The organism is Corynebacterium sp., assembly GCF_030532195.1.
Lineage (GTDB): Bacteria > Actinomycetota > Actinomycetes > Mycobacteriales > Mycobacteriaceae > Corynebacterium.
The window spans coordinates 57,672-115,147 of sequence record NZ_JAUNLP010000007.1 but is presented as its reverse complement, the minus strand read 5'-3'; the positions used below and the strand labels follow the sequence as shown (position 1 = coordinate 115,147).

Sequence of the window (57,476 nt, the reverse complement as noted above, 5' to 3'; positions counted from 1 at the left end):
GATTTCCGTGATGTAGTCGGCGCCGCGAAGTCCGAGTACGCCTTCTTCGGCCACATCCACGCGCTGATTATGCCTATTCAGATGGAACTGATGGCCGCGGATGACTTTCCGCTGCCAATGATGGGCTTGGTTCACACCGAGAACACGTACCGCGAGCTCTCCCCCATCACTCTCGGCGGAAAGGTCGACATCACGGTTAAGGCCGCGGCTTTCCGCGCACACCGCTCGGGTACTGAAGTTGTGCTCGCTTCGACCGTGACCTCGTCCGAGTCCGGCGCCACCCTGGTCGAGGAAGAATCGGTTTACCTTGCAAAGGGTGTCCGACTGAAGGAAGCTGAGGGCTTCGAAGAAGTCCAGGCTAAGCGTGAGGCCATCAAGTCCGGCGCTGAGACCATCAAGCGCGAGCCGTTCAAGGTTCCGTTCCCAACTGCTCAGTGGAAGCTGGCTGGTAACACCGGCCGCAAGTGGGCGAAGGTTTCGGGTGACTGGAACCCAATCCACATCACCTCGGTTTCCGCTAAAGCTCTGGGAATGCCGTCTGCCATCGCGCACGGCATGTACACCGCTTCCCGCGCTCTGGCAGAGTCGGATTTGCTACCGGGTCAGCCCTACGAGTTCAAGATCTCTTTCGGCGCCCCAGTTGTACTGCCGACCACCATCAATGTCGCACTGACTCGCGGCGCTGATACTCCAGGTGCCATTGACATCGTCGCCTGGGATCGCAAGAAGAAGCGCCCGCACTTCAACGGCACCGTACGTCCATTGAAGTAAGACACGATGAAGTAGCAAATACGCTTTTATTACGCCTTTTCAGGTAGCTAAAAGCTGTCAATTAAAAGACCGCGTCAGAGGTGACGCGGTCTTTTTCGTTCCAGCGCAAATTGCCTCTGCCATACACAGTTATTGCGAGTTATAATAAGAGTGCCGACAAGGTATCGGCATTCTGCACGGAAAGGGTCAGATTTCAAATGGATATGGATGTTGAGACTCTCCAGCTGAACAAGCTCACTGAAATTGAAAATCTCCTTGGTGAACTGGACGGAAAAGCTGACAAGGTGATTGCCGCATTGACCGAATTGATTGAACTCGAGCGCAAGAAGGATGCATAAGGCGCACAGTATTTGTGCACTTCGCATTACCTGTAGAAACAAGGACCGGTTGAAAAGTTTTCAACCGGCCCTTGTGCATGTCTATTAAATGTTAGTCACGAGCATTCCGAATCCGCCCGTAATTGGCCACACGCATTAGAGGTGTGCAAATTTCGCAATCGGGATTGTCTCCATGGTGACGTCGTCAAGCGCGTCAGCGTCGGGTGTCAATGCGTTCGTGAGCATCACTATGAACGCGCCGACGATTTCCGCGGCCCGCAACGGAAAAATTCGGCCGTTGATAAATCCGTCGGAGCTGGCCGTGAGAGCAAAGTTACCGGTCGCGGGGAACGCTTGTCTTTGAGATGACGTCGAAAGCCCGCAACTCATCGCACCAGTCAGTCCTAATGAGCTTGGACTTTACACCATTGATTGACACGTCATCAATCTTGCGTTGTAATACTCTACGAACTCAACTGATATGGAAATAAAGGACTAATTACATGAGCAGCACTCAGCTGGATGATCAGCAGGACAAGATTCGCCTCGGCCTCATCGTCGGCACGACCCGCCCAGGCCGCCTCAGCGCACCTATCAGCCAGTGGCTACTCACGCACCTGGAAAACGATGGCCGCTTCGACGTCACCGTCCTCGATCTTGCTGAAATCAATCTGCCGCTTTTCGACGAACCCCATCACCCTCGCCTGCAGCGCTACGAGCATGACCACACCAAGGCCTGGTCACAGCAGGTTGCCGCCCAGGATGCGTTTATTTTTATGACTGCCGAGTACAACCACTCCATCCCGGCATCGCTGAAAAATGCCATCGACTATCTATCCGTCGAGTGGGGCAACAAGCCCGCGAGCATCGTCAGTTATGGCGGCATTTCCGCAGGTATTCGCGCCGCCGAGCACCTGCAATCAGTGCTTGGCGCGTTGGGTATGAAGATCACGCCCAATGCCGTGACCATTCCGTTCCACTTCCAGCGCATCGATGAGGCCGGCTTCCACGCCACCGACATCGAAAACCAATCCGCCACCAACGCCCTCAACGACCTCGCTGAATGGGACCGCACGCTGCGCCCTCTGCGAGGTTAAGTTCCCGACATTAGGCTTAATCGACATGACGCTTTCTATCTCGTCCGTAATTGCGCTTAACGACGATCCCCGCGCCGCTGCGCGGTTTTACGCCGTTGCTTTCAACTCCACAATCAAGTCCAACTCCACCGAACTCAACATCGGTGGCATGGACTTCGAGCTCATTGAGGATGCGGAACGTCAGCTGACTCCGGCAGTGTCCTTCATGGTGCGGTTTGCCCCGGGCCAGGAAAATCAGCTGCGCAGCCTGTGGGAGCACCTGATGGGCGGTGACGATGCCATCGGTAACGGTGGTGCACTCATGCCACTGACTGGCTACGACTTCTCACCGCTGTTTGGCTGGATGGCCGACGGCAATGGTGTCAATTGGCAGATGATGATTGACCCGTCGCTTGGCGGCAGCGCCGATGGCGGCGCAGGCGACAAGGCCGCTGGTGATAAGGCCACTGGCCCCAGCGTTATCCCCTACTTCATGTGGACCGGCGATGAGCCGCAGGCACAGGCCGCAACCGAGGTGTACAACACCCTGTTCGGAGCAGGTAACTTCATGACTCTGGATTCTCCTGGCATGCACAAGTTCACCTTCGGTGATGGTGTCGCCATGCATCTAGCTGCCGATTCTGATCAGGAGCTGGACAGTGCCCGCGAAGCGCTGGGCCTCACCGACGCTGAGGTAGCTGAGGGCGCTGGGGCCGTCGTCAAGCCTCAGCCCGACCGATTCGGCGTGTACTGGACGTTGTAGCGTCTACTCGGCGTTAAACGCCCACAGCACGCCGAACGGATCCTTGACCTGGCCGTAATGCGAACCCCACGGTGCTTTAGCAAATGGCATCGCCTGCGTGGCACCGGCGGCGAGGAACTTGTTAATCAAGTCTTCAGCTTCAGCGACACTGCTGCACTGAATCATGAACGAGTAGACCTCGTTGTCCAGCCCAGGCAATTGTTCGCCGATGCCATCGCCGCCTGTGATGCGCAGCCAACCGGCATCGAGAAGGCCGTGCGCCAGCGCGTCCTTCGGCGGCGTAAACGGAAAGGGATTGGGCTGGCCGTCCGCGACTTCAGGGTAATCCTGAAGATGCAGTTCCCCGCCGAAGATGGACTGGTAATACGTCAGCGCTTCGCGTCCATTACCGGGAAAAGATATGTATGGGAAGAATTCTGTTGCCATGCCATCAATCTTAAACGCTAGCGAGACTGACGGCTCACCGCGATAATCACGCCCACAATCACCGCTAGAAATATTGCTCCGATGGACAGCCACAGCATGTTGATGTCCTCAAAGAAGGAGCCGATATCGCTGGCCTGGTTGGTTTCAGCGTCCTTGGCATCGTCGGTCTTGTCTGCCTGGTTCGCGGGTTTTTCCTGGGCACTTGTGGAGGACTTTTCGCTCGGTGTCCTGTGCGTGACTTGGCCAAAGGCTGGCCCAGGAATCTTCTCCCCTGCCAACTCGGTGGTGAGCTGGTAGGTAATCGGCACGTTTTGGTCCTCGGAGACATCCCGAGATTCACCAGCTCCCCAGCTGTCATTGAAGAACACAACGATGTACTGCTCACCATCGAGCCAGGCTTTTCGGGCATTGTAATCGTCTGGGAGATCGTCATCCTCAGTGGCGAGGTTTCGGTAATTAATGCGGGCTGCGTTGCCGAAAGTTGTCTCCTCTCCAATCAAATGCTCGTTTACCGACCGGTTTTCATCCTCACCTGCGACTTGGCGTGCCGAGTTCAGCGTCGTGATATCCAGCCCAGAGACATTGCCCAACTCCAAGTCCTCTGGCACGTCGAGGAGTTTGACCGCGCCACGGAGCTGCTGCCCATAATCGGATTTGATCTTGTAAACATGCGTCTCACCAGGAACGATGTCTGCCGTGACACTGTCGATGCCGTCGGCGGAGAGCTCCGTGGCATCATCGAACCACGTACCTGGGGTTACCTTCTTGGCATCCTCCGGCTTCGGCGTGGCTGGTGGAGTGTCCAGGCTTTTGTCATCAGATGAGAAAGCCTCCGGCACACCTTCCAGGTCTTCCTGCGCAAAGCGCTTGATCGTTACGTCTGTCGGGATTTCTTTGCCCTTAAAGGGGCCGCCTTCGCGCGTTACTGAGAACACCAGCTCACCTGGTTTGCAGTTGCCCTTGGCCTGCTTGGTTGTAATCGATGCGAAGAAGGGACCGTTGGCGTCGAGAATGCCGTTGCCGAAATCATTGGTGAGGAAGCAATTGGCATCGTCCAAGTGAATTTCCAGACTGAAATTGCCCACATCGGCGTCCATCAGGGTCGATCCGGATGTGGCACCCGGCACTGTTGCGGCACTGACGGTGACCCGTTCACCTGCGGCATACGGAACTGAGAAATACTCGGCGCCGTCTCCTTCGAGGTTGTTGATGCTGCGCTGATCTTCCGGTACCTTTTCGCGCAACTTGGTCGAGAACGTTTCCACGTCGGCAGGCACCTGCGTGGCGCTTGTCGGTGAGTCGCCGCCTTGGATTTCTGCCGCACTGGTTTGTGCCGTGCGCGCAGTGCGAGTAGCCAGTGTCTTCATGGAATCTGCCAGCGAATCGGAATCCTGGGCATCCAGGTACTGGCCACCTCCGGCTTCTGCGATGCACTGCAGTTCGGCGCGCGCTGCTGGGTCCACCAGGAAACCAACAGTGTTGATAACCAGGTCAATGCCCTGTTGCTTGAGTTCCTTGGCCACCTCGCACACCGGCGGTGGTGCACATGTGTCCTCACCGTCGGAGACCAGCACGATTGAGCGCGGACCTTCCTTCGGCAGCTCTTCGGCAGCCTGACGCAGCGCCGGGCCCATTGGGGTATGACCGGAGGCCTGCACCTTGTCTACTTCACCGGGAATCTTCCCCGCATTCCCGGCACCGACAGGGAGCAACGTGGTGATGTCTTGGCAACCAGCCTCTCGCTCCTCCGGAGAATTTCCAACCTCGGTGCCGTAGGCCATGAGTCCCACCGAGGACTCCTCTGCCACAGTGCCAGCGAACTTACTCGTAGCGGCCTTCGCTGCATCCATACGGGTTTGGCCACCCGCATCGTCGGCAAGCATCGACCCTGACGCGTCCAAGATCACCATGGTTGGCGGGATTGTGCTCGCAGCCTCCTGCGCCTGCGCACGCCCTGCGGTGAGTCCCACAAATGAGCATGCGAGAGTCAGCAGCATGGAGATGGTGAGCACGACCGCGGACAATTCTCTTCTGAAATTCATGTGGTCGGTTCCTTTTCATCCAGCTTAAAAGGAACTTAACATGACAAAAGTATGGCCGCAGTGGAAGCGCAGAAACCACTTAGCACTGCAATCAGCGCTTCACCCAATACCCTTAGCGCAGATGCGCTAATCCTGCCGCTCAGTGTGCTTCGAGCCACGCGGCAATATCGGCGTAGACCTCATCCTTATTCAGCTCATTGAGAATCTCATGCCGCGCATCCGGGTAGACCTTGAAACGCACATCCGTCTTGCCCGCGTTCAGGTACTTGCCCACAACCTCGGCCACACAGGCAGTACCACCCGCCGGATCAACCGCACCGGAGACCACGAAAAGTGGCAGCTCATCCGGCGCTTTCTCATACGCTTCAGGTGTGTTGACGTAGTGCGTGCCGACGAGAAGGTCGCGGAAAAAGGCATTGGTGGGAACAAAACCACACTTGTCGTCGGCGATATAGGCATCGACGACCTTATGGTCCCGAGAGAGCCAATCAAAGTTTGTGCGGTGTTCAAAGCCCTTGTTGAAATCGGCGAAGCTCAACGTGTTGAGCAGCTTGCCCGGCGCGGTGGGACGGAACTTGGCCAGCAACTGTGCAATCTTCAGCCCCGCATCCCCCTTAGCACCCGGCCCCGGCACGGTACCCATAATGATGGCACCTGCCAGCCCCTCGCCATACTTGGCAATGTAATTGCGGGTTAGAAGTGACCCCATGGAATGGCCCAGCATGAAGTGCCTGCTGCCGGCGAATTCCCTATCGACGAGCTGACGAACCGCATGCAGGTCCTCGAGAATAAGGTTCCAGCCGCCGTAGTCTGCGAAGAAACCCTGAATGCCCGCGTCGGTCTTCGTCAATCCGTGGCCACGGTGGTCATGCGCAACAACGGCGTAGCCCTGAGAGACCAGGTACTCCGCAAAGTGCGCGTAGCGGTTGGCGTATTCGGCCATCCCGTGAACAATCTGAACCACGCCCTTTGGCGTGACAGGTGCGCCCTTGTCATTTTCCGGGGCCCAGCGCAGCACGTTTAACGTTGCTCCTGGTCGAGAAAGCGAAGTCCTAACAGCCGAATTCACGTCGCGCACCTTTCGCGTAAGAGGTTTCGATACCTAATGCTCATCGTACCGACTAATCTGGCTGCTCACGGGCACTTTCACCAACAAGCTGAGAAAACCCTGCCGCATCCGCGACAGGGTTTTTAATGAGTGCGAGAAGTTTCCAGGTGCGAGAAGTTACAGAATCTCGCCCGGCTTGTAGGCTGCGGCCTCTGGGTACTTATCCACGACGGCCTGGACTCGCGCAACAACGCGGTCCACCTGGGATTCCGCGGCACCGATGAAGGCGTGGCGGTTGGCAAGGGCGTCGGCAAGCCCTGCGGCGTCCAGCGGGAAGCGGTCGTCGGCGGCGAGACGCTCGGTGAGATTCTGCTCCGCGCCCTTTTCGCGCATGTCCAGCGCGGTGGCAACGGCGTGCTCCTTGATGATCTCGTGTGCTTCCTCGCGGCCCATACCAGCGCGAACAGCGGCCATGAGGATCTTGGTGGAAGCCAGGAATGGCAGGTAGCGCTCCAGCTCGCGGTCAATCATGGCCGGGAATGCGCCGAACTCGGACAGGACGGTGAGGAAGGTTTCAAACATGCCGTCCATGGCAAAGAAGGCATCCGGCAGTGCGACGCGGCGCACGACAGAGCAAGAGACGTCGCCCTCGTTCCACTGAGTACCGGCGTACTCGGAGATCATGGTCATGTAACCGCGCAGAATGACCTGGAAGCCGTGGACACGCTCACAGGAGCGAGCGTTCATCTTGTGCGGCATGGCGGAAGAACCAACCTGGCCTTCCTTGAAGCCCTCGGTGACGGTCTCATTGCCGGCCATCAGGCGAATAGTGGTTGCCAGCGAAGCCGGACCGGCACCGAGCTCCACCAACGCAGACAGTGCGTCGAAGTCAAGGGTGCGCGGGTAGACCTGGCCGACAGAGTCAAAGACGCGGTCGAAGCCGAGGCCTTCTGCGATTTCCTTTTCCAACGATGCCAGTGCGGCCTCGTCGCCGTCGAGGAGGTCAAGCATGTCCTGCGCGGTGCCCATCGGGCCCTTGATGCCGCGCAGCGGGTAGCGGGAAATGAGGTCTTCCACGCGCTCAATGCCCAAGAGCATTTCGTCGGCAGCAGAAGCGAAACGCTTGCCCAGAGTGGTTGCCTGCGCGGCAACATTGTGGGAACGACCAGCCATGACCAGCGACTGGTACTCCGCAGCCTTCTCAGCGGTGCGAGCGGCAACCGCGACAGCCTTATCGCGCACGACCTTCAGCGACTGCAGGATCTGCAGCTGCTCCACGTTTTCGGTCAGGTCACGCGAGGTCATGCCCTTGTGAATGTGCTCAGTGCCAGCCAGGGCGCAGAACTCTTCAATGCGGGCCTTCACATCGTGGCGGGTAATGCGCTCACGAGCGGCGATGGAGTCGAGGTCAACCTGGTCGACGACCTTTTCGTAGGCCTCAATCGTGCCTTCCGGAACCTCAATTCCGCGGGCAACCTGAGCCTTCAAGACGGCAATCCACAGCTTGCGCTCGAGGATGATCTTGTACTCGGGGCTCCACAACTCAGCCAGAGTTGCAGAGGCGTATCGGTTTGCAAGGACGTTTGCGATCTTCTTTTTCTCAGCCACGCCTTCAAGTATTCCATGACCTTCGCGGACACGGTTACCTAGGCCATGGTTGACCACGCATTTCTTCCACGCCCTCATTGAACTTGCGCATCAATCGCACGAACTCCGCCAGCTCTTCATCAGGCCAGGACTGCGTAATCTCATCGACTGTGCCCACGCGCGCTTCGATCTCCCGGTACAGCAGCTGAAGTCCCTGCTCCGTCGCATGATGCACTTTCGCGCTTGACGACGGCGCGGACTCCCTCGCAATCAACCCCTGCCGCATGGCGGCGGCCAATTGGCGGTGCACCGTGGAGATATCAAGGCCCAGCGCATCGGAAAGCTCAGCGACAGTCATGTCCGGCTGTGATTCAAGTCGTGCGAGAAGTGCAGCAGCCGAGCGATCCAGGATGATGTCTTGGCGATGCGGGCGATATCCGCTCGAGCTGACCCTGGAGAGAAGCATGTTTTCAAATACGAGCGCTGCTAAATCATCTTTGCGCACGGTGCGAGTCAATCCTTTTTAGCTTGTCTAGCGAGTTCTGTAGGCGAGTTCTGTTTTGATGCTGCAGTTGAAACCGTTGTCAACCGTTGACTGTTAATTCTATCTCGTCACCGTCTGGGTGGGGCTTGGCGGCTATCTTTTGCACAATACAAACGATTTGCTACGATTCGACCCCTATCAGCCTTTTTGCATGATACAAATTTCTAGGAAGTCGATTTTTCAGGACTTTCTTCCGCGAAGACCCGACCTACGATCCAATCGAGAGCGAGTTCATAACTTCAGCATGACAACAGAAACAACGACAAAGAAGAAATCCTCCACGAAGGCGGAAAACTCTGGCGCAGCCCCCAAGCAGGACAAGCTGTTTTCTGGCGCCTTTATCCTCAGCTGGCTGATTAACTTCAGCATGTACCTGGTGTTCTACCTGCTCATCACGGTCATGGCGCTCTATGCAGTCGAGCGCTTTTCCGCTTCGGATGCCGCCGGTGGCTTTGCCGCCAGCTCCTTTGTCGTCGGCGCCACTGTCGCTCGCCTGTTTTCTGGTTACTTGGTCGACACCTTCGGTGGTCGCAAGATTATGCTCGGCTCACTGGCGGTCATTGCCGCTGCCTGCGCCGCATACATGTGGTCCGCTTCCCTGCCAATGCTCATTGCAGTCCGCGTCATTCACGGCCTGACCTACGCCTTCGCCTCCACCGCCGTGATGGCGACGGCACAAAAGGCCATTCCATCCTCCCGCCGCGCCGAAGGCACCGGCTACATTTCCCTGGGCACTACGCTGGCCACAGCGATTGGTCCTGCACTCGGCCTGGCACTGATTGGCTCTGTTGGATACGGCATTCTCTTTGGCACCTCGCTGGGCCTGTCAATTGTCGGCCTGGTGCTGGCACTGGTTCTGCCGCAGTCCACCAAGCCTGTGCAGGAAGAACTTGAAGAAAAGGCGACCGAGGACTCGTCGTCAAGCGAGACCAAGCGCGCGTTTTCCATCAGTGACATCGTGACCCCGAACGTCGTGCCGATTGGCCTGTTTATGCTGCTGGTGGGCCTGGCATATGCGGGCGTGATTACGTTTTTGAACCGCTACTCGCAGCTCAATGGTCTAACCAAGGGCGCTAGCTTCTTCTTCATCGCCTAAGCCGTCGCCATGATGGCGGCACGTTTCTTCCTGGGTCGTCTGCAGGATCGCCGTGGGGATAATCCGGTGATCGCCATCGGCCTGGTGTGCTTCACCATCTCGCTGCTTGTCCTTGCCGTCGCCACCGCGGACTGGCACGTGATTGCCGCCGGCGCGCTGTGCGGTCTCGGCTACGGCACGCTAATGCCGGCCTGCCAGACCATTTCCGTACACCTTGCACCAGCACACAAGCTCGGCACCGGGATCTCGACGCTGCTGCTGCTTGTCGACGCAGGTATCGGCCTTGGCCCCATTGTGCTGGGCTCGATTGCCTCCACGATGGGCTTCGACAAGATGTACGCGGGCCTTGCCGTTGTTGTGGTTCTGTCGGCTGTTTTCTACTGGTTCGTCCACGGCAACAAGCCGGTTGCCCGCCGTCACCATGTGGAAATGAAGAGCTAAATTCGATTCAGATTAGTGGGACACCTTCACCTCGGCAATAATCTCTGAAATTGCCCCTGGATATGTAGCGTGGCAAACACCGATAAGTACTATGTGTCCCGCGTCACCTATAATTTCGTTCATGTCTGAATCTTCTGAACCACAGAGCATGATTTCAATCGCCGGGGTGAATAAATACTTCGGCGATTACCACGCCCTGCGGGATATCAATCTGGAAATCCCAGCCGGCCAGGTCGTTGTCATTCTGGGCCCATCCGGCTCGGGTAAGTCCACTCTGTGCCGCACTATTAACCGCCTCGAAACCATCGATAGCGGTGAAATTCGTATTAACGGCAAGCTGCTGCCGGAAGAGGGCAAGGAACTCACTCGCCTGCGCGCTGAGGTGGGCATGGTCTTCCAGCAGTTTAATCTGTTTAGCCACATGACCATTCGGGACAATGTCACGCTGGCTCCCGTCAAGGTTCGCAAGCTACCCAAGGCCGAGGCTCGCGAGCGCGCGGAGAAGTTGCTCGACCGCGTCGGCATCGCTGCACAGGCCGATAAGTACCCGGCACAGCTCTCCGGCGGTCAGCAGCAGCGCGTCGCGATTGCACGCGCCCTGGCTATGGATCCGAAGGTCATGCTTTTCGACGAGCCGACCTCGGCGCTCGACCCGGAAATGATTAATGAGGTCCTCGATGTCATGACCGACCTGGCCAAGGGCGGCATGACCATGGTCTGTGTCACCCACGAGATGAGCTTCGCCCGCCGCGTGGCTGACCGCATCCTGTTTATGGCCGACGGTGCCATCATCGAAGACACTGCCCCAGAGACCTTCTTCACCAACCCGCAGAGTGATCGCGCCAAGGACTTCCTGGCGAAGATCGTCGGGCACTAGGCGGGGCGTGACACCATGAAGTTTTCACTGTTTAAAGGGGCCCGCCTTAAAGGGGCTCACTGTGGCTATAGCGGTCGCACCGACCGCAGCAGCCGCAGCGGTCGCATCGGCAAACGCGTGACGGCTGCTGTCATCGCCGTTGCCACGACGGTGAGCCTCGCCGCCTGCGGTAGCAGCGGACCACGAAACCTGCTGGCAGATATTCAGGCAGGTCACGTCACTCTCGGCACCAAATTCGATCAGCCGGGTCTCGGTGAGCGCACTCCGGACCGCGAGTTCGTGGGTGTCGACAACGACGTCTCCCGCTACGTCATCAAGTACATCGCCGATAAGAACGGTTGGGATGTACCTGAGATGGAGTGGCGTGAAACCCCGTCCGCCCAGCGTGAGACGCTGATCAACAATGGCGAGGTCAACATGATCGCCGCGACCTACTCCATCAACTCCGGTCGCCTCGCAGCCGTCGACTTCGCCGGCCCGTACCTGGTCACGCACCAGGCGCTGTTGGTCCGCGGTTCCATGGGCATCGAGGGGCTTGACGACGTCGCCCCGGGCACTCGGCTTTGCTCTGTTTCCGGTTCCACTCCAGCGCAAAAGGTTAAGGAAGCACTACCTGAGGTGCAGTTGCAGGAGTTCGATACCTACGCCGCCTGCGCGGAAGGTGTCAAGCAGGGTGTGGTCGATGCGTTGACCACTGACGCAACCATTCTCGCGGGCTTTGCACAGCGCTACAAGGAACGCTTTGGCGATGACTTCCGCGTGGTTGAACTGCGCAATCCAGATGGTTCGTACTGGACTAATGAGTACTACGGCATCGGTCTTCCCAAGGGCGACGATGCCAGCCGTGAGGCAATCAATGAGGCCCTGGAGGAGCTCTATGACTCCGGGGAGTTTGAAAAGATCGTCGAAAAGCACCTGGGCGACAAGTTTGAACTCGGCGACAAGCCGAATATCGGTGACCTGTCGTTCGTCGAGAAGAAATAGGAAGGAGGTCAACGCATTATGAATCCCGAACTCTGGGCAGAAATGGGCCCGCAACTATTGCCGGCTTTCTGGGTGACCATTAAGTTGACAGTCGCTTCTGCAATCGGTTCCCTACTCTTCGGCATTTTGCTCACTGCCATGCGCGTGAGCCCCGTAGGAATCCTGCGTACCCTGTCGGCCTGGTACATCAACATCGTCCGCAACACCCCGCTGACGCTCATTGTGCTTTTGGCCTCGATGGGTCTCTACTACAACCTGGGACTGCTGCTAGCTGCGGAGAATGACTCCTTCATTGTGAAGCAGAACTTCCGTCTGGCGGTGCTGGCGTTTGTCGCCTACACCTCGTGCTTTGTCGCCGAGTCACTGCGTGCCGGCATCAACACTGTGCCGTTTGGCCAGGCTGAGGCCGCGCGTTCGCTGGGACTTAGCTTCGGGCAGAGCTTCCGCCACATCATCTTCCCGCAGGCTTTCCGCGGCGCGATCGTGCCGCTGGGCAACACCCTGATTGCGCTGACGAAAAACACCACCATTGCCTCAGTGATTGGCGTTGCTGAAGCCTCGCTGCTGATGAAGACCATGACCGAGAACTACGCCAGCGACATCCTGGTGATCTTCGGCATTATCGCCGTCGGATTCATCATTCTTACCCTGCCGACCGGCCTGTTCTTCGGCTGGGCTGGTAAGCGTTGGGCGGTGAAGCGCTAATGGCTACTCGTGCAACAGTTCTCTACGATGCGCCCGGCCCAAAGGCACGTCGTTTCAACCAAACCCTGACATGGATTGTGGCTGCCATCGCAGTTGCAATTCTTGCGTGGGTGGGGTGGAAGCTGGCCGATAAGGGCCAGTTCGAGGCCAATAAGTGGTCCTTCTTCCTCGAGTCCACCACGTGGACAACCTACATTCTGCCGGGCCTGCTCAGCACCATTGTCGCTGCCGCAGTGTCAATTATTCTGGCACTGCTGATTGGCGCTCTCCTGGGTGTGGGCAGGCTGAACCCCATCGCACCGGTGCGCTGGATTTGCTCGGTGATTGTCGAGTTCTTCCGCGCTATCCCGGTGCTGGTGCTGATGCTGTTCGCCTACTCGGTGTTCGCCATCTGGCAGCTATTCCCGTCGAACTACCTCGGTTTTGCCGCCGTCGTGTTCGGTCTAACCATGTACAACGGCTCCGTAATCGCTGAGACGCTGCGCGCCGGCATTGAATCGCTGCCAAAGGGCCAGCGCGAAGCCGCAATTGCGCTGGGTCTCTCCCACCGCCAGACGATGGTCACAATTCTGCTGCCACAGGCTGTCGCCGCTATGCTGCCGGCGATTATCTCGCAGATGGTCATCGCTTTGAAGGACTCCGCACTGGGCTACATGATTGGCTACGTCGAGGTCGTCCGTTCCGGTCGCCAGCTTGGCGAGTACTACGGCGCCATGATCCCATCGCTCATCGTCGTCGCCATCATCCTCATCGCCATCAACTTCGGCCTGGCCAATCTTGCCGAGCGCATTGAGCGCCAGCTCCGCGCCGGTCGCGCCCGCCGCAACATCATTGCAAAGGTCCCACAACAGCCTGACGTCGGTGTCACCACCAAGGACCAGGCCAACGTGGACTGGCACGATGAGGACTACAAGGATCTGCGCGGTACCTACGAGTAAAACTCAGTTTCGGCACCGCGCCGACAACCGCTTTACGACGGGTACAGCGACGCCGCCCAGGGAAACTGCTTATGGTTTTCCCTGGGCAGCGTTTTCTATTTGTTTACTTGTGGTGACGGTTTCCGACCGTCCACGTGACTCCGCCTGCGGCGAGTGCCGAAACAATAATCAGCAGCACTAGCTCAGTAATGCCAATATTGCCTCCGATTAGCGCCACAACTGTTAGCGCGAGAAAACCAACGATTACGAAAACAAATAGAAATACTAGGCAAAGTACTAGCCTAGATTTCATTTATCGTCCTTGGATTCATCACCCAAATCAACATCGCCTTCCACCACGACATCGGACTGAATCACCAGACGGCCTTCTTCATCGTGGGTGTACTCCAGGCGTGGCAGCTCATTGCCTTCCTCGTCATAGCCCGGCGCGGGTGCGGCCTCATGCTTCTCCAGCTTCTCTGGGGTGTCGGTCTTGCTCCACTGGCGGGTGACCGGTTTGCGCACGGCCATATGGTCATCGCTCATACCCTTGACCAGGGAGTACATCATGATGAAGTGGAGGAAGAAGAAAGGCACACCAATAACAATCACCGCAGATTGCAGCGCTTCCAGTGCAGTTTCACCCGAGATCAGCAGCAGCGAGGCGGCTACGGCACCAATCATGATGCCCCACAGCACGCGGTAGAGAGTCGGTGTCTTGTTCTCTTCACCAGTGGACATCATGTCCATCACCATCGACGCGGAGTCAATGGAGGTGACAAAGAAGATCATGATTACCAACAGCGCGAAGACACTGACCAGCGTTGTCAGTGGGTACTGCTCCAGCAGGATAAATAGTGCCGGTGATGGATCGCCACCCTCGACAACAGGCTTAGTCAGAATACCTGGCTGCTCATTTTCCAGCTCAAAGCCCGCACGGCCGAAGATGGAGAACCACAGAATCGACACGATCGTCGGCAGCGCAATGACGCCGGCAATGAACTGGCGAACGGTGCGGCCACGAGAGATGCGAGCGACAAACATGCCCACAAACGGCGACCAACAAATGGTCCACGCCCAGTAGAAGACGGTCCAGGCACCCTGCTTCCACTCTGGGTTGACATCATAGGAATCCGTCCAGAACATGATGCGCGGCAACAAGTCCAGGTAGATACCAGCAGTATCAACGGTCTGGCGCAGCAACGTCAGGGTCGGCCCCATCAGCAGGACGAACACCATCAGACCCATTGCAGCCCAGATGTTGGCATTGGACAGGATTTTAATGCCCTTGTCCAAACCACGAGCCACAGAGATTGAAGCAATCACGATGATGATTGCAATGAGCACCAGCTGCACCATGGAGTTTTCCGGGGTACCCAGAACACGAGCAGCACCGGCATTAATCTGCATCGCACCCATACCCACCGATACCGCGATACCGGCAACGGTGCCGATGATGGCGACGGCGTCGATAAGCTTGCCCGGCCATGAGTAGATGCGTGTACCTAGCAGCGGCGCGAAGATTGACGAAACGCGTGGTGGGAGGTGGCGCTTATAAATGAAGTAGCCTAGTGCCAAACCCGGCAACGCCATGATTACCCACATGTGAATGCCCAGGTGGTAGATGGTAAAGCCCATCGCGGTGTTCTGTGCCTCGCGGGTCATGGGGTCGCCACCAAATGGTGGGTTGTAGGCGTGATTCAGTGGCTCTGCGACACCCCAGAACATGAGCATGGAGCCGGTACCGCCGGCGAAGAGCATGCCGAACCATTCGGCGATGGTGTATTCGGGTTCTTCGTCATCATCACCCAGCTGGATGCGCCCGTAGCGGGACACGAATAGACCAATGAGGAAGATGAAGCTTGCCGACACACCACCGATGAACAGCCATCCCAGGTTGGAAGTCACCCAGTCGGAGGCCGTGGCGTAGGCATCGCGGGCTTTGTCGCCAAGCACGATAGTCACTGCGACGAAGACGACAATGAAGCCTATCGACGTCAGGAAGATCAGTGGATCCGTCGGTAGCTTCTTTAAAGCTCTGCGCGGACCACTTTCTTGCGTGTTTGCTTCTGGCGTTTGTGTAGATCCCATAGCAGGGACAGCGCCTTTCGTTTCTAGATCGTCTACCTCAGTTACGAGGCAGCCCAGGAGTTCACCTCCCAAGACATGTATCTACGTTACAAAAGGGCGCTAACTGTCGTATGGGTTTACACCGTTTCGTTACCGATGGTTCGCTCAAACTGAAAATATAACTTTTCTTCGAGTTCATACTCGCTTCATAAGGAGTAAATTTCTACTCCCTAACGTTTGGTTCCATGCAGCTTTCCCGTCGTCGCGCTCTCCGTTTGGGCGCCTCCACAGCACTTGCCACCTCAGCCGCACTAGCTCATCCATCTGCGGCTCCAGCATTGGTTACACCGGGCTCGCCATCGTTGTCATCTCCGGGATTGCTCCGTAAGCGCCCTCAACTCACCCATGGTGTAGCAAGTGGCGACATCCGTGGCGATGGCGCATTGATTTGGGCACGCTCTGACCGGCCCGCCCGCATGGTAGTTGAAACTGCAGCTACTGAGAATTTCCACAATGCAAAAGTCTTTCGCAGCAACGCTCCGCTGACACCGGCCACTGACGGTACCGGACGCCTCCGCGTCGTCGGACTCGAGCCTGGCCAGGAAATCTTCTATCGTGTCACTCTCGAGGATGCCGACACTGGAATTTGTTCTGATCCTGTTATTGGCACTTTCCGCACCGCTCCTTCTCGAGCCTCCAACATCCGCTTACACTGGTCCGGTGATGTCGCAGGTCAAGGTTGGGGCATCAACAATGTAATCGGCGGCTTCACCGGCTTTTCCACCATGCTGGAGCGCAATCCCGACTTATTCATCCACTCCGGCGATACCTGCTACGCCGATGGCCCGATGGAGGAATCCGTCACGCTTTCCGACGGCACTGTGTGGCACAACCTGGTCACTCCGGCCAAGTCGAAAGTGGCCGAGACTCTGGAAGAATACCGTGGTCAGTATTCCTACAACCTCATGGATAGCAACTATCTAGCCTTCAACGCGCGAGTGCCACAGCTTGTGCAGTGGGACGACCACGAGACGGTCAACAACTGGTACCCCAACGAAGTTCTCGACGACGATCGCTACTCCGTCCGAGATGTCAATACACTCGCCAAGCGCGCTTACCAGGCTTTCCACGAGTGGCAGCCGATTGATGAGCAAATGGCCGTAGACGGTCGTGTTTACCGCAAGGTGTCCTACGGGCCTCTACTGGACATCTTCATCTTGGATATGCGCAGCTACAAGGGCGAAAACACATCTAACAACCCGCGTTCGGCCACTGCGGAACCAATTCTTGGTGAGAAGCAGACGAATTGGTTGATTGACTCACTCAAGGAGTCCCGTGCCACGTGGAAAATTGTCGCCAACGACCTTCCACTGGGCATCATCGTCCCAGATGGCGACAACGGCGACCAGGAGAGTGTGTCTAATGGGGCTAACGGCGCGCCTGCCGGCCGCGAGCGTGAAATCGCACGTGTCCTCAGCGCCATTAAGAATGTCGCCAACGTCGTTTGGCTCACTGCCGACGTTCACTACACCGCCGCTCATCACTACAGCCCCGAGCGCGCTCAGTTCACTGATTTCGCACCATTTTGGGAGTTTGTCTCCGGGCCGCTCCACGCAGGTGCTTTCGGACCTAATGAGATGGATTCAACCTTCGGCCCAAAGGTCGAGTACGTGCACGCGCCGGGCAAGGACAACGCCAACGCGGATCCAACTCAGGATTTTCAGCACTTCGGCGAGGTCGACATCGACGGCGATTCACGTGAAATGACCGTCCGTCTGCTTACCACCCGCGGCACCGAGCTATGGTCGACGACTCTGGAGCCGCAAGCATAAGTACGGAGTCCGTCACACACTACTCAAAGTCAGCCCGCTTTACGACGGTTCCCAGCCCCGCCGCCTGCCAGGCGACAATGCCACCCTCCAGGTTGATTAGCTCGGGCTTGGCGTTGTTTTTCGCTTCCGCCTTGACCTCGCCCTCAGCCTCACCATCAGTGTTCTCACTGTTCAGTAACTCAATCGCCTGCTGCGACCTCGCTCCGGAATGGCAGTGAACGATGACTTGCTCTGCACCGTCGACCTTGGCCAGCGCCTCATTGACTGCAGCCCAACCGCGGCTGCGAATCTCACCGAGTGGCACCAGCACTGATCCGGCGATGGCGGCCTGCTCGTGTTCCTCCGGCTCACGCACATCCAGCACCGTCGCGCCGTGGGAGATCAACTCCGCGACCGCATGCGGGCCAACGCTGCGTACACTCGGCTCCGAGACAGCATCGTCCTCCGACCAAGACGCTGCGCACACCTGCGCCATCTCGGTCAGGTCGGTGACGGGTTCGCGCTCCGGGTCGGCGGCAAATGACAGCGACCGAGTGGTGGCCTCCAGGGCGTCGATAAGCACAAGCTTGCCCACAGCGACGTTGCCGACGCCGGTGAGCACCTTGATTGCCTCGACGACCATCATCGAACCGACCTGGCCGACCATCGCGCCGAGGACTCCGCCGGCCGCGCACGAGGGCACGGAGCCGGGGTCGGGAATGTCGGGGTAGAGATCGCGGAGCATGGGGCCACGACCTGGCCAGAAGACGGACAATTGCCCGACAAATTGCAGAATTGTGGCCCAGACCAGCGGCGTTCCGGTCAGCTCGGCGGCATCGGAGGACAGGTAGCGAGTGGCGAAGTTGTCCGCGCCGTCAAGCACCACATCATGGTCGGCGAAGAGCTCAAGCGCATTGTCGACGCTGAGCCTGCCGACGATTGCCGTGACCGAGGCCTCCGAGTCGAGCCGACGCACCGCATCGGCGGCGGACTCGGCCTTGGGGCGCCCAATATCGGACTCACGGTGGATGACCTGGCGCTGCAGGTTGGACTCATCAACCACGTCATCGTCAATGATGGTGATGTGGCCGACCCCCGCGGCAGCCAGGTACAGCAGCGCGGGCGAGCCCAGTCCACCTGCCCCGACGACCAGCACGCGGGAGCGTCGCAGCGCCTGCTGCGCTGGCGCACCAAAGCCAGGCAAAGTTAGGTGACGCGCGTACCTGCGCAGGTCACGATCACTCAATGCGCTGCCGTGATCTGCCATTACAGCGAATCCTGCTCGCGGGAGCCGCTGACGCGCTCAGTGATGATACCTTCGAATGAGGAGCTGGCCTGTGCCAGACGACGCCGCGGAATCCGCCCCGACTCGCGAGCAGCAAGCCCCGCCTCAACACCCAGCCGCATAGCGGTGGCCATGCCCACTGGGTTGTGGGCGCGCGTCACAGCAGAGGCCAGCAGCACCGCATCGCAACCGAGCTCCATAGCCTGTGCCGCCTCGGAGGCGGTACCAATACCGGCATCGAGAATGATGGGCACATTCGCACGGTCAACGATGAGCTCAATGTTGTGCGGATTGAGAATGCCGAGACCTGTGCCAATTGGCGAGCCCGCGGGCATGACTGCCGCACAGCCGACATCTTCCAAGCGCTTGGCCAGCGCTGGGTCATCATTGGTGTAGGCGAAGACCACGAAATCATCGCCCACCAGCTGTTCCGCGGCATCGACAAGCTCGACAGGATCAGGCAGCAGCGTGTCCTCGTCGGCGATAACCTCCAGCTTGATCAGGTTGGTCTCCAGGGCCTCGCGGGCGAGCTGTGCGGTCAGCACCGCATCCCGAGCCGTATAGCAGCCGGCCGTATTCGGCAGCGCAGCAATATTATTACGCTGCAGAATCTCAAAAACGCTCTGCTTCGTCCCCGGAGTAAAGCGGCGCATGGCCACCGTAGTCAGCTCAGCGCCAGAGGCCACCAGCGCGCGCTCCAGCGTATCCATGCTGGTCGCGCCGCCAGTTCCCATAATCAGGCGCGAGGTCAGCTCCAGCCCGCCAATGCGCAGCGGCTCACGCGCCATCCCGACAGCGCCCTTAGCCGAATCCTCATTCACGGTTTGCTTCTCAGTCATGTCCTTAACCTCCCTGAACTGCAGTCACAATCTCGATATCGCCCACGGCCGGCGTGACGCTCCACTTCGCACGTGGGATCACCGCACTGTCGACGGCCACCGCAATGCCCAACCGAGTTCCGTCCGCAGCGGTGCCGTCGTCGTTAAGCGCATGTCCCGTGTGCTTTTCGACGAGCCTTGCGACCGTCTCTTCCGGTTCTGGTGAGTAGCTTGTTCCGTTAAGTGTCGTTTCGGTCATGTCAGTTGGCCCTTTCAGTTAGACGCTGAAGCGGAATGGGTTGACGGCCCGAATGAGTGCCGAGTCGGTGGCGCTTGTGTCACCGGCGACAATTTCTGCAGTGATTTTTGAGCCGATGGCGGTGAGCAAAATGCCATGGCGGAAGTAGCCGGTGGAGACGGTCAGCCCTGGCACAATGCGGCCAATCATAGGCACATCATCAGGGGAGCCGGGACGTGCGCGGGCGGTCATTTCATAGATCTCACAGTCCAGGATGCCCGGAACCAGACGGTAGGCATCGCGCAGCAGCTGGTGAACGCCCTCCGCGGAGACACCGGTCATGTCATCTTCGCGGGAAGTGGCGCCGAGGACGACGGTACCGTCGGCACGCGGGACGATGTAGACCGGTCGGCCCTGCACCACACCGCGAATAGTGCGGGTGACCAGCGGCTGCAGGCGCTCCGGCACGCGCAGACGCAGGATATCGCCGTAGACCGGACGCAGTGGCAGATTGAGATTCTCGGGCAGACCTGCGATTGCGCCGGTCTTGAGACCTGCAGCCAGCACCACTTCATCAGCGAGGTAATCGGTGCCGTCCTCACCGCGCAGTCCCACCGCACGGCTACTGCCCTCGGCATAGATAATCTCCGCAGCATTGGTACGGACGACGCGGTCGCCCAAAATGGTGAGCAAGGCATCGGCCAGCATGCGCGGATTAATCTGGTGATCACCTGGAATATCGACAGCACCCACGCAGCCCGGTCCCAGCGCTGGTTCCGCCCGGCGCGCCTGGGTGGCGGTAATGCGGGTGATGTTCATGCCCAGGTCATGCTGCAGTTCCACCAGCTCGCTCAAAGTCTGGCGGTCGGCTGAGTCGCCTGCGCAGACAAAGGTGGAATTTTCGATATAACCGACATCCTGCCCGGATTCTTCCGCAATCGCCAGGGCAAAGTCGCGGTAGAGCTTGCCCGATTCCACCATCAGTGGGTACAGCGTCGGCTGATCCCACACCACTTCTGCGACGGGCGCCAGCATGCCAGCGGCCGCAAATGATGCGCCCGAGACGGGCTCGGCATCGAGGACTGTGACCTCGAATCCCCTGTGGAGTAGTCTCCACGCCGTCGCTAAGCCAATGACGCCCGCGCCTGCGATGACGGCGCTTTTCGACGTGTTTTCCCTGCCTGCCTGGCCTTTTTCGGCAGCACGTGTCGTGGCAGCGTTCACTGCCATTCCTCCCTCCGGCGGCATAACCCGCATCAGGTATAAGCGGTCGGCGCTCCTCGCCCTCTCAGCCACAACGGCATCGGCATGACTTTTGCCGACGCATCCCGGGTGGCTCCCGCGGAATTGGTACTCCCCCATCATAAGACTTTCCCCATCGGTGGCTCGACACCGCATCGCAAACCTCACCTAGCATGGGGCCATGAACGCCTCCGCATCCAGCGCCACGCGCGCATCCCGCCAAGCACTCCTAGCCGATGCCCGTCTGTACCTGTGCACAGACGCCCGCTCCACCCGCGGCGATCTCCGCGAATTCCTGCACGCCTGCTACGAAGGCGGCACCGACATTATTCAGCTGCGCGACAAGAAGATTGACACTCGCGACGAAATCGCCGCCGTGGAAACCCTTGCCGAGGTCGCTGCTGAACACGGCAAACTCTTCGCCGTCAACGACCGCGCCGACATCGCCGCACTGACCGGCGCCGACATTCTGCACGTCGGTCAGGAAGATCTCACCACCGAGCAGGCGCGCCGCATTGTCGGCCCCGAGGTCCTGCTGGGTCGTTCTAATCGCACCATCGAGATGTTTACAGATTCGCTTGCCGACGATGGCATTGACTACGCCGTAATTGGTCCGGTGTTTGCCACCCCGACAAAACCCGACCGTAAGCCGGTGGGACTTGATGCGGTGTCCGAGGCAGCTTCACTGGTGCGACAGCTGCGTGCCCAGGGCTCCGCGGAATCTCATCAGGATTCAGTTGCCGATATTGTCCATCCCCACGACCGCGGCGCGGCCGACCCTGTAAAACCGTGGTGGGCTATCGGCGGCATCAATGCCGATACCGTCGAAGACGTTGTTTCTGCTGGTGCGGAGCGTATCGTGGTGGTACGGGCGCTCACTGATGCTGCAGACCCGGAAGAAGCGGCACGTGCGTTGCGGGCTGCTGTTACGCAAAGGAGCTAGCAAACCATGAAGATTTTCTCTCAGAAAGATGAGCTCTTGACTCAGGCGAAGGCCAGCAGCAATGGTCGCGCCGCCGAAATTGCAGTCCATGATGGTCCGTTGCGCCAGACTCTCATTGCACTGACCGAAGGAACTGAGCTGTCCGCGCACAACTCTCCGCCAGCGGCATCGATGTTCGTCCTCGCTGGTGAGGTGCGCATCACCGGCGCGGATGAGACGACTATCTCCGAGGGCAACCTCAAGGTTCTCACCCACGTCAAGCATGGCGTGAAGGCCCTGGCGGATTCGGTATTCCTACTCACCACCGTCACCGGTGTTGAGGGTATCGACAGCCACGGCGATAGGTAGCAGGTCACGGGTATAGGAAAGGGCTACTCGCCGGCGAAGGTCTCCAGCTCGCGGATACCGCCCGAGACAATTAGCAGGTCACCGGCTGTAATGCGATCGTCGGCAAACGCAGGACGGAAGCGCTGGCCTCGTTTGCGCACCGCGACAACGGTGACAGGCGCAATCTGGTTAATCTCCGCCACGGTCTTATCCAGACAGTGAATCGGCGGGGCGACCTTGCCAACTGCGTAATCGCGGTCAAACTCCAGGAAGTCCTGAACCTTACCGCCAATCAAGTGCGCTATGCGACGGCCAGTGTCGGCCTCTGGGCGCACAACATGATGCACACCAATCTGGCCGAGAATCTTCGCATGGGCCGCGTTGTCCGCCTTGGCCCAAATCATCGGCACACCCATGTCCACCAGCGCAGATGCGGTAAGCAATGATGCCTCGATATCACTGCCGATGGCGATGACCACGCGCTCGGCTTCATTGACACCCAGCTGTTTGAGCACTTCCGGCATGGTGGTGTCCGCTGTCACCACATAATCAAAGGTGGACGACAGTTCCTGCACGACTTTTTCGCGATGATCGACACAGAGAACTTCAACACCGCCGGCGACCAGTTCCTCGCCGAGTGCTTGGCCGAAGCGTCCCATGCCGAGAATGACAACGGGGGATGAGCTCCTTCGCTTGGATAAGTGCTCAGTGAACGCGGCAAAGGGATTCGAGTTAGCCAATGAAGGGCCTTTCGTCGGGGTAGTCAAAGATGCGCTGCTGCGGGCGAGCGGCCAAGGCTGTTGCCAACACAATAGGCCCCACACGACCAGCGAACATGAGAACGATGATGATTGCCTGCGCCGCCACGGGCAGACTGCCAGTAATACCAGTGGACAATCCCACTGTGGCGAAGGCACTGATTACTTCAAAGAAGATTTGATCAGTGGAAAATTGCGGCGCCAAATAACTAATTGCCAGCACCGCGACAATCACCTGGCCAATTGCGAAAGCCAGGATGACCAGCGCTTGCCGCAGCACCTTGGGGCTTAAGCGACGACGCGCCACGGCCACGGAGGAATCACCGCGGATCTCCGCCAAGACAGCGGCGAGAATGACCGCCGTGGTAGTAATTTTCACGCCACCGGCAGTACCGCCCGAGCCGCCACCAATGAACATCAAAATGTCCGTGCCCAGCAGCGTGGATGGGTGAAAATCGGCATAGTCGAGTGCGTTGAAACCAGCGGTACGCGGGCTGACACCTGCGAAGAATGCGTTGAGCAGCTTCTCTTTCGTCGTCAAGCCATCCATCGCGTTGGACCACTCGGAGAGCGCAACCATGAGCGTGCCGATGACCACGAGCGCGATGGTTCCTTGAATGGTAAAGCGTGAGGTCAACGACCAGCGGCGAGGTAGTTGCCCGCGAGTGCGCACGCTGAACCAGGCCTTCAAGTGACGCCAGGCCTCCAGCAAAACGGGGAAACCCAAGCCACCGACCATCAGCGCAAATGCCAGCGGCAGCAACACCCAAGCATCGGTTTGGAAGTCGATGACATTATCCGAGTACAGCGCGAAACCGGCGTTATTAAAACCCGAGATGGCGTGGAAGACGCCTTCCCATATAGCCCTACCCCAGGTGTATCCGTACCCCAGGTGAAACCGCAGCGTCAGTGCGACGGCGACGAGGAATTCAACAAGCAAGGTGAAGGAGACAGTAGCCCTGACCACCCAGGAGATCTCCCCCATGTCGGTGCCACGGCCTTCCACACGGGCACCTGCACGGCGGTTCAAACCAAGCCTGCCTGCAACAAAGAGGCCGAACAGGGATGCCAAGGTCATGAACCCCAGACCGCCGAACTGAATCAGCAGCATGATGACGACCTTGCCGAACATCGACCAATGCGTCGCGGTATCCAGAGTGATGAGGCCTGTCAGGCTGGTCGCAGAGGTAGCGGTAAACAACGCATCAGACACGGCAGTGGGAAGACATAGGCTGCCGATACGCGGCGGCTCACAGCTGCCTTCGGGGCTCGGATTCGCCGCTGAAAACGGCAGCATCAACAAAATCGTGCCGACAGTAATGAGACCGGCATAGCTCCACACCACCAAAGTCGTGGGACGAATTCCACGCCGTGACTTGGTGCGCGACTGCGACAACGTACTCACTCGAATAGACGTTAGTCTGCCGACTCAAAGGTGTCGATATCACGGCGCGTGTGCTGCCTCACGTCCGTAGCCAAGGCCGCGGCCTGACCCCCAATTACTCCCCCGGCTTTGCTCACGGCGGAAAACATGAGTTATTGTCATTTTCATGATGACACCCCTGATTATTCCACCCACGAAGTGGTGGTGGCTCGCATAATCCGGCGAGCGATATCACACGTCATCTTTTAAGTCTTGACGGCTAACCCGTCACGTACGAGCTCGCACGAGAAATAGGTAGCGGGCTCTTTTCTTTTGTCGCTTTAAACAGCACCAAGGGCCCGCGAGGAAAATAGCAACGAAAGGCCCTAACAATGACTGAGACAAACTCTGTCGTAACCGACGCAACCGATAACTCGCGCCGGGCTAGTACTCCCAGCCCGGAAGCCATTGCCAAGGCGTCGGCACCAACGGCAACCAGGGTTCCGTCGTCAAGCATTGACGGTGCCGGCGAGGTGCGCGAAACCCTGCTGCCGGCGTTCTTCGGTCGATTCGGTGGACAGGAAGTTCCGGATTTCCTGCTGCCGGCGCTCGATGAGCTGGAAGCAGCGTACGTAGACGCAATGAGCGATCCGCAGTTCTTGAGCGAACTCGATGATTTGCGCCGTGATTTCTTGGGGCGTCAGACTCCGCTGTTTGAATGTCGCCGTCTTTCGACGCCGAGTACCAAGATTATTTTGAAGCGCGAAGACCTCAACCACGGTGGCGCACACAAGGGAAATAACGTACTTGGCCAGGCACTTCTGGCTAAGCGCATGGGAAAAACCCGACTCATTGCTGAGACGGGTGCGGGCCAGCACGGCACAGCTACCGCAATGGCAGCTGCACTGCTGGGCCTGGAGTGCGTGATTTACATGGGCGCCCACGATGTGGCTCGACAGCACCCCAACGTCGAGCGAATGGAGCTTATGGGAGCCAAGGTTGTGCCGGTGACCAACGGTGAAGCTGGCCTCAAGGATGCTATCGATGAGGCGCTGGTCGAGTGGAGCAAGACGCTCGACACGACGTTCTACCTGCTGGGTACCGCTGCCGGTCCACACCCCTTCCCCACCATCGTGCGCGAGTTCCAGCAGATTATCTCTGCTGAGTCGCGCGCTCAGATGCTGGAGCGTTACGGTCGTCTGCCCGACGCTGTGATTGCCGCCGTCGGCGGTGGATCGAATGCGATTGGCGCATTTGCCAACTACATCGATGATGCCGACGTCGCACTCATTGGCGTGGAACCTGCGGGCGAGGGGCTGGACACCGACCACCACGGTGCACCGATTAACGCTGGCAAGGTCGGTATTCTGCACGGCATGCGTTCATTCGTCATGCTTTCCGACGACGGCGAGGTGTTGCCTTCTCATTCCATCTCGGCGGGCTTGGATTACCCGTCTGTTGGACCGGAGCATGGCATGCTTGATGAAAATGGCCGCGCCACCTACGTCGGTATTACCGACGAGGAGGCACTGGAGGCTTTCCAGCTGCTCAGCCGCATGGAGGGAATTATTCCGGCGATGGAATCCTCTCATGCGTTGGCGCAGGCCATTAAGATTGCGCGACTCCGCGAAGACGATAACTCTGCAGGTAGCGAGCTCGGCCTTCCGACTACCGATGGCGATGAGCCACTGCTGCTATTGGTAAATCTGTCGGGTCGCGGCGATAAGGATATGGAACAAGTTCAGGAATACCTGAAGAAATAGTTCGAACTATCCCGTCAACTTGGTCGGCCGGTTTTAGCGGCTGACCAAGGATCCTGATTTAGGCAGCGCGGCGGTCATCGGCGACAGTGCCCGACTGCGGGGCTGCCTCTACGATGGCCTCCGCCAGCAGCGGTGCCAACGCATCCTGCACGGATTCGTTCTTACCCTCGTCCACTGGGGACACAATGTCGATAATCTCATTAAGAGCGTCCATCAGAGGTCACCTCTTTCTGGTCTTGATAGTTGGATTTATCCAATCGATTTTTTGATTCTCCGCAGTATGTTCGGTGTTTCAATACCTCGATTAGAGCCTGTGACTACTGAAGTGTAGCGGGCAGCCAGACCCCTGACAAGTACTAAAGTTTCTATTTAGTTAACCAGTTGTTAACTTTCGCGCGGTTTTTTGGCCACTTTTCGCGTGCCGAAAGGCCGCTTTTTAGTGTCGCATCAACATCGCTTTGCCGAACCTTACAGACATTCCGACCGAGCGTTCGGACGACACTAAACCGCAGTTTGGCCAGACTCAAACTGCACACCGTTCAATAGCATCCTTCAATGACGACACTTCACCTCCACGCCTCTCCACCCCCGCACGCTTTTTATATGACACGACATCGAACTTGATAGCACCAAACCGTTAGCGTCCGATACTCAACACATACCCACATAAACAGACATTCACCTGCACAGATAAGTTGGCGGAAAATCACCGATAGTCGCTTACTGCAACCAACTGACAATGGTCTCCCCAAGCACCATCCGCTGACAATCTCAGCCACACTAAGCCATCCAAATCACAGCCTCCAACCCCCGACTAAACACGCCCTGACATGACTGCGACAAAGCTAGAAAACTGTGAAATCAACGCCGGTTTTTACCGCTTTACACTAGCGCCATTTTCACGCTCACCGAGCCCAATTGAGCCCCTGTCGCTGGCCGCAAAAAATAGGCAAAAATGAAGACCGTCAGTTTGGCGAAATCAATTCTCACAATGTGTCATAAATCACAGTTTTGGGATATTTTTGGACAGCTTCTAGCGCCCGGTTTTACCCGTAACAACGCTATCGGCTACCCGATATGCGCGCCGCGTCCAGTAAATTCACCGATACGTCGGATGGCATCGACCATGTCATCCGTTTCCCCGGCGAAGCACAGCCGCACCCACTCGTGACCGTTTTCAGTATCAAAGTCAATGCCCGGCGCGACCGCCACACCGGTTGCGGCCAACAATTCCCGAGCCCAGGTCATGGAGTCGACTCGGCTGGGGTCGTCGTAAAGCCCTGCGATGTTGGCGTAGATATAGAAGCCGCCGTCTGGCGGGGCGATGTTGTCCAGCCCCACGCGCGGGAGCCCCTCAAGCAGGACGTCGCGGTTGCGAGCGTAGCGTTTGACGTGCGAGTTCAGCTCGGCAATTGCCTCCGGGCTAAAAGCCGCCACCGCCGCTGCCTGCGAAATTGCTGGTGGACAGACAGTGAGGTTGGCCTCCAATCGATCGAGCGGGGCGCGCAACCACTCCGGCACGATAAGCCAACCCACGCGCCACCCCGTCATGGAGAAGTACTTGGAAACGCTGCCCACAACGACCGCAGCATCGGAGAACTCACGTGCCGACGCACACTGCCGCCCATACGTAATGCCGTGGTAAATCTCATCGGAAATGAGCAGGCAGTCATGGTGCTCGCACCATTTCGCGATGGCCTGAAGCTCCGCAGCATCAATGATTGTGCCAGTGGGGTTATCCGGGCTGGTGACAATTACGGCCTTGGGAACGCGCGGCAGCTGCTCAAGGTGCGCCACGGTGAGCTGGAAGCGCGACTCCGGCCCACAGTCAATCTCGACGATATTGGCGCCAAGCGCCTCCAGCGTGTTGCGGTAAGCGGGGTATCCCGGACGTGCGAGCACGATATCATCGCCGACATCAAGCGCAGCCAAAAACAGCGCGACAAATCCGCCCGACGATCCCGTCGTGATTACCACATCAGCAGCAGTCGTGTGCGTGCCGTACGTCTGGCTATGCCACGCCGCAATGGTTTCACGCAGCTCAGGCGTGCCGACGGCCGCAGTGTAGCCCAGCACCTGACTATCCAAATCCTGCCGAGCTCTAGCAATCGCCGGCATCGGTGCCGGCGTGGAGGGCTGCCCCACACACAAAAACAGCGCATCCCCATGAGTGCGCTGTCTCTCCTGCGCCGCGGCTAGAACATCCATCACATGGAATGGTGCAACCTCGCTGCGGCGCGAAGCGAGAGATGCCAAAGGCTGCTGGTGAGGCTGTGAATCGGGGTTCATACCTCCAATATTGGCAGCCCTTAGGGGCAGCTACCGAATCTAGGTAGCTCTCTTACCCCTGGACTGTGCTTATTAAATGACGATGCTCACTAAATCTTGATGCGGCCTTCAACGGCCGGCAGAGCAATGTCGGTGCGGTAGTGCGAGCCCTCGAGCTTGATGGTCTTGATAATCTCATATGCCTTGTTGCGGGCCTCTTCCAGAGTGTCTCCCACACCAATGACGTTGAGGACACGACCGCCAGCGGAAACCAGCTCACCTGCGGCGTTGCGGGTGGTGCCGGCATGCAGAATGCCGTCGGCCTCACGGCCGGGCTCTGCGCCCTCAATGACATCGCCAGTACGAGTGGATACCGGGTAACCCTCCGCTGCCAGCACAACAGTCAGAGCGTAACCATCGCGCCAGGACAGCGGACCGAAGTTAGCCAACGTGCCGGTAGCAGCGGCGTTGAGCAGCTGCGCCAGCGGGGATTCCAGCAGTGCCAGAACGGCCTGGGTTTCCGGATCACCAAAGCGGCAGTTGAACTCAATCACTGCCGGACCGTCCTCACCCCAGGCCAAACCCGCGTACAACAGGCCCTGGAACGGGCAACCGCGAGCGGCCATCTCACGGGCGACCGGCTCACAAACCTCGGAGACAATGCGCTCAGTTGCATCCTCCGGCAGCCACGGCAGCGGGCAGTAGGCGCCCATGCCGCCGGTGTTCGGGCCTTCGTCATTATTGCCAACGCGCTTGTGGTCCTGTGCCGGCAACAGCGGAACGACAGTTTCGCCATCAACCAGGCAGAACAGGGAGACCTCTGGGCCAGACAGGAAGGACTCCAGCAGAACTGGGTTGCCAGCTGCCAGCACGGCCTTGGCGTGCTCGATAGCGGCAGCGCGGTCCTGTGTCACCACAACGCCCTTGCCAGCTGCCAGTCCGTCATCCTTGACCACCCAGTTAGGGCCAAAGCGGTCAATTGCTGCCGCAATGTCCTCATCAGAAGCGCCTGGCTGAATAGCCTCTGCCGAAGCAGTCTTCACACCGGCAGCTTCCATGACGTCCTTGGCGAAAGCCTTAGAGCCCTCAATGCGAGCTGCATCAGCGTTCGGACCAAAGACAGCGAAGCCGGCATCACGCAGGGCGTCCGCCACGCCGGCGACCAGCGGAACTTCCGGACCAATGACAACCAGGTCCGCAGAAATTTCCTTTGCCAGCGCGGTGGCGGCAGCGGGATCGTCCACAACCAGCGGGTGCATGGTTGCCAGTTCACTCATACCCGCGTTACCTGGGGCTACGTGCAGTTCCGTAGCCTGCGGGTCCTTACTCATTGCGTACAACAGGGCGTGCTCACGAGCACCGGAGCCAATTACGAGGATGCGCATAGCAATCATCTTACTGATGGGGCCGGATAATACTTATCGAGCCTGTTCCCAATCCGCTATTCGGGTTACCCTTTAGCCATGAGCACAGTATTTACAAAAATCATTAATGGTGAACTGCCCGGTCATTTTGTCTACCGCGATGAGACGGTAGTGGCGTTTATGACCATCGAGCCGATTGCACCTGGTCACACGCTGGTTGTTCCTATCGAAGAGGTCGATAAGTGGACTGATACCTCCCCTGAGCTGTGGGCTCACCTCAATGAGGTTGCACAGAAGGTTGGTCAGTCAGTGGTAGAGGCTTTTGACGCTCCGCGTGCGGGTTACCTCATCGCCGGCTTCGAGGTTCCGCACACTCACATCCACGTCTTCCCGGCTCATGACATGTCGGGCTACAACCTGCAGTCGGTTGATCGCAATCCCTCGGCCGAGTCCTTGGATGAGGCAGCTAATAAGCTGCGCGCTGCACTCGGCACCGATGAAAATGGAAAGGTAGTCGGCTAATCGTCACCTCAGGCAAAGACTCACAGGATAAGAAGCCACCGATTATCCCAACCCCAGAATCGGCAGATGTAGAGCACTCAGACGCTCCGGATGAATCAGCGTCTCTGCCCTATGCCATTTATCGTCCGCTGCGCGGTGTTTTCGAAGACCATTGGGGCGCCAAGGTTTCTAAGCACCGGCCGTGGCCGATAATCCTCCTGCACGGAACTGGCCAGGTCAAGGGTATTTGGGAGTCCCTTGGCAACCAGTTGCGGGAGGATGGCTGGGCAGTCTTTGCCCCCGACTTCGGGCGCCGTGCCACAGAGCCCATCAATCAGTCCATTGACATGCTCGTGCCCTATATCAAGGCAGTGCTGCACGCCACGGGTTCCAAACACGCGGTTATCGTGGGGCATTCTCAAGGTGGCTTGATTGCAACGTTGCTGTCCCTGCGCATCCCCGAACGTATCAAGCATGTTGTCTGCCTGGCTGCGCCGAATCACGGCACCAGCCTGGGCGGTATCGCCGCTGGTCTCACCAAAATCCCGGGAACCAAGTCGCTGCTGAGTAACTTTGTGCAGAGCTACTGGGGCATCTCTGGCTTGGAACAGTTGACCGGCTCGAAAATGGTTCTGGATTCCAACTCGCACGATATCCTCGGCCCCGGTGTCTCCTACACCTGCATCGCTACCAAATTCGACCAGTTGATTTCGCCTCCGCAGTCTTGCTTCCTGCACGACGGCGACCGCGGTATGGTCACTAATCTCTATCTGCAGGATACGTTTCCTCAGGCCGTTGTTTTGCATGAGCAGATGGCACACGATTGGCGTGCGCGCGCCCTTACTCGCGAGGCACTGTTCAAGCTGGTAGGTGAGGATTTTGATCCGACCGAGCACACCGAATAGGCCGCTTTTGGCACGTATCTTCCCTCCAATTGCAACGCGCCCCACGCGTCCCAACCCACCGAATCCGTCCGATCCCGTGCCGGTCATCGCGCTACATGGCACGCTCGACAGTCCCGGTGCGTGGGCACCGCTTATCGACGGACTCCGCGCCCGCGGCCGCCTGGCGTACGCGCCAGCCTATGGTGAGCGCGGCACCGGGGCCGTTGGCGATTCGGTTGCCGAAGTCGAGGCCCATATTGACCGCATTTGTGCCGACACTGGCTCAGATGCTGTCGATCTTGTGGCTCATTCCCAAGGCGGGCTCATCGCCTTTTTGCTGTACACGGACCTTGTTGGCATGCGTCTAACTGATCGCGCGGATTCGCAACCTGCGGCGCGGCAAGTAACTCTGCGCCGCGTCATCTGTGTGTCGGGCTCGGTCGGTGGCATACATTTGTCCGGGATTGCACGTGCGTTGACCTGGTGGAATGGCGCGCTTGCCCGCTATCTCATGGGCCAGGCCTTGGTCGACCAAATTGCGGTGACAAACGGAGAATACCCATTGCCCGGATATACGCCCATATTGCGCGACCGGCCCACCAAGGCGGCTAGCCCCGACTGGATAAATGTCATCAGCCACAATGACCGTCTGGTCATTCCGTGGTCTGACACTGCGCAGCACTTCCTGCCGGATAGCCGAACTATATTGATCGAAACCGAGCTGGGCGGCAGGTCTGTCGCGCATTGGAAGCAGCAGACAGACCCCGGCGTAGTTGCTCTTTTGACTCGGCTATTGACTTAGAACTTTGTCAGCGAGTCGCGGGCCGTGACGACATCCGCAAGCAGCTGCTGTGCTGCTGGTGATGGATTCTCCGAGGTCAATGCCTCGATGACGACGTCGGGAAGCCCTGCCGCACGGTAGTCCTCGACGGTGACCTCACCGTATTCGAGTACGCCGTTCAGCCACGCCACGGCGCGGGACTCCGGCGAGATGCACCGGCGTGCGGTGCGCTCCTGCTGGACAAACAGGTCACGGTCTTCCACGTTTCGCATGCCCAGGCGGGCAAGAGTGCGCGCGGCCGAAATCAGGTTTGCGCCGGCGACTTCATCCTGCTGATTCGGGTTCGCCGGTGGCTTCTTGCGGCCGCGTCGGCGCACATAGAGCTCCTGCTGACCAATACCGACTAGCGAGCCATCGCGATTGCGAATCACCGAGGTGTACGGAATAACGGTGGAGTAACCGCCCTCGGTGTCTGCCTTGAGCTTGGCAACCATCTCATCAGATACCTCAACTTCAAGGTATGCGCCGTTTTTACCCGGACGGACGAACTCGAACGAGCCGGTTCGAGTCCAGGCTTCGTACTTCCTGGCATCCATTCGCTGCATGACCAGCGTGCCGAACAGCACGTCGGTCATCGAAAACAGGGCGCCACCGAATGCGGCACCGTGCATATTGGCGGTCAACGCATTAAGACGCAACTCCAGGCGTCCCGTCGACCAGTCATCCGAAATGTCCGTAATGCGAATACCGGTGCCAAACAGTGGCGGCCAAATATTCAGCAGGAACTTTGCTTTTGCCGGAGTCATTTTCTTCTCGGCGAGCTTGTACAGAGATCGTCGGAGCGATGGGCCAATAGTCATAGCTCTATACATTAGGTGCTGTCTGCTTGGACGCGTGCATTATTGCCAGAAAAACTATCGCTCAATCGGCTCACTCTGAGGAACTAGCCCGATGAACTATGGTGCGAAGCGCTTGGCCAACTCTGTAACTCGCTGATACAGCTCATCCCGCAGCTGCACGTAGCGCTCGACCCCGTAAATCCCCTTCTCCGCTGGATCTTCATACATCCAGCGCTCGGTTTTTACATCAGGTGCGATGTAGTCAGAGACATCAATGTTGCCCAGCACAATAACCACGTCGGCGTCATCAGCCAACGACGGTGTCAGCTGGTGCGGATCACCATCGCAGCGCGCCCCCACCTCAGTGAGAGCCTGTCGCGCGTCCTCATCCAACCCGCGATCATCTTCATCAATTGTTATGCCTGCGGACAAAACCGTGAGTCCCGGAGCAGCTTGACGCAGCAACCCCTCTAGCAGGCGCGAAAGTCCCATGTTTGAACTACTGACAAATAGCACCTCGGACATGGCTCTATCGTAAGTAGGTTTTGCTGGAAAAGCAGCCCCAGCTTAAGGATTTTTTGAACAAAATTCACAAAAGCGCCCATAGCGCAAGCCCTTCCCCGTGGCCAGCCCTATCGACGCTTGTGACTGAAAAACAAGTCTAAGCTTACACACATCTGAAACTCGTGTGAATAATGGGGCTAAAGTTACACATGTTCACTTCTGTGACCAGTGGTGACGGTCTGGTGAATTACCCCAAGATCACACCCCCGAGGTTCTTCACCACTGATACCCCGAGGTTCTGGCCACACAGTGAGCAAGCACGTAAACGAAAATAAGGACTGCAGTAACCCACGGTGACTTGACCGCTCTGCCTAAGCACACGACCCTCCCCTCTCATAAGAATCGAACTACTAAATAAATCACCGCACGATCAACCCCTGACCCAAATCCCCACCATTAGAGCTCTTGCGAAAGCTTCACAATCAATCCCCCTCGCAATTACGCTTGCTCAGCAACGGCCACCCCAAAAAACACGACTACAAACCATCAACTGCGATATTGAAGAATTCAACTCCATTTAACTACTCTGCTGATGCGTTTAAAACACCCTATTACCCCTTAGCAACATCCCGTATCGCCTTAGCCAAGCAATACGCCATCCACAACTTTACAGATTCATCTTGAATTTCCTCAGTTCCACCAGAGCTAAATACGACCAAGATAATCTGCGTGGCAAGAACTATTGAAAATTCACTATTTTGAAATAATTGACGCGGGCAATTTCCGAATTTTACCATTAGATTAATTGTAAAATCAGCTAATTTACTGAGGAGTACATTTGCACTCCCTCCATCGCATTCCAGAACTTTTCCAAAGCTTGTGTCATCGCATTCAATTGGACCGTCATCGTCACGCCAGCCTTCACCATCCACGCCATGCACAATTTCAACAGAGGCCATAACATCACGTAGCCGTTGTCGATTCAGATATGCATACCGCCCCAGCACGGCTTGAAATGCAGCTGAGCCCACTATCTCCAATTGCTCGTCATACCACTTTTGTGAAACGTTATTTGCCATGAACGGATTTGAAGCACTACCCATCACCCCTATTGCAGGCCCCTTGAAGTCACGTATCATTCGCGCTACCTGAACATCCAGGACCTCTTTAGGAGACGCGAAGTTCGCCCGAATCAGATCTCCAAAACATTCACCTGGAAACCTAGCTAACGCCATCGAGCAAAAATCAGGCTTTATCGCCGGTTTCGCCATTGAAGCCATGACATGTTCATAGATACTATTCATCACTCAAGTATCGCATACTGCCTATATCTTCCGCTACCGAAAGATAATTACGCCCTACGTATACCCTTATCCAATGTGTAGCCACTATTTCCCGGCTTACAAAATAGCGATACATGCTAGAATTATATCATTTCGCCTTGAACACAAGAAAGGACATAGTAAAACTACTGCACTCATAGTTATAGGCCATAGCAATATAGTCGACCCTCTCAATGGAAATCTCAGGAACACACCCCGCCCCCGCCACAGAATCAATCTCCTAATAATTATTATGCGAATGTCTCGCCTCATTCATCTACAATAAAATTAAAGAAACCTTTCTTTCCATCGACGAAGGGGTTTTAAATTAGGTTAAGGTAGCAGGCTCCTTGCTTGAATCTAAACTTTCATATTTTGTTGAGTTACCAAGTAATACTTGATTTCTAACCGACCTTGCTCGCCCTATGTACGCGGTACCTCAGCAGAATGATTCGCAAACGGTTCAAAAATTCTCAAATTCGCAAATGAGAGCACGCCAAAAAGAAGCGTCAGAACATTTGGACACTTGAGCATGCCCACCTCAGCTCAACCCGTCAAACTTCAGGTTGACACCCTGACCGTCGCGGTTGCCGCGCAATCAAATCGTGGAAGGAGTCAGCTTCTGCTAAGGGCTTGACAGCAGACCCCGTCGAGATGAATTGCTTTCACATCTCCACCCCGTTGGCAGCTCTGCCATTTGACGACTGGACCACCTTGGACGCAAACCTCAGTGCAATTGTTCAAATCGCCACTTAATTTGTTGTGGAAAGAGCTGACTTGCAGGCACTGACTGGTTATGAAAATCCGACAACACTATAAGGCAAGATGATGCTTGGCTCTATGGCATCAATGACTAAATATGCGCACAACATAATCTCGAAACACACAAACGCAGACCTGCAGGCGACGCACAGACGTTGCACAAAGCCGGGTCGCCTCGGAGCGTTGATACCGCTCGGGCTAAATGCCATGCTTGCGATGCCCCCTCCCTTAGCTAGCCGCACAGTGAAGGGAATCGCAGACGGGCCAAACGCAAGCAAATACACCAGCGGTTGCGCTAATCGCCTACTGTATACCCTGGAAAAACTTCGCTAACCTAAGTTGCCGGTTTTCACCGGATACCTTGCGGGCGCAAGCCCCCTACGGACATCACCGGCAGCCTCGTAGCAACGCGGCTATCTCGACAGGACTTCCGGAAGCGCTCCAGAATCTATGCTTTCGATGATGATGCCCACCCCACTCCCCCAGCAGCCGCGGTGCGAGGGAGCAGGATTCGTCGGCGCAATCCATGCCCCAGCCACCCCGGCCCGAGCACGCAGACTGCCCCTCACCCCAGAGACTTCTAGAGCATCGACGGCGTGGCCACAGAAGGCGAGACTGGGCGCTCCGACGAAATCTACCGCACCGGCGAAAATGATACGGTACGGCAGCAACCAGTCGTGCAGCAATTCCCAAGCGTCAGCATCAAATGCCGAGAGCATCTTTTCGCCCGGCCTCTTCTCGCTGCGCTACTCAAACAAGATTAATCGCAATTACCTGCATGTTTACGTTTTGCAACGCCCCCGTTTCGATTTATGACCCCCTAGTGTCGTAGGGTAGTTTGTATGACCATTTCGACCGGACCAGACGAGGCGACGGGCCTATACGACGTGAAGCGTCTTGCTGCCCTGCTGGGTAAATCACCAGCGACAGTTCGCACGATGCGCTCTCGGGGGCAACTACCTGAGCCTACCTCGCCTGACATCAATGGCGGCGCGGTGTGGGCCAGGGAGATTATCGAGGCTTTCGCTGCTCCGCCGACAGGCTCGGTTGGTGATACACCGTGTGATCCAGCGCTACCGACAGTAGTTGACCTTTTTGCTGGTTGCGGCGGTTTATCACTCGGTTTTCAGCTCGCCCAATTCAACGTTTTGTACGGTTTCGACAATTGGGCCTGCGCGGTGGATACCTACAACGCGAACCTCGGTCACCCCGCAGAACTCCTGGACCTCAGCAATGTCCCGGCCAGCGTAGAACGGCTCGCTCCATTCTTTGAAAAATCACCCCGCCCAGCAATTATTGGTGGTCCTCCGTGTCAAGATTTTTCCAGCGCTGGCAAGCGCAGAGAAGGTGCCAGGGCGGATTTGACGGAGAAATACGCAGCCATTGTTGCTCACTACCAGCCACCACTTTTCGTGATGGAAAACGTCGCGCGAGCAGCGGGTGCAGCCGCCTACAACCGCGCGTTAGGCACTATGCGCGATGCGGGGTATTACGTTGAGAAAATCGTACTTAACGCGGACCGTTGCGGCGTACCCCAGACGCGCAAGCGCCTAATCGCTTTCGGCACGCATTCAGAGGCTTTGACCACCCGTATTCTGGAGCTTCTGCAAGAAAACCAGTCAGACCAACCTATGACGATGCGAGACTATTTCGGCAATCGTCTGGGCGTGGAACACTACTACCGTCACCCACGCTCATACGCTCGACGCGGCATCTTCTCCATCGACGAGCCCTCCCCCACCATCCGTGGTGTCAACAGGCCCATTCCTGCTGGTTACCCAGGACATCCTGGCGACACCGCGCCAGTTTCGGAGGCTCGCCCTCTGACTACCACGGAACGCGCCGAAGTACAGACCTTCCCTCAGGGGTTCACTTGGGTTGGTTCCCGCACCAATATCGAACAGATGATTGGTAACGCTGTTCCTGTACGTTTGGGAAAATTCATCGGTGAGGCCATCGCCCAGGCATGGGTGGAGCACCACACCTAGATAGTTTCTCCTCCCAGAAATTCGATGTCTGCACCCTCTAACAAATCTTGAATCCAGAGCGATTGGTCAAGACGCCTCTCTGGCATCAGCTCAGGCACCGCTTCTGGGGCTAGGATTTTATGGCGTTCTTCGCGGGAAACGCGGGGATTAATGAACTCAGGAGACATAATGAACTCTCTGGTAGGTACGTTCGCGAAGGATCCAGCCTTATCAGTCTGAGGACCGTAGGCGAGCTTCTCGTGAGTACGTGGAAAATTCAGCGACCTCTGCATGCCATACTGCCAGAGCGCGTGAATGAGCCAGATAAGTGAGCGCTGCGGACGGGTAATCTGGCTGGTCTTTTTGCCCCTTTTCACAGTGTTCAAAAGTAGAACCAAGAAGCCCAAATCGGTTGCTACAAATGTGTCAAACGCATGATTATCAATCTTTGGCGTTTGCCCAACTGTCCTCCAAATTGCGATAAGGACAAGCGGTGTCTGTGATGAGACCCCAGCCGCGATGAGCGCTTCTGCAGCCTCAATAAATAGATCAATCTTGTCAGCCATAAACTCTCTGTTTGACCAGTCAAAATCTATTGGATGAATTAGAACTTTTGTGATGATGTCGAGCAGCTCAAACCGCCTCTCAGCACCGTAACTGTGCGCGATTGAGAATGCTAACTGCTCTATCGACGAGGGTCGAAAAACAATCTCACAAGACTGCTCTTCCCGCGGGCGACTTGCTGTACTTGAGGTTGGCACTACCACGAGCTTCACCTCAAACGCGCGACGATGCTCTCCCCGCTCGTTAATTACCACAACATCCGATTTGTTTGCAGAAGTGTGAGTGTATCGATCGAACTGGTCAAAGACGGTTTCAAAAAGGAATTTTGCGCGGGTGGATTCAGTCTCAATAATCTCACTCCACGGAGTCATTATATGTTCCGTCGTGATGTCACCTCTTGCATCCACTTTGGCACTAATGAGCGGAAGCTTCAGGCCCCTTTGCTGATCCATGTACTGTGCTAGCGCCAGAGGGAATGCGTTGGTGAAAACGTTCTTTCCAAGCGATTCAGTGTTCGTAAAATCGTGGTTACCGGAAAGTCCGTAGAGGTAAGGTTCTGCCATGGCCCAAAGGTTATCCGGTGCGATACTGAGGCATTAGAAACGGGGGCCCTCGCTCCCTGCCTGTATGGAGCACGGTCGGGGAGCGACGGAGGATTACGACTCGCCCCACCCGGATCGGGTCATTTTTTACATTGAAGCAATGAAATACGTTGCAAAGGTGTTGCAAGCACCCTCTTACACCAAAGAACCCCTGGCAGGATTTGTCTCCTACCAGGGGCTTTGGAGCCGGAAACGGGACTCGAACCCGTAACCTACTGATTACAAATCAGTTGCGCTACCAATTGCGCCATCCCGGCAACTTTAAAGCGACCTCTTGGCATAGCCCCTCTTGGCATATGCCGTTGCTCGTCCGAAAGATTCAGAGTCAACCTGAGATTCGAACGCAGCTGTGCCGCTGACAGGGGATTCTACAGGTTGGCGAGCAGAAGTAAAAAACCGGGCAAAAACAGCGCTTCGCTGTGAGCCAAAAGCCCCGTTCAGATAGGAATTTTCCTTGAGTCACGCAAGTCACACAAAAGTCGCAGATTGCGATTGAGAATCACGGACAACAAAGGGGTAGGGTGACTATCGCTAAACCACTGGGGACATGCCCCTGGGCAATATCGGGGAAAGGAAGTGTCGACATGTCATTCGATGGTGACAGCAATCCAAATAACGGAGAAAACTCCGCGATGGAAAACAATGCTTTCGATGTCAACAAAACCGACGACGCTACCGAGACCCACGACACCACAGTCGACAACGATGACCCTCCGCAGACGCAGTTTCCGGCGATTGAGGCAGTCGAAGAGCACTCGACGCTAAAAGATCGCGTCATCGATTTCGTCTCCGGCCCAACATCCACGGTCGACTTGGTTCAATCCACCAGCACCCCGCTGCCACTTGCACCTATCGACTACTCCGATCCCAGCCAGGTCACGGCAGTCCTCGACCTCTCCGCGCAAATCGGCGGCCTACTGCTGGCCTGCGGTTCCGGCAACCGCGACACCGAATTGCAGATTAAGGCCGTCGCCGCAGCCTACGGACTTACCCGGATGCAGGTCGACATCACGCTGACCTCCGTGTCGGTCTACCACCTCATTGGTGACCGTCGCACTCCAATCACGGCAATGCGCGTCGTCGCGGCCCCTGTCCCCGACTTTGAGCGCCTTCGTCACACAGACCGTGTCATTCGCAAGATTCGCGCGGGCCAGCTGCCTCTCGACGATGCCATCGAGGCCATCGACAAAGTCGAACGCGAGCCCGCGAAGTACCGTCTCCGCGTTATCTACAGCGGCTGGGCGCTACTTGCCTCCTCCGTGACAGTGCTGTTGGGCTCGGGCGCTGCAGTCGCAATCATCGCCGCTTTGGTCACACTCGCTATCGTCATCGTGATTGGCGAGCTCGCCGCCCGCGAGCTACCAACGTTCTTCCAAAATGCGGTCGGTGGCCTCATCGCCACACTCTCTGCGGCGGTACTCAACGCAGCCCAGGCATATCTTCCCTTTGAAATGCAACCATCAAGGCTGGTCGCCTCCGGTATCGTCGTCATGCTCGCAGGACTCACCCTTGTCCAAGCGCTACAGGACGGCATCACCGGCGCCCCCGTGACCGGGTCCGCACGATTTTTCGACACGATGCTGCTCACCGGCGGTATCGTCGCAGGCATCGCGCTGGGCATCGAACTATCCGCAGTGCTGGGCATTCCGCTTCCCGACGTCATCGCGGGCTCCGACGTGAATTTTGCGCAGGCAACGGTCCGAGTGCTGGCCGGAACCATGGCCTCGATTGCGTTTGCGCTGGCCTCCAATGCAGGGCTGACGGCGTTGGCAATCTCGGGCGTAGTGGCCTTCGTGGGTTCGATGACGCACTACTTCATCCTGACGCCGATGGGAATTCACCCTGTGACCAGTGCGGGTGCGGCGGCTACGCTGATTGGTTTAATCGGTGGCCTGCTGGCCCGTCGCTGGTCGATTCCGCCACTGATTACAGCAGTGGCCGGTGTGACTCCGCTGCTTCCAGGTATGACCATCTACCGTGGCATGCACGCACTACTGCACGATGACCCCATCGGTGGTTTCACGGCGTTGGCCTCTGCGCTGGGTATTGCGACGGCGCTGGCTGCTGGCATTGTGCTTGGTGAATGGATGGCCCGCAGGCTGCGTCGCCCACGCGCCCTTCGCGAGGACAGTGGTCTCAAGCGCCCAATGAAGTCCGGTGTGGGCCGCATCCGTCCGGCCAATCCGCGCGCCAAGATTCGTCGCCCACGGGCATACCGCTTCAAGGGCGGTATGAATCCTCGAGTGCGATAGCCATGGGCGGTCACACAGATGGTCATGCAAATCTGCGCTGCACAACCGAGCCCGCGCGACTTGACAATAACGTGGTAGAATAAGGTTTTTGTATTGTAGATAGCGCTTTTAGCTGTCTGCCGCAATCATCACGTCTCCCATTGCCGCCGCAACTGTCAGCGGCAATAGTGTGCCGCAAGGTGGCTGCGGAAGACCGCTGATGAGGCGCAGTAACCGGCCAGTTAGCCAGGAGGATTCGTGCCACCGAAGGTCACAGACACTCGCACTGCTCAGAACGAGGCTCTTCACAAGGTCGAAGAAAAAACCGCAGCTGGCGCACGGCGAATTGTGGCTACTTTCGCTGAGGACTTCTACGATGCTGTGACTCTGATGTGCATGCTTGGCGTGGAAAAGGAAGGCCTGAGCTTCAAGAAGGTCCACGAGGAATACGAGAAGGAACACGCCCCAAAGACCACGAAGCGCACACGCAAGTCCACCAAGAAGACTGCAAAGAAGTCCTCTAAGAAGGCTGCCAAGAAGAGCACTCGTAAGTCGACGAAGAAGGCTGCCAAGAAGGCAACTAGGAAGGCAGCAAAGAAGACTACGAAGAAGGCCGCTAAGAAGGCGACCAAGAAGGCAGCGAACTAATACCGCGGGGTCACACGCAATATGGGTCGACTCGGAACCAAGACGATGGCCGCTGTGGCCATCGCCGCCTCAGCAACGCTGACGGTTACTGCTTGCCAGGCAAAGCCGGCAGCGGAGATCGTCGGCAAGCAATGGCAAGTCACGGCGATTTATGACGACCCTGCGCTCCCCCACGCCATCCCCGACGGTGTTGATGCGCCGACCATTACGCTGGGGCAGACCACGTACACCCTCGCCGATGCGTGCGGAAATGAGTCCGGCGCCCTGAAGTGGAAGGGCGAGGCGGTTGAGCTGGGGGCTCCGGAGCAAGATCGCGCGACCGATTGCTCTGTGCAGGCGCAAACGTACGCGAAGCGCTTCCGCGAGATTATTGTTGGCGAGTTCACCTACACACGCGACGACAATGGTCTGCGGATGCGGGAACTCACGGACTCCGAAAAGGCCAGTGAGTATGACGAAAACCGCGGCTGGACCGCGGTGACATCTGGCTACACCGAAGGGCGCTGACGCCACTTCTGCTCGTACGGAGCATCCACACCCGCGTGAGCAACGCGCGCGTAGGAACCGCGGTGGTAAATCAGCGGGTTGACCTCATCGCGCACGCCGATGGCGACAATATTGGCAGTTACAATCCAGTGGTCGCCGCCTTCGTGCACGTCGGCGACGTTGCAATCAATCCACACCGAGCAGCCACGTAGCAGCGGATTGCCCAGCTCGGAACGGCTCCACTGACCGGTGTTGAACTTTTCGCCGTTACGACGGCCAAAGGCTGCAGAGATCGCTTCCTGATCTTCGGCCAAAACGTTGACAGAAAACGTACCGGTTTTCTTAATATGTGGCCAGCTACGCGATGTCTTCATAACGGTGAAGAGAATCATCGGTGGATTAAGGCTCAGCGAAGAGAAGGATTGGCAGGCGAAACCGTACTTTTCGCCATCATCTTCAGTCGCAACAATAGTGACACCGGTAGTGAACTCACTCAGTGCGCCACGAATGGACATCTCGTCTAATTCAACGGGACCGCCTAGCTCGGCAATGTCCTCACTGGTGACTTTAGGCTGGTCGTCGGCCTGATTCGATAGGGAGTTGCTCAAATTTGTTGCGTCTGTCATGCAATCAACCTTAACCACGTACCGAACCCTGTAAAGTTTCGTGAACGCACAGTACCCCAAAAACGGTCGGAGTTTTGACTAGGAAACACTAGGGGCCGCAGTGGTAGAGCGGACGACGAATTCCGTCTCCAACAGCACTCGCGGAGCTTTGCGCTGAACTGGCTCTTCGCTCTGCCCCACGCCTTGACCACCTTGGCCACCAACAGCGTTCGCGGTGTCACCTGCACTGTTTGCAGCCGTACCCGGGACACCATTTTCATCGCGCGCAGCCTTCAGCTCGGTGGCCAGGGCACGCCCCACGGCAATGCCCTTTTCCTTGTTAGGCTGCACCACCGTGGTCAAGCCCAGGAAGCGTGCCCGCTCAATACCGTCAAATCCAGTGACGGAGAGATCCTCTGGAACTCGAATGCCATTGTCACGGGCATATTCCAGCACGGCGATGGCCTGCGTATCCGTGGTGCACACAACGGCCGTGAGGTCTGGATTCTCAGTGAGCAACTGCTGTGCTGCATCACGGTTGTTCGTCCGGTCGTTGAGGTGGCGCTCAATAATGGGCACGTCCGCCTGATCAATACCAGCCTCAGCCAGGGCCTCTAGCGCACCTTCAACACGGTTCTTCTGCACCTGATGGTGCGCTTGGGCCAGGCGCTCGGCGGTGACATAACCCGAGTTTGGGGTACGCGACAGTCGCACCGACAAAATGCCAATCTTGCGATGCCCCAGTTCCGTCAGGTGACGCACAGCCGGCTTGATTGCCTCACGGTCATCAATGCCGACAAACGGCAAGGCTGCAAGATCTGCCGGCTGGTCGCACACAACCGTCGGCAAGCTGCGCGCACGAACCGCGGCGAGGAATGGATCATTGTCTGCCACGGAGTAGACCACAAAGCCGTCGACGACTGCCTGGCGGATCAAGTTGAGATCAACTTCACCGTCCTCCTGTGAGGAAGCTGGGATAACCAGCATGGAATCGCCCATCTCACCGAGCTCTTCTGCAAGACCTGCGAGGAAGTCCACGGAGGCGGGATCTTCGAAAGCGAACGGTAGATGCTCAGTGAACAACACACCGATGGCGCCAACGCGGCGCATGCGCAGGCCGCGGGCCATCGGGTCCGGCCCTGGGTAGCCTAGCCGTTCAGCGGTTTCCAGAATGTGCTCGCGGAGCTTATCCGAGAGCTGATCTGGCCGGTTGTAGGCATTGGAGACAGTCGTCCGCGATACTCCAAGCTCTGCTGCGATTGAAGCTAAAGTCCCCCGTCGACGGCGATTTTGCACGGAAAATACCGACCCTTCATGACATAAGTTCAAGTGAGGGCCGACCGCTGCTTTCCATGGCCCAAAAAGGCGACGGCGGCAGTGGGCACCACACGTATCATTCCGTCTGCAACTCTACCCAAGTTGGTACATTCATCCCGCATTCAACCACGGCATCTTGTTTCTCACCGACTGCGTTACCTACTATATAGACATAATCAAACGATAACCATTTTCAACAACGCTTTGCTGTCGAAGTTGATGCGCTCTTCGCTATGGCTTGGCAGCATGATTGGATACGCATATGAAGGCACGCTTTTCCACACGTATTGGTGCAGTAGTCGCAGCCGCAGGCCTGGTGGCCGGCCTGGGCGCTTGCTCCAGCGATGACACCAAGTCCACTGCAGGCCAGTCGCAGGACAATATCAAGGTCGTCACTTCCACGAAGGTCTGGGCAGATATTGCCGATGCCGTCACCGATGATGAAAAGGTCTCTATCGACCCCATCATCTCATCCAACGACATCGACCCGCACTCCTACGAACCAGCAGCATCGGATATGGCGAAAGTCGAAAAGGCTGACATTCTCATCGCCGGCGGCGGGCATTACGACGCCTGGCTGACCTCTTCCCTGCGAGATACGCAGGACAAGGTCATCATCTCCGCTCTGCCAACGGATGAGCACGGTCACGATCATGAGCATGAGGGCGAAGATGCTCACGACCATGAACATGAGGGCCACGACCACGATCACGAAGGCGAAGAAGGCCACGACCACGAAGAGCACGACGACACTCACGAGCACCATCACGACGGCGAGACCAACGAACACATCTGGTACGACACCGATGCTGTCGAGGAAACTGCACAGCAGCTGACAGATGCGCTGACAAAGAAGGGCGCTAAGGCCGACATGAACGCTGTTGACAAGGAGCTCAAGGCCATCGAAAAGTCCAAGTCCAAGATTAAGGCCGCTAAGGTGGCGCAGGTCCACCCACTCGCTGACGACATTTTGAAGGACACCAAGGTCAAGGACATCACCCCGAAGGGCTACCGTCAGTCCACGCTCAATGAGTCTGAGCCTTCGGCAGCTGATGTCAACGAGATGCTGAAGCTCATTGAGTCCGGCGATCTTGACTACCTCATCGACGCGCCGCAGACTCATGATCAGGTTTCGCAGCGCCTTGTCGAGGCAGCAAAGGCAAAGGGCGTTAAAATCATCAACGTTTACGAATCTCCGAGTGCCGATCAGTCTTTCTTCGACCTCTACAAGCAGACCTTGTCTGAACTGGAGTCCGCATAGCATTGCCCCACCTGACTTTTACTAACGCCGCCGTTGCCCCGCTATGGTCCGACCTGAATCTCAATGTCGAACCCGGCGAATTCCTCGCCATCCTGGGACCAAATGGCGTCGGCAAATCCACTCTGCTCACCACCGCATTGGGAACCCGCCGACTGACCAGCGGCACGGTAGAAGTCGAAGGCAAGCTGGGATACATCCCGCAGCAGCGCATGTTTGATTCCGCGCTGCCCATTAGAGTCCGCGATCTCGTCGAGCTCGCCGCTGGAAAAAATCGCTCCGCCACCGACGACGTGCTGGCTTATGTCGGCGCAACAGGAATCGCCGACCGTCGCGTCGGCACGCTCTCTGGCGGTCAGCAACAACTGGTCCGGCAGGCACAGGCGCTCGTCTCAGATCCGGACTTTTTGCTATGCGACGAACCCTTGCTCTCCCTCGATCCTGCGGCACAGCGCACCACGGTTGAACGCTTGGACCAACGCTGTCGTCAGCATGGCACCGCAGTTGTCTTTGTCACTCACGGCATCAATCCAATCTTGGATGTCTGTGACCGCGTACTGTATTTGACGCCTCATGGCCATGCTGTGGGGCCGGTGAGAGAAATCATCACGTCAGAGACACTGTCTGAGCTCTATCAGGCGAAGATTGTCGTCGCCGAAGTCGAGGGAAGGTTGGTCATCGCCTAATGGCTCAGTACTTTGCTGATACTGCCGAGCTTCTCCAGGTCGGCTTCGTCCACAACGCACTTATCGCCGCTGTTTTACTCGGGCTCATTTCCGGCGTGATCTCACCACTGATTGTGATGCGTCAGATGAGCTTCACTGTCCATGGCACCAGTGAGCTCGCTCTTATGGGCGCCTCAGCTGCTCTGCTTCTGGGGGTAAGCGTCAGCGGTGGCGCCATCGTGGGTTCGGTGATTATTGCGGTCATCTTGGCACTGCTGTCAATCAAGGGCGGCAAAGATGCTGTTGTCGGGGTGGTTTTAAGTTTCGGCATGGGACTATCCGTGCTCTTTATCCACCTCTATCCGGGGCGCACAAGCACGGCCTTTTCACTGTTGACCGGCCAAATCATTGGCCTGAATGACACCTCACTGTGGACCATGGCCTGTGTCGCGGTCATCGTGGTCGGTGGCATTGCGTGGAAATGGCGGCCACTTCTCTTCGCCTCGGCGGATCCGATTATGGCCGCTGCCTGTGGTGTAAACGTCAAGGGATTGGCAATTTACTTCGCAATTCTCACCGGTCTGGTTGCTGCTCAGGGTGTCCAGATTGTCGGCTCTCTGCTTATTATCGCGCTGATTATCACCCCTGGCGCTGCCGCCGCCTTCGTCACCGCATCGCCTGTTAAGGCCGTCATCCTGTCGACCATCTTTGCGGAAGTATCCGCCGTCGGTGGCATTATCCTGTCGCTGGCACCCGGTATTCCGGTGAGCGTGCTGGTAACCACCATCTCTTTTGTCATTTACCTAATCTGCTATGCCATCGGCGCTGTGCAATCACGCAAGGCAACACGTGATGACGTCCAGGCTGCGAAGTGGGAACAAAAGGAAATGCCGAACAGCCTTCCCGGCGACTAAGGCTGAAATACGTCCCCCCACGCATCAGCCAAGCCACTTATGAGAAGACTGCCCGGACTTCCCTTCAACTGCGGCGAGCCCCCCTATGCACCTCTGAGCGCTCATAAACTCGCCGCTGAAATCCCCCCACCCTTTTTGTGTGGCACTTCTTCCTAGCAAAGAGTTATAAGGATTTTGTTTATCCCCTGCCAACAGAAAACCACTGCTGAAGTCGCCTTGGTGGAGGCACTTCAACTACCCAAAAGTTGGCCGTGTAAGCCGCCAATCGGTCCGCAGAATTCATCACATTCAACCATTCATGCCCTCATTTTCAGGAGCATAATTGCGTCGCCCCTATGCTGAGAGACTGCGAAGAATTTCCTGTTAGCTGCGATATTAATGCGAGCATTTGCGCAGCGCACGCCGGAAAAAGAATTTCTTTTCCCAGCGTAAACTACCGGGGGTAATTATTAGCGACAGAGCTAATTACACCCTTGGCTATATCCACGTAGACACCGTTTTTATAACGAATTGATAATGCCAACAGTCGGGGGCAAAAGAACGCCCTGCTATTCGGCGCTCTTTGCCCTGCGCTGACGAGCAAATTCACTCAAAGTCACGCCAGCGGCAACCGATGCGTTGAGCGATTCCACCCAACCGGTCATCGGAATGGACATGATGGTGTCACAAGTTTCGCGCACCAGGCGCGACAGCCCCTTGCCCTCGGAGCCAACGACCACAACCACCGGAGTGGTGCCGTCGTAGGTATCCAGGGTGTGCTCGCCACCTGCATCGAGGCCTACCACCTGGTAGCCGGCCTTCTGGAACTGCTTGAGCGAGCGCACCATATTGGTCGCACGAGCGACAGGCAGACGTGCAGCTGTGCCCGCAGAGGTACGCCAGGTAACGCCGGTGACAGATGCCGAGCGACGCTCCGGAATGACCACACCGTGACCACCAAATGCGGCAACAGAACGGATAACCGCACCGAGATTGCGCGGGTCGGTGATGTTATCCAGGCACACGACGAGTCCCGGCTCGCCGCTGCTGGCCACAGAATCAATGAGATCTTCCACCGAGGAGTACTTGTATGGCGGAATCTGCAGACCAATGCCCTGGTGCATGGTGTTGCCGGTCATCGCATCGAGCTCGTGACGAGGCACCTCGCGAATCGGAATGCCACGCGAGTTGGCAATGAGCACGGCCTCCTGCAGGCGATCGTCATTGTCCGTACCCAGTGCAACAATCAGCGAGGCAGCGGGCACCTTCGCGTGGAGGCATTCCACAACTGGGTTACGTCCCACAACCAGTTCGGTGCCATCGCCCTTGCGCTCATGGCGCCCGGAGTCACGGCGACGCTTCTCATTGGCCCGCTTGTGCGCTGCGTGGTAGACGCGGTCTTCCGCCTTCGGGGTCGGGCCTTTGCCACGCAGTCCGCGCTTCTGGCCACCGGAGCCCTTGACTTGCTTCTTGCTGCTCTTGCGCACTGCGCCACGACGGCGGTCATTACCTGCCATTGCTACCTGCTTTCTGTAGGCGTTTGCGAGCCGGTTGTAATAGACCGGTTGTAATAGAAAAAGGAATTTTAATCAGCGACAGACCAAGCCGGACCATCCGGTGTATCAGTTACCTCAATACCCGCTTCCTTCAGACGGTCACGCACAGCATCGGCAGTAGCCCAGTCCTTCTCAGCACGAGCACGGGTGCGCTCTTCCAGCTGATGCTCCACCAGAACACCCAGAGCATGCATTGCGCCGTCCGAGGTAGAGGTCTCCGTTGCCCACTTCTCATCCAGCGGATCAAAACCGAGGACACCGGCCATTGCGCGGACAGCGCCGGCAATCTCCTTCGCCTTGGTCTCGTCGCCGTCGGCAAGCGCCTGATTGCCCGCACGCACGGCGTTGTGAATCTCCGCGAGCGCGCGTGGGACGGCGAGATCGGCGTCGAGCGCGGCTTCAAATTCCGGCGTCCACTTCCCCACTTTGATATCGCCGAGCTTATCGACGGCACGGTGCAAGAACGCCTCGATACGACGGTAACCCGCCGCTGCCTCCTGCAGAGCCTCCTCGGAGTACTCCAGGACGGAACGGTAGTGGGCGCTGCCGAGGTAGTAGCGTAGCTCGACCGGACGAACCATGGTCAGGATGTGCGGCACTGACAGCACGTTGCCAAGCGACTTGGACATCTTCTCACCGGCCATGGTGACCCAGTGATTGTGCATCCAGTAGCGGGCGAAGCCGTCACCGGCTGCGTGCGACTGTGCAATTTCGTTTTCGTGGTGCGGGAACTGCAGATCCAGACCGCCGCAGTGGATGTCGAACTCGGAACCCAGGTAGTAGGTCGCCATGGCGGAGCACTCTAGGTGCCAGCCCGGGCGGCCGTTGCCCCACGGAGTCGGCCACGACGGCTCACCCGGCTTGGCGGCCTTCCACAGCGCGAAGTCGTGCGCGCCGCGCTTGCCAGGGGTATTGGTCTCGCCCTGCTCCATATCTTCCACGCGGTTGCCGGACAGGCTGCCGTAGTCACTGCCCTCAGCCTTGGTCCAGGCATCAACGTCGAAGTAGACGCTGCCGTCGACATCGTAGGCAAAGCCGTTGTCCATCAGACGCTGCATGTACTCGACCATTTGAGTGACATGGCCGGTCGCGCGCGGTTCAACGGATGGCGGGAGCACGCCGAGCTGATTGTAGGCCCAGGTAAATTCGCGCTCGAAGCGGGAGACCCACTCCCACCAGGGACGGCCATGTTCTGCTGCCTTGGTCAAAATCTTGTCATCGATATCGGTGACGTTGCGCACGAATGCAACGTCCAACCCCTTGGCCATGAGCCAACGACGCAGGATGTCAAAGGCAACACCGGAGCGAACGTGGCCGATGTGTGGCTGCGCCTGCGGCGTTGCACCACACAGGTAGATAGAGGCATGCCCCTTACGGAGCGGCTCGAAATCCTTCAGCTGGCGGGATGCGGTATCGAAGATTTGAAAAGTCACGCCCCCGAGCATAGCGGTGGAACTACACGCGGGTGAAAATGCACAAAACGGCTGGTGCACACGTCGGATATTTGTGCACCAGCCGTCTTGTAAAAAGTCTGTCAGACCGGCCTATCGCTCAGCTCTATTTATCAGACAGCTCTATTTCTTAGCGTCGAGATCCACCGGCTTGTCATCGGCGTCGTCCTTCTTATCACCAGCAGCCTTTTCCTCTGCCAGTGCGCGGTGACGCTCAATGGTGGCATCAATGCGAGCAAAGACTTCTTCAGTCTTGGCCTCATCGACGCCCTCCGCCAGAGCCAGCTCGCCGACGAGAACCTGACGAGCCTTGCTCAGCATGCGCTTTTCACCTGCGGACAGACCGCGGTCCTGGTCACGGCGCCAGAGGTCACGAACAACTTCTGCGACCTTATTGATGTCGCCGGAACCCAGGCGCTCCTGGTTGGCCTTGTAACGGCGGGACCAGTTTCCGGCCTCTTCAACATCGGTCTCGCGCAGTACAGAGAAGACCTTCAGCAGACCCTCTTCGCCGACCACATCGCGGACACCGACCAGCTCGGCGTTCTTGGCTGGCACCTGGATATTCAGATCACTCTGCAGAATCTGCAATACGAGGTACTGAACAGTTTCTCCGTTCAGCTCTCGCTCCACGATGTTTTCAATCTTTGCGGCTCCGTGGTGTGGATAAACTACGGTATCGCCAATGCTGAATTCCATGTAATGCACACGCCCTTTCCAACGGCCTTCCACCCTATCATGTCCCCCCATGATTTTACGGGTAGTATGAGAACATCTTAGGAAGACACTAAGGTGTTCTTTAAATACAAAATCCTATCGCCCATCCTCGAGCTACTGGAGGAAACCTAGTCATGGCCTTCAAGTCCGTACTTCGCCGCAGCGCCCTCGTTACCGTCTCCGCGGCATCCGCAATTGCGCTGGCTGCCTGTGGCGCCGGCCAGATTTCGCAGACCGCTAACCAGCACCCAGCTGTCGACGGTGCAATGAACGCTGGCAAGGACGCTGCTGGCACCGGTGCTGGCGACGCTAACCCGGCTCTCGGCTTCATCAACATCCGCGACGCTCACATCCTGGTTGACCCGGAGGCTGGCACCGCTGGTCTGAAGTTCTCCGCCAGCAACCAGCAGCGCGCAACTGAGTCCGTCTACACGCTGGACTCTGTTGAGGTTGAAGGCCTCGGCGAGGTCAAGTTGACCAAGGTCGCTGAGACCCCGCGTTTCGCTAAGGCGGCCAAGGGCGATCTCTCCCTGCCGCGCGAGTGCCAGATTGTTGCTGGCCCGGAGGCTATCATCAAGCCACTGGCCAAGAACGCCAAGGAAGGCACCGGCTGCATCGCTTACTACACCAACAAGCTGGACCCGACCACCCTGGTTGGCGCCAACAGCAGCGCCGCTGGCCAGAACCGTGAGGCAACCTTCACCTTCTCTGACCCGCAGGGCAACAAGAACTCCTACGACCTGGACATCACCATCTCCGCCGACATCCTCGAGGCCGGTCAGCCGGACCGTGGCGCTGACGGCATGATTGAGTCCAAGTAATCATTCCTGCCTGCAGCGATAGCGCTGCTGCGGGCGGTCCTGTCCCGCATCACGCGAAGAGTTTTCATCGAGCGGGCACGGGCGATTGGTCGCTTGATACGGACCATGGGGCGTAAAAGTCTTCGAGACAGTCTTTTGGGCTTAGACCTTTTGTTAAGACACCGCCCCCTGGTCCGCTCTTGCGTATCTGGGGCAATTTTTATCCACTTTGATGCAAAGGCGGTTTGAGCTGTGGCTAAGGCCAAAGACGAAGCCTACGAATGCTCAGCATGTGGCTGGCAAGTATCAAAATGGGTCGGGCAATGCCCTAACTGCAAAGAGTGGGGCACGCTCGAAAAAGTCACGATTCGCACTGGCAGCGGGAAGTCCGGCGGCGGTCTCGAAGATTCAATTGCCGCACGCGCGGCCAAGAAACGGCGCCAGTCAGCCACCGCTGCGGGGCCGGACGGGCAGGGGCGCCGTCGTAAAGCAGCAGCGTCTACCCGCTCCGACATCGCAGCGACCAGTCGCAGGTTAGCTGAGCGCGCGCTTGACGACGAAGCCGGGGAGCGATTCGCCTCGGAGACATCACTGACAGACCGAATCCCCGCCTCTGACCAGTCAGTGAGAGCCATTACGGGAATTTCCGCCAAGGCTGCGCATGCGGTGCGCACGGGCATTGGCGAGCTGGACCGAGTGCTTGGCTCAGGTATTGTGCCGGGGTCATTGGTGTTGCTGGCCGGCGAGCCTGGTGTGGGTAAATCGACGCTGCTTCTTGAGGTGGCATACCGCTGCGCAGACGGTGATTTGGGTCCAACGCTGTACGTCACCGGCGAGGAGTCAGTAGGCCAGGTGCGCCTGCGCGCGGAACGCACTGGAGCGCTGTCGGATTCGCTGTATTTGTCAGCGGTGTCGAATATTGAAGATGTCATTGATTTAACGCTCGAGCTCTCCCCTGGGCTGCTGATTGTGGACTCGGTGCAGACCATGCGCGCTGATGTTGACGGTGCCCGTGGTGGCGTCGCGCAGGCAAGAGCTGTGACCTCCGCGCTGGCGGCGCTGGCAAAGGAAACCGGAACGGCGATTTTCCTGGTCGGACATGTGACCAAGGACGGCAATGTTGCGGGGCCTCGCACGATGGAGCACCTGGTTGATGTGGTGCTGAATTTCGAGGGCGACCGGCATTCGGGACTGCGCTTTTTGCGAGGCCTGAAAAACCGCTTCGGCAGCACTGATGAGGTGGGCTGTTTTGAACAGACCGCAGGCGGTATTGCGGAGGTCGAAGATCCATCTGGGCTGTTTTTGCACCACCGCACGCCGACATCGGGAACAGCAATTACGGTGGCAATGGATGGGCGCAGGCCCATTTTGGCGGAGGTTCAAGGCCTGGTTATCAATACTGAGGCGCACAATCCGCGTCGTAACGTCTCAGGGCTCGATCCGCGGCGTGTGCCCATGGTGGCGGCCGTGCTGACCGAGCACGGCAATTTCAAACAGTTGGCGCGGATGGAGATGTATGTCTCCACAGTCGGCGGCATGACGCTGTCGGAGCCAGCTGCTGATCTCGCAATTGCATTGGCGCTGGCTTCATCGATGACTAAGCGTACGTTCCAGGACAAGACCATCGCGCTGGGTGAGTTGGGGCTCGCCGGCGAAGTTCGCCGCGTCACTGACCTGGAATGGCGGTTGAAGGAAGCACACCGCATGGGATTCAAAACCGCGATTGTGCCCCGTGGTTCTAAGGGGCCCGCGGGAATGCGTCTTCTGGAAGCTGGCACGATTGCTGAGGCCATTGCGCTCGGCCTGGGGGCCGAGCGCTAGCTTCTCCCCCGCGCCTCGCACCCTCCCCTCCTAGCCCCCTCGGCAGTGCCTGAAGCTTTTCCGCAGCTGCTCTTACACGCGGTCAAGCACTTTAAGTTAGCGCAAGTTGAAAGTGTAGGCATCGGAGTTGTTATCTCCGATAAGGCCGTAGAAGAGGTAGGAACCGGAAGGAACCTCTACGCGGTCGGTCTCCGAGCACTTATTCGGAGCCGAGGTCAGGCGAGACCACTTTGCGGCGTAGCTGACTTCCTCACCGGGAGCCAGCACCAGTTCACCGTGGCCCTCGGAGTCATTGCAGTCCACATCCGACCACATGCGCTCGTAGGTTGCCAGGTCGTAAACCTCAAAGCGCAGCTGCTGCTCATCGAGATTGATGCGGCATTCTCCACCGGTTGGATTGTGAATAGTCATTGCCAGAGTCGGCTGTTCAGCACCGTAGTTCGGCTGGTCTGAGGTAGCCGTAATCTGCAAATCCGCCAGGGTGCAATCCTTCTTTTCGGCCAGAGCCTTGTTGGCATCGTCCTTGGCGGAGTCGCTGCTATCCTTGTCGCCCTTATCATTCTCTTCGCCCTTAGCTGCCTTGTCCTTGTCGGAGTTCGGCGCGTACGGTTCCTTGGGCTTTTCAGACGGGGTTACTTTCTTTCCGTCATCCCTGGTGACATTTACGGGGTCAGCGTCTTCGCTATCCCGATTCACCAGGGCGGAAATTCCCCAGCCCACAAGCACGAGGAGGATAAGGAGCAGCACCAGCGCGGCGATACGCCGACGCCGGTAGATTTCTGGAGGCAGCTTATTGGTCACACAATTAGGTTAGCGGGTTCTCGCTAACACCATGGGTAACCACAGTCTCAGCGCGTCCGTCGTCCAGGCGGTAGCGCAGGCCAACGACGCCGACCTCGCCGGTCTCCAGGCGCGAGGAGATCTCCGGCGAGCGGTCAATGATGTGATTGACAATTTCGCGCACGTGACGACGCTCGAACTCAGCAGTTTCAGTTTCACCGTCCTTGCGAGCTGCCAGCAGCGACGGGGTGACCTTTTCCACCAGCACACGCTGGAAACCACCCGGCAAGTCGCCACCTTCTAGGGCGCTCTTAGCAGCCGCGACAGCACCGCAGGACTCATGTCCCAGGACGATAACCAGCGGCACACCGAGGCCATCAACTGCGAATTCCAGCGACGCCAGCACCGACAGGTCGGTGATTTCGCCAGCGGTACGAATAACAAAAACGTCGCCCAGGCCCTGGTCAAAAATAATCTCGACCGGAGCACGAGAGTCAGAACAAGCCAGCACAACGGCCTTCGGCTTCTGGCCCTGAGTCAGTTGCTTACGACGGACAAGATCCTGGCGCGGGTGCGCCGTCTTGCCCTCGCAGAAACGCAAGTTTCCGCGAATCATTGATTGCCATACACTTTCAGGGGTCCACTCAGAGTTGCTCATACCTATATTGTGCAGCGTCACCACTACTTTTGGGAAAGCGAGAATGCAGCCAGCCTCCACTGATTGCCAGTTCGATGCCTTCGACGAGACCGTCGACGCGGAGCTCCGCGGTTGGTATCGAGCCAATATGCGCCCGCTGCCCTGGCGAGAAAAGGGCACTTCCCCATGGGCGGTGTTAGTAAGTGAGGTGATGAGTCAACAGACTCCGGTTACCCGTGTTATCCCCTCTTGGCGCTCCTGGCTGGCAAAATGGCCCACTCCGGCCGATTTAGCAGTCGCTCCAAAGGATGAAGTTCTGCGCATGTGGGGAAAGCTCGGCTATCCGCGCCGCGCGCTTCGGCTCCGCGAGTGTGCTCAAGCGATCACGGAAAATCACGGCGGCGAGGTGCCCAGCGATGTCGACACACTGTTAACCCTTCCAGGGGTAGGAGACTACACAGCTCGGGCAGTCGCAGCATTCGCATTTGGTGCTCGTACCCCTGTTGTGGACATCAATGTCCGCCGCGTTCTTCGGCGCCACCGACAGGCGACCTATCTTCCCGGCACTGCCAAGCGCGCAGATATGGATGCCGTCGAAAAGCTCCTCCCCGAAGAGCCCGCGAAAGCGGCCGAGACATCCGTCGCGCTGATGGAGTTGGGTGCGACGGTCTGCCGCACCACGCCCGACTGCCAGGCGTGCCCCATCGCCAGCAGCTGCGCGTGGATTGCCGCGGGCTGTCCCGAGCCCGCCGACCACGAAATCGCCGCCGCCAAACGGCGCGTCCAGAAGTTCGAAGGCACCGATCGTCAGGTGCGAGGCTTGCTTCTCGACGTCCTTCGCGCCGCCGACTCCCCCGTCGAACAAGCCGCGCTCGACGCCGTCTGGGATGACGCACCACAACGCTCCCGCGCGCTGTTTTCGCTGCTTGACGACGGTCTTGCGGAGCAAACCGCCGACGGCCGCTTCCGGCTTCCCCAATAGTTTCTAGCCCATTATTACCCAAATGGTTTGGGACATAGAATTAGCGATATGCCCTCTAACCCGCGTTCGCTCCGAGCTCGTCCTGCTAAGGATGCACAGCACTGGACGGTGACCTCGCGGGTTGTAACTGGGTTGGCGGCTGTGTCGCTAGTTATCGCAGGAGCGCTTGGTGGTTGTACTGACGCTCCTCACTCTGGCTCTGGGGCCGACTCTGGCCCCGGCCACAACGCCGGTGCTGCGAGTCCGGACGTTTCCCATGTCTCTGGCCGTGTGGTAACAAAGACGGCTTTTAAGGTCAATGCACCGGCGCGGGCACAGCGGATTGTCTTTACCTCCACTGGTGCACGTGACAAGCGGCAAACAGCGGTGTCAGGCACGGTGTTGCAGCCCTACAACCGATGGGCCAAAGATTCGGTGCGACCGCTGGCGGTAATTGCACCTGGCACGCTGGGCATGGCGGACAACTGTGCCAGTTCAGTGGCAATGCGTTACGAAGCCCCGCCGACACCACCTGCGCCGGAGCTACTAGCCGCAGGCTGGATTGTTGCCATTGTGGACTATCAGGGGCTTGGCACGCCGGGAACACATCCATATCTCAACCGCGCTGCGGCGGGTTACAACACCTTGGACATGGCTCGCGCTGCCATCAATGAGCTCGCACTGCCAGCGGATACGCCTATTGCGCTCTTTGGTTATTCGCAAGGTGGCGGGGCCACGGCAGCTGCGGCGGAAATGGCAGCAGAATATTCCCCGGAGCTGAATATCCGCGCGGTCTACGCCGGTGCTATTCCCGCCAATCTCACCGAGACCGCGCTGCATATTAAAGGTTCTGCACTCGCCGGTCTGGTGGGCTATGCCATGAACGGAATCATGGCCGAATACCCAGAGACGGTAAAACCCATCGAGAACATGATGAGTCCATTGGGCAAAGACTTTTTGAAACTCACTGCTGACGAGTGCATTGGCGCTACCGTCGAGCGCTGGCCACGAAATGACACCAAAGCTTTCACTGCGAATGGTTTAGGGATTGCAGAGAATCTGCGCTCTGCAAACTTCTCCCCCGTTGTCCGTCACCGCCTGGCGGAGCAAAGCCTGGGCATCAAGACTCCCAGTGTGCCTGTCTTTGTGACACATAATGTCCGAGATGATGTGCTCCCCGTGACGTCGGCACGCGAACTGGTGCAAACATGGCAAAAGGCCGGCGCCGACATCACCTATGTGGAGGTCGACAGTGACCTCGGTGATGGGACGCACGGCCTTGCCTATGCGCTCACCCACGACGAAGCAATGGAGTGGGTGAATCAGAAAATGGGCTACTAGCAGCTAGTACGGCTGCTAGTGACTGCTACTTCTTCCAGCGACCGCGGAAAGTCAGACCCTTACCCAGCCGGACGGTGTAGCCGCCACGGCTGTTAATGGTGACCGGACCAATGCGCTTGGAACCGGAAACACCCGAACCGGAATAGTTCAACCAGGTGTCGTCGTCCAGCTTCTGCTTCTTGCGGAAGAACAGCCCCATTTAGTTCTCTCCCTCGGAGTTGTCGGAGGAATCTGCGGAGTCAGTACTCTGCGAAGCCTCCTCAGCGGCCTTGTCAGCAGCACCCTCGATGTCGTCGGTGTCAACGCTCAGGGTGCCGTCTGCCTGGCCGAGGACATCATCAGCAGCCTTGTCCGCCGGCGCTGGCAGTGCGCCACCATCAGCATCGACGCCTTCGGCCTTGCCCTTATTGGTGAAGACGAACTTGGCCTTATCGGTGTCCTTGGACTCGCCGTCCCAGCCCTCAACGTCGATGGAGACGGTCTCGCCGAGACCGATATCGCCGTAGAGAATCTTCTCCGACAGCTGGTCCTCAATCTCACGCTGAATGGTACGACGCAGCGGACGTGCACCGAGCACCGGATCGAAACCGCGCTTGGCCAGCAGGTTCTTTGCACGATCGGAGATTTCCATCTTGATGCGCTTTTCACCGAGCTGCTCGCTCACGCGGGCCAGCATGAGGTCGACCATCTGGACAATCTCGGCCTGAGACAGCTGCTTGAAGACCACAATCTCATCAAT

General features: G+C 57.7%; 54 protein-coding genes, 1 tRNA gene, 1 pseudogene and 1 riboswitch (2 of these 57 cut by a window edge). Of the genes and pseudogenes, 27 read left to right on the top strand and 29 right to left on the bottom strand.

All coding sequences use genetic code 11. The features are described from left to right. The 4 genes from Q4E11_RS08770 to Q4E11_RS08755 all read left to right on the top strand — a co-directional run. On the top strand, positions 1-771 hold the 3' portion of the coding sequence (locus Q4E11_RS08770; RefSeq protein ID WP_303165251.1) for a MaoC/PaaZ C-terminal domain-containing protein. 150 nt of this gene lie to the left of the window's left edge; 771 of the gene's 921 nt are visible here — the last part of the coding sequence; its start codon lies beyond the left edge, outside the window; it ends in the stop codon at positions 769-771. A 197-nt stretch (positions 772-968) separates the two neighbouring features. Further along, positions 969-1,109 carry a hypothetical protein gene (locus tag Q4E11_RS08765; RefSeq protein ID WP_303165249.1) on the top strand — a complete coding sequence of 47 codons (141 nt, stop codon included), beginning with the start codon at positions 969-971 and terminating at the stop codon, positions 1,107-1,109. A 482-nt stretch (positions 1,110-1,591) separates the two neighbouring features. Next, complete coding sequence (locus Q4E11_RS08760) at positions 1,592-2,185, top strand: NADPH-dependent FMN reductase (protein WP_303165248.1); 594 nt, start codon at positions 1,592-1,594, stop codon at positions 2,183-2,185. 25 nt (positions 2,186-2,210) lie between these two features. After that, positions 2,211-2,927: a hypothetical protein gene (locus Q4E11_RS08755; RefSeq protein ID WP_303165247.1), complete on the top strand. Its 717-nt coding sequence runs from the start codon at positions 2,211-2,213 to the stop codon at positions 2,925-2,927. A gap of 3 nt (positions 2,928-2,930) precedes the next feature. Here Q4E11_RS08755 and Q4E11_RS08750 read toward each other — a convergent pair whose 3' ends face one another. The 5 genes from Q4E11_RS08750 to Q4E11_RS08730 form a co-directional block, all read right to left on the bottom strand. Further along, positions 2,931-3,353 carry a VOC family protein gene (locus Q4E11_RS08750; protein WP_303165245.1) on the bottom strand — a complete coding sequence of 141 codons (423 nt, stop codon included), beginning with the start codon at positions 3,351-3,353 and terminating at the stop codon, positions 2,931-2,933. 17 nt (positions 3,354-3,370) lie between these two features. Next, a complete protein-coding gene (locus tag Q4E11_RS08745; protein ID WP_303165244.1) occupies positions 3,371-5,395 on the bottom strand; it encodes a VWA domain-containing protein in 2,025 nt (674 codons plus the stop codon). 139 nt (positions 5,396-5,534) lie between these two features. Next, a complete protein-coding gene (locus Q4E11_RS08740) occupies positions 5,535-6,413 on the bottom strand; it encodes an alpha/beta fold hydrolase (protein WP_303165243.1) in 879 nt (292 codons plus the stop codon). A 207-nt stretch (positions 6,414-6,620) separates the two neighbouring features. Further along, positions 6,621-8,051: an adenylosuccinate lyase gene (gene purB / locus Q4E11_RS08735; RefSeq protein ID WP_303165242.1), complete on the bottom strand. Its 1,431-nt coding sequence runs from the start codon at positions 8,049-8,051 to the stop codon at positions 6,621-6,623. Between the two features lie 34 nt (positions 8,052-8,085). Next, on the bottom strand, positions 8,086-8,535 hold the full coding sequence (locus Q4E11_RS08730) for a MarR family winged helix-turn-helix transcriptional regulator (RefSeq protein ID WP_303165241.1): 450 nt from the start codon (positions 8,533-8,535) through the stop codon (positions 8,086-8,088). Between the two features lie 283 nt (positions 8,536-8,818). Between Q4E11_RS08730 and Q4E11_RS08725 the strand changes: the two are divergent. From Q4E11_RS08725 to Q4E11_RS08705, 5 genes and pseudogenes are all read left to right on the top strand, one after another. Beyond that, positions 8,819-10,111, top strand: a pseudogene (locus Q4E11_RS08725) (MFS transporter). Between the two features lie 148 nt (positions 10,112-10,259). Then, on the top strand, positions 10,260-10,988 hold the full coding sequence (locus Q4E11_RS08720; protein WP_303165287.1) for an amino acid ABC transporter ATP-binding protein: 729 nt from the start codon (positions 10,260-10,262) through the stop codon (positions 10,986-10,988). A 15-nt stretch (positions 10,989-11,003) separates the two neighbouring features. Next, positions 11,004-11,972: a glutamate ABC transporter substrate-binding protein gene (locus tag Q4E11_RS08715; protein WP_303165240.1), complete on the top strand. Its 969-nt coding sequence runs from the start codon at positions 11,004-11,006 to the stop codon at positions 11,970-11,972. Between the two features lie 18 nt (positions 11,973-11,990). Beyond that, a complete protein-coding gene (locus Q4E11_RS08710; RefSeq protein ID WP_303165239.1) occupies positions 11,991-12,677 on the top strand; it encodes an amino acid ABC transporter permease in 687 nt (228 codons plus the stop codon). Further along, positions 12,677-13,615, top strand: a complete 939-nt coding sequence (locus Q4E11_RS08705; protein WP_303165238.1) for an amino acid ABC transporter permease — start codon at positions 12,677-12,679, stop codon at positions 13,613-13,615. Before Q4E11_RS08710 ends, Q4E11_RS08705 begins: the two co-directional genes overlap by 1 nt. A 288-nt stretch (positions 13,616-13,903) precedes the next feature. Here the strand turns inward: Q4E11_RS08705 and Q4E11_RS08700 are convergent, their stop codons facing one another. Continuing rightward, positions 13,904-15,685, bottom strand: a complete 1,782-nt coding sequence (locus tag Q4E11_RS08700; protein ID WP_303165237.1) for a BCCT family transporter — start codon at positions 15,683-15,685, stop codon at positions 13,904-13,906. A 224-nt stretch (positions 15,686-15,909) separates the two neighbouring features. Between Q4E11_RS08700 and Q4E11_RS08695 the strand changes: the two genes are divergently transcribed. Next, positions 15,910-17,496, top strand: a complete 1,587-nt coding sequence (locus Q4E11_RS08695) for an alkaline phosphatase (RefSeq protein ID WP_303165236.1) — start codon at positions 15,910-15,912, stop codon at positions 17,494-17,496. Between the two features lie 19 nt (positions 17,497-17,515). On the opposite strand, the gene Q4E11_RS08690 is transcribed toward Q4E11_RS08695, so the two are convergent. From Q4E11_RS08690 to thiO, 4 genes are all read right to left on the bottom strand, one after another. Next, positions 17,516-18,742 carry a ThiF family adenylyltransferase gene (locus tag Q4E11_RS08690; RefSeq protein ID WP_303165235.1) on the bottom strand — a complete coding sequence of 409 codons (1,227 nt, stop codon included), beginning with the start codon at positions 18,740-18,742 and terminating at the stop codon, positions 17,516-17,518. Beyond that, complete coding sequence (locus tag Q4E11_RS08685) at positions 18,742-19,548, bottom strand: thiazole synthase (protein ID WP_303165286.1); 807 nt, start codon at positions 19,546-19,548, stop codon at positions 18,742-18,744. Before Q4E11_RS08685 ends, Q4E11_RS08690 begins: the two co-directional genes overlap by 1 nt. Before the next feature lie 55 nt (positions 19,549-19,603). After that, positions 19,604-19,837 (bottom strand): thiamine biosynthesis protein ThiS, encoded by a 234-nt coding sequence (locus tag Q4E11_RS08680; RefSeq protein ID WP_303165234.1) that lies wholly within the window; start codon positions 19,835-19,837, stop codon positions 19,604-19,606. Between the two features lie 18 nt (positions 19,838-19,855). Further along, on the bottom strand, positions 19,856-21,046 hold the full coding sequence (gene thiO / locus Q4E11_RS08675; RefSeq protein WP_303165233.1) for a glycine oxidase ThiO: 1,191 nt from the start codon (positions 21,044-21,046) through the stop codon (positions 19,856-19,858). Beyond that, a riboswitch (TPP riboswitch) is annotated at positions 21,033-21,169 on the bottom strand. (Overlaps the previous gene by 14 nt.) A gap of 70 nt (positions 21,170-21,239) precedes the next feature. Between thiO and Q4E11_RS08670 the strand changes: the two genes are divergently transcribed. Both Q4E11_RS08670 and Q4E11_RS08665 read left to right on the top strand, forming a co-directional pair. Then, positions 21,240-22,001, top strand: a complete 762-nt coding sequence (locus Q4E11_RS08670; protein WP_303165232.1) for a thiamine phosphate synthase — start codon at positions 21,240-21,242, stop codon at positions 21,999-22,001. A 6-nt stretch (positions 22,002-22,007) separates the two neighbouring features. Beyond that, positions 22,008-22,349 (top strand): cupin, encoded by a 342-nt coding sequence (locus Q4E11_RS08665; RefSeq protein ID WP_303165231.1) that lies wholly within the window; start codon positions 22,008-22,010, stop codon positions 22,347-22,349. Positions 22,350-22,372: 23 nt separating this feature from the next. On the opposite strand, the gene Q4E11_RS08660 is transcribed toward Q4E11_RS08665, so the two are convergent. Then, entirely contained in the window at positions 22,373-23,068 is a 696-nt protein-coding gene (locus tag Q4E11_RS08660; protein ID WP_303165230.1) for a TrkA family potassium uptake protein, read from the bottom strand. Then, positions 23,061-24,383: a TrkH family potassium uptake protein gene (locus Q4E11_RS08655; RefSeq protein ID WP_303165285.1), complete on the bottom strand. Its 1,323-nt coding sequence runs from the start codon at positions 24,381-24,383 to the stop codon at positions 23,061-23,063. The genes Q4E11_RS08660 and Q4E11_RS08655 overlap by 8 nt, the downstream gene beginning before the upstream one ends. A 458-nt stretch (positions 24,384-24,841) precedes the next feature. On the opposite strand from Q4E11_RS08655, the gene trpB reads away from it, so the two are divergent. After that, on the top strand, positions 24,842-26,212 hold the full coding sequence (trpB, locus tag Q4E11_RS08650) for a tryptophan synthase subunit beta (protein ID WP_303165229.1): 1,371 nt from the start codon (positions 24,842-24,844) through the stop codon (positions 26,210-26,212). 58 nt (positions 26,213-26,270) lie between these two features. Here the strand turns inward: trpB and Q4E11_RS08645 are convergent, their stop codons facing one another. The 3 genes from Q4E11_RS08645 to purD form a co-directional block, all read right to left on the bottom strand. After that, the gene (locus Q4E11_RS08645; RefSeq protein ID WP_303165227.1) at positions 26,271-26,426 is read right to left on the bottom strand and encodes a hypothetical protein; all 156 of its coding nucleotides are present in this window, start codon (positions 26,424-26,426) and stop codon (positions 26,271-26,273) included. A gap of 854 nt (positions 26,427-27,280) precedes the next feature. After that, entirely contained in the window at positions 27,281-28,501 is a 1,221-nt protein-coding gene (locus Q4E11_RS08640; protein WP_303165226.1) for a pyridoxal phosphate-dependent aminotransferase, read from the bottom strand. A gap of 89 nt (positions 28,502-28,590) precedes the next feature. Further along, positions 28,591-29,865, bottom strand: a complete 1,275-nt coding sequence (purD, locus tag Q4E11_RS08635) for a phosphoribosylamine--glycine ligase (protein ID WP_303165225.1) — start codon at positions 29,863-29,865, stop codon at positions 28,591-28,593. Positions 29,866-29,943: 78 nt separating this feature from the next. On the opposite strand from purD, the gene Q4E11_RS08630 reads away from it, so the two are divergent. The 3 genes from Q4E11_RS08630 (at position 29,944) to Q4E11_RS08620 (ending at position 32,031) form a co-directional block, all read left to right on the top strand. Beyond that, positions 29,944-30,366 carry an HIT family protein gene (locus Q4E11_RS08630; RefSeq protein WP_303165224.1) on the top strand — a complete coding sequence of 141 codons (423 nt, stop codon included), beginning with the start codon at positions 29,944-29,946 and terminating at the stop codon, positions 30,364-30,366. 104 nt (positions 30,367-30,470) lie between these two features. After that, positions 30,471-31,250: an esterase/lipase family protein gene (locus Q4E11_RS08625; protein WP_368410417.1), complete on the top strand. Its 780-nt coding sequence runs from the start codon at positions 30,471-30,473 to the stop codon at positions 31,248-31,250. Positions 31,251-31,257: 7 nt separating this feature from the next. Then, complete coding sequence (locus Q4E11_RS08620; RefSeq protein ID WP_303165222.1) at positions 31,258-32,031, top strand: triacylglycerol lipase; 774 nt, start codon at positions 31,258-31,260, stop codon at positions 32,029-32,031. On the opposite strand, the gene Q4E11_RS08615 is transcribed toward Q4E11_RS08620, so the two are convergent. From Q4E11_RS08615 to Q4E11_RS08605, 3 genes are all read right to left on the bottom strand, one after another. Next, on the bottom strand, positions 32,028-32,870 hold the full coding sequence (locus tag Q4E11_RS08615; protein ID WP_303165220.1) for a PaaI family thioesterase: 843 nt from the start codon (positions 32,868-32,870) through the stop codon (positions 32,028-32,030). The two genes, Q4E11_RS08620 and Q4E11_RS08615, sit on opposite strands and share 4 nt — an antisense overlap. A 96-nt stretch (positions 32,871-32,966) precedes the next feature. Then, positions 32,967-33,374 carry a low molecular weight phosphatase family protein gene (locus Q4E11_RS08610; protein WP_303165217.1) on the bottom strand — a complete coding sequence of 136 codons (408 nt, stop codon included), beginning with the start codon at positions 33,372-33,374 and terminating at the stop codon, positions 32,967-32,969. Positions 33,375-33,964: 590 nt separating this feature from the next. Further along, positions 33,965-34,657: a hypothetical protein gene (locus Q4E11_RS08605; RefSeq protein ID WP_303165216.1), complete on the bottom strand. Its 693-nt coding sequence runs from the start codon at positions 34,655-34,657 to the stop codon at positions 33,965-33,967. Positions 34,658-36,279: 1,622 nt separating this feature from the next. On the opposite strand from Q4E11_RS08605, the gene dcm reads away from it, so the two are divergent. Further along, positions 36,280-37,425, top strand: coding sequence for a helix-turn-helix domain-containing protein (dcm, locus tag Q4E11_RS08600; RefSeq protein WP_303165214.1), 1,146 nt, complete (start codon positions 36,280-36,282; stop codon positions 37,423-37,425). Here dcm and Q4E11_RS08595 read toward each other — a convergent pair. Together Q4E11_RS08595 and Q4E11_RS08590 are read right to left on the bottom strand one after the other, a co-directional pair. Beyond that, positions 37,422-38,531 carry a HindVP family restriction endonuclease gene (locus Q4E11_RS08595; protein ID WP_303165213.1) on the bottom strand — a complete coding sequence of 370 codons (1,110 nt, stop codon included), beginning with the start codon at positions 38,529-38,531 and terminating at the stop codon, positions 37,422-37,424. The genes dcm and Q4E11_RS08595 overlap by 4 nt on opposite strands. A gap of 220 nt (positions 38,532-38,751) precedes the next feature. Then, a tRNA-Thr gene (locus tag Q4E11_RS08590) sits at positions 38,752-38,827 on the bottom strand. A gap of 327 nt (positions 38,828-39,154) precedes the next feature. On the opposite strand from Q4E11_RS08590, the gene Q4E11_RS08585 reads away from it, so the two are divergent. The 3 genes from Q4E11_RS08585 (at position 39,155) to Q4E11_RS08575 (ending at position 41,956) form a co-directional block, all read left to right on the top strand. Further along, positions 39,155-40,822, top strand: a complete 1,668-nt coding sequence (locus tag Q4E11_RS08585) for a threonine/serine exporter ThrE family protein (protein WP_303165212.1) — start codon at positions 39,155-39,157, stop codon at positions 40,820-40,822. A gap of 237 nt (positions 40,823-41,059) precedes the next feature. Next, entirely contained in the window at positions 41,060-41,449 is a 390-nt protein-coding gene (locus Q4E11_RS08580; protein ID WP_303165211.1) for a hypothetical protein, read from the top strand. Between the two features lie 21 nt (positions 41,450-41,470). Then, on the top strand, positions 41,471-41,956 hold the full coding sequence (locus Q4E11_RS08575) for a hypothetical protein (RefSeq protein ID WP_303165209.1): 486 nt from the start codon (positions 41,471-41,473) through the stop codon (positions 41,954-41,956). On the opposite strand, the gene Q4E11_RS08570 is transcribed toward Q4E11_RS08575, so the two are convergent. Together Q4E11_RS08570 and Q4E11_RS08565 are read right to left on the bottom strand one after the other, a co-directional pair. Then, a complete protein-coding gene (locus tag Q4E11_RS08570) occupies positions 41,938-42,561 on the bottom strand; it encodes a flavin reductase family protein (protein WP_303165206.1) in 624 nt (207 codons plus the stop codon). The two genes, Q4E11_RS08575 and Q4E11_RS08570, sit on opposite strands and share 19 nt — an antisense overlap. 78 nt (positions 42,562-42,639) lie before the next feature. Further along, the gene (locus Q4E11_RS08565) at positions 42,640-43,836 is read right to left on the bottom strand and encodes a LacI family DNA-binding transcriptional regulator (RefSeq protein ID WP_303165204.1); all 1,197 of its coding nucleotides are present in this window, start codon (positions 43,834-43,836) and stop codon (positions 42,640-42,642) included. Positions 43,837-44,119: 283 nt separating this feature from the next. On the opposite strand from Q4E11_RS08565, the gene Q4E11_RS08560 reads away from it, so the two are divergent. The 3 genes from Q4E11_RS08560 to Q4E11_RS08550 are packed head-to-tail and all read left to right on the top strand — an operon-like array spanning position 44,120 to position 46,694. Further along, positions 44,120-45,118, top strand: coding sequence for a metal ABC transporter solute-binding protein, Zn/Mn family (locus tag Q4E11_RS08560; RefSeq protein ID WP_303165202.1), 999 nt, complete (start codon positions 44,120-44,122; stop codon positions 45,116-45,118). 2 nt (positions 45,119-45,120) lie between these two features. Next, positions 45,121-45,801 carry a metal ABC transporter ATP-binding protein gene (locus Q4E11_RS08555; RefSeq protein ID WP_303165201.1) on the top strand — a complete coding sequence of 227 codons (681 nt, stop codon included), beginning with the start codon at positions 45,121-45,123 and terminating at the stop codon, positions 45,799-45,801. Continuing rightward, a complete protein-coding gene (locus Q4E11_RS08550) occupies positions 45,801-46,694 on the top strand; it encodes a metal ABC transporter permease (protein ID WP_303165199.1) in 894 nt (297 codons plus the stop codon). The genes Q4E11_RS08555 and Q4E11_RS08550 overlap by 1 nt, the downstream gene beginning before the upstream one ends. 548 nt (positions 46,695-47,242) lie before the next feature. Here Q4E11_RS08550 and rlmB read toward each other — a convergent pair. The 3 genes from rlmB to Q4E11_RS08535 all read right to left on the bottom strand — a co-directional run bounded on the left by rlmB (position 47,243) and on the right by Q4E11_RS08535 (position 50,379). Beyond that, positions 47,243-48,190 (bottom strand): 23S rRNA (guanosine(2251)-2'-O)-methyltransferase RlmB, encoded by a 948-nt coding sequence (gene rlmB, locus Q4E11_RS08545; protein WP_303165198.1) that lies wholly within the window; start codon positions 48,188-48,190, stop codon positions 47,243-47,245. A gap of 68 nt (positions 48,191-48,258) precedes the next feature. After that, positions 48,259-49,662 (bottom strand): cysteine--tRNA ligase, encoded by a 1,404-nt coding sequence (gene cysS / locus Q4E11_RS08540; RefSeq protein ID WP_303165197.1) that lies wholly within the window; start codon positions 49,660-49,662, stop codon positions 48,259-48,261. Between the two features lie 141 nt (positions 49,663-49,803). Further along, positions 49,804-50,379, bottom strand: coding sequence for a CarD family transcriptional regulator (locus Q4E11_RS08535; protein WP_303165195.1), 576 nt, complete (start codon positions 50,377-50,379; stop codon positions 49,804-49,806). A 152-nt stretch (positions 50,380-50,531) separates the two neighbouring features. Here Q4E11_RS08535 and Q4E11_RS08530 point away from each other — a divergent pair, with 152 nt between their 5' ends. Together Q4E11_RS08530 and radA are read left to right on the top strand one after the other, a co-directional pair. Further along, positions 50,532-51,218: a hypothetical protein gene (locus Q4E11_RS08530; RefSeq protein ID WP_303165193.1), complete on the top strand. Its 687-nt coding sequence runs from the start codon at positions 50,532-50,534 to the stop codon at positions 51,216-51,218. Between the two features lie 231 nt (positions 51,219-51,449). Then, the gene (radA, locus tag Q4E11_RS08525; RefSeq protein ID WP_303165191.1) at positions 51,450-53,018 is read left to right on the top strand and encodes a DNA repair protein RadA; all 1,569 of its coding nucleotides are present in this window, start codon (positions 51,450-51,452) and stop codon (positions 53,016-53,018) included. Between the two features lie 96 nt (positions 53,019-53,114). Here the strand turns inward: radA and Q4E11_RS08520 are convergent, their stop codons facing one another. Continuing rightward, positions 53,115-53,819, bottom strand: coding sequence for a hypothetical protein (locus tag Q4E11_RS08520; protein WP_303165189.1), 705 nt, complete (start codon positions 53,817-53,819; stop codon positions 53,115-53,117). Positions 53,820-53,823: 4 nt separating this feature from the next. Further along, complete coding sequence (locus tag Q4E11_RS08515) at positions 53,824-54,456, bottom strand: carbonic anhydrase (protein WP_303165187.1); 633 nt, start codon at positions 54,454-54,456, stop codon at positions 53,824-53,826. A gap of 127 nt (positions 54,457-54,583) precedes the next feature. On the opposite strand from Q4E11_RS08515, the gene Q4E11_RS08510 reads away from it, so the two are divergent. Together Q4E11_RS08510 and Q4E11_RS08505 are read left to right on the top strand one after the other, a co-directional pair. After that, positions 54,584-55,417, top strand: a complete 834-nt coding sequence (locus Q4E11_RS08510; protein WP_303165283.1) for an A/G-specific adenine glycosylase — start codon at positions 54,584-54,586, stop codon at positions 55,415-55,417. A gap of 48 nt (positions 55,418-55,465) precedes the next feature. After that, positions 55,466-56,737: a lipase family protein gene (locus Q4E11_RS08505; protein WP_303165185.1), complete on the top strand. Its 1,272-nt coding sequence runs from the start codon at positions 55,466-55,468 to the stop codon at positions 56,735-56,737. A 25-nt stretch (positions 56,738-56,762) separates the two neighbouring features. On the opposite strand, the gene Q4E11_RS08500 is transcribed toward Q4E11_RS08505, so the two are convergent. Next, complete coding sequence (locus Q4E11_RS08500; protein WP_303165183.1) at positions 56,763-56,936, bottom strand: hypothetical protein; 174 nt, start codon at positions 56,934-56,936, stop codon at positions 56,763-56,765. Then, a protein-coding gene (locus tag Q4E11_RS08495; RefSeq protein WP_303165181.1) for an ATP-dependent Clp protease ATP-binding subunit crosses the window boundary here: on the bottom strand, positions 56,937-57,476 show its 3' portion. 2,169 nt of this gene lie beyond the right edge of the window; the window shows 540 of its 2,709 coding nt (coding positions 2,170-2,709); its start codon lies off the right edge, out of view — the gene reads right to left on this strand; it ends in the stop codon at positions 56,937-56,939. It abuts the gene before it with no gap.

Coding starts and splice junctions, on each gene's coding strand:
- Q4E11_RS08765 (WP_303165249.1), top strand. CDS start 969: ATGGATATGGATGTTGAGACTCTCCAGCTGAACAAGCTCACTGAAATT.
- Q4E11_RS08760 (WP_303165248.1), top strand. CDS start 1,592: ATGAGCAGCACTCAGCTGGATGATCAGCAGGACAAGATTCGCCTCGGC.
- Q4E11_RS08755 (WP_303165247.1), top strand. CDS start 2,211: ATGACGCTTTCTATCTCGTCCGTAATTGCGCTTAACGACGATCCCCGC.
- Q4E11_RS08750 (WP_303165245.1), bottom strand. CDS start 3,353: ATGGCAACAGAATTCTTCCCATACATATCTTTTCCCGGTAATGGACGC.
- Q4E11_RS08745 (WP_303165244.1), bottom strand. CDS start 5,395: ATGAATTTCAGAAGAGAATTGTCCGCGGTCGTGCTCACCATCTCCATG.
- Q4E11_RS08720 (WP_303165287.1), top strand. CDS start 10,260: ATGATTTCAATCGCCGGGGTGAATAAATACTTCGGCGATTACCACGCC.
- Q4E11_RS08715 (WP_303165240.1), top strand. CDS start 11,004: ATGAAGTTTTCACTGTTTAAAGGGGCCCGCCTTAAAGGGGCTCACTGT.
- Q4E11_RS08710 (WP_303165239.1), top strand. CDS start 11,991: ATGAATCCCGAACTCTGGGCAGAAATGGGCCCGCAACTATTGCCGGCT.
- Q4E11_RS08705 (WP_303165238.1), top strand. CDS start 12,677: ATGGCTACTCGTGCAACAGTTCTCTACGATGCGCCCGGCCCAAAGGCA.
- Q4E11_RS08700 (WP_303165237.1), bottom strand. CDS start 15,685: ATGGGATCTACACAAACGCCAGAAGCAAACACGCAAGAAAGTGGTCCG.
- Q4E11_RS08695 (WP_303165236.1), top strand. CDS start 15,910: ATGCAGCTTTCCCGTCGTCGCGCTCTCCGTTTGGGCGCCTCCACAGCA.
- Q4E11_RS08690 (WP_303165235.1), bottom strand. CDS start 18,742: ATGGCAGATCACGGCAGCGCATTGAGTGATCGTGACCTGCGCAGGTAC.
- Q4E11_RS08685 (WP_303165286.1), bottom strand. CDS start 19,548: ATGGCGCGTGAGCCGCTGCGCATTGGCGGGCTGGAGCTGACCTCGCGC.
- Q4E11_RS08680 (WP_303165234.1), bottom strand. CDS start 19,837: ATGACCGAAACGACACTTAACGGAACAAGCTACTCACCAGAACCGGAA.
- thiO (WP_303165233.1), bottom strand. CDS start 21,046: ATGGCAGTGAACGCTGCCACGACACGTGCTGCCGAAAAAGGCCAGGCA.
- Q4E11_RS08670 (WP_303165232.1), top strand. CDS start 21,240: ATGAACGCCTCCGCATCCAGCGCCACGCGCGCATCCCGCCAAGCACTC.
- Q4E11_RS08665 (WP_303165231.1), top strand. CDS start 22,008: ATGAAGATTTTCTCTCAGAAAGATGAGCTCTTGACTCAGGCGAAGGCC.
- Q4E11_RS08655 (WP_303165285.1), bottom strand. CDS start 24,383: ATGCTGCCGTTTTCAGCGGCGAATCCGAGCCCCGAAGGCAGCTGTGAG.
- trpB (WP_303165229.1), top strand. CDS start 24,842: ATGACTGAGACAAACTCTGTCGTAACCGACGCAACCGATAACTCGCGC.
- Q4E11_RS08645 (WP_303165227.1), bottom strand. CDS start 26,426: ATGGACGCTCTTAATGAGATTATCGACATTGTGTCCCCAGTGGACGAG.
- Q4E11_RS08640 (WP_303165226.1), bottom strand. CDS start 28,501: ATGAACCCCGATTCACAGCCTCACCAGCAGCCTTTGGCATCTCTCGCT.
- purD (WP_303165225.1), bottom strand. CDS start 29,865: ATGCGCATCCTCGTAATTGGCTCCGGTGCTCGTGAGCACGCCCTGTTG.
- Q4E11_RS08630 (WP_303165224.1), top strand. CDS start 29,944: ATGAGCACAGTATTTACAAAAATCATTAATGGTGAACTGCCCGGTCAT.
- Q4E11_RS08615 (WP_303165220.1), bottom strand. CDS start 32,870: ATGACTATTGGCCCATCGCTCCGACGATCTCTGTACAAGCTCGCCGAG.
- Q4E11_RS08610 (WP_303165217.1), bottom strand. CDS start 33,374: ATGTCCGAGGTGCTATTTGTCAGTAGTTCAAACATGGGACTTTCGCGC.
- Q4E11_RS08605 (WP_303165216.1), bottom strand. CDS start 34,657: ATGAATAGTATCTATGAACATGTCATGGCTTCAATGGCGAAACCGGCG.
- dcm (WP_303165214.1), top strand. CDS start 36,280: ATGACCATTTCGACCGGACCAGACGAGGCGACGGGCCTATACGACGTG.
- Q4E11_RS08595 (WP_303165213.1), bottom strand. CDS start 38,531: ATGGCAGAACCTTACCTCTACGGACTTTCCGGTAACCACGATTTTACG.
- Q4E11_RS08585 (WP_303165212.1), top strand. CDS start 39,155: ATGTCATTCGATGGTGACAGCAATCCAAATAACGGAGAAAACTCCGCG.
- Q4E11_RS08575 (WP_303165209.1), top strand. CDS start 41,471: ATGGGTCGACTCGGAACCAAGACGATGGCCGCTGTGGCCATCGCCGCC.
- Q4E11_RS08570 (WP_303165206.1), bottom strand. CDS start 42,561: ATGACAGACGCAACAAATTTGAGCAACTCCCTATCGAATCAGGCCGAC.
- Q4E11_RS08560 (WP_303165202.1), top strand. CDS start 44,120: ATGAAGGCACGCTTTTCCACACGTATTGGTGCAGTAGTCGCAGCCGCA.
- Q4E11_RS08550 (WP_303165199.1), top strand. CDS start 45,801: ATGGCTCAGTACTTTGCTGATACTGCCGAGCTTCTCCAGGTCGGCTTC.
- rlmB (WP_303165198.1), bottom strand. CDS start 48,190: ATGGCAGGTAATGACCGCCGTCGTGGCGCAGTGCGCAAGAGCAGCAAG.
- Q4E11_RS08535 (WP_303165195.1), bottom strand. CDS start 50,379: ATGGAATTCAGCATTGGCGATACCGTAGTTTATCCACACCACGGAGCC.
- Q4E11_RS08530 (WP_303165193.1), top strand. CDS start 50,532: ATGGCCTTCAAGTCCGTACTTCGCCGCAGCGCCCTCGTTACCGTCTCC.
- Q4E11_RS08515 (WP_303165187.1), bottom strand. CDS start 54,456: ATGAGCAACTCTGAGTGGACCCCTGAAAGTGTATGGCAATCAATGATT.
- Q4E11_RS08510 (WP_303165283.1), top strand. CDS start 54,584: ATGCGCCCGCTGCCCTGGCGAGAAAAGGGCACTTCCCCATGGGCGGTG.
- Q4E11_RS08505 (WP_303165185.1), top strand. CDS start 55,466: ATGCCCTCTAACCCGCGTTCGCTCCGAGCTCGTCCTGCTAAGGATGCA.
- Q4E11_RS08500 (WP_303165183.1), bottom strand. CDS start 56,936: ATGGGGCTGTTCTTCCGCAAGAAGCAGAAGCTGGACGACGACACCTGG.